A 47675-nucleotide genomic window follows, 5' to 3' on the forward strand; every position below is an offset into this window, starting at 1 on the left:
TAGGAGTTGATGTTCGGGCACAGGAAGGCCATCGACGCCGGCATGGTTTCCAGCACGCCGCCAATGGCGTGGCGCAGCGTGTCGCTTTGCAGCGGGTCGTCACTGGCGAAGATGTTCTTGCCGGTTTTCTTGTCCAGCAGCGAAATGTGCACGTGCAGACCATTGCCTGCCTGACCTGGGTAGGGCTTGGCCATGAAGGTCGTGTCCATTTCATGGTCGTAGGCCACGTTCTTGATCAGGCGCTTGAGCAGAATCGCGTAGTCGCACGCCTTCAGCGGATCAGCCACATGGTGCAGGTTGACCTCGAACTGCGCCGGGGCGCTTTCCTTGACGATGGCGTCGGCGGGCAGGCCTTGTTCCTTGGCTGCTTCGAGCATGTCCTGCAGGCAGTCGGCGTATTCGTCGAGGTCGTCGATCAGGTACACCTGGGTTGACTGCGGGCGCTTGCCGGAAATCGGTGAGCGCGGCGGCTGTGGACGACCGTTGAGGTTGTCCTGGTCGATCAGGTAGAACTCCAGCTCGAACGCCGCGCAGATATCCAGGCCCAGGTCGTCGAACTTGCTCACCACCTGGCGCAGCACTTCACGCGGGTCGGCGAAGAACGGCTGGCCATCCAGTTCGTGCATGGTCATCAGCAACTGCGCGGTGGGGCGCTTCTGCCAGGGCTCGTCCGACAGCGTGCCGGGGATCGGGAAGCAGATGCGGTCGGCATCGCCGATGTCCAGGCCAAGGCCGGTGCTCTCGACCGTGGAGCCGTTGATGTCCAGGGCGAACAGCGAAGCCGGCAGGTTGATGCCCTTCTCGTACACCTTGTGCAGGCTGGCCCGCTCGATGCGCTTGCCACGTACCACGCCATTCATGTCGGAGATCAGCAGGTCTACATACTGCGTGTCCGGATGGGCCTGGAGGAAGTCATTCATCTCGCTGGAAGAACTGGCGCACGGGGTTACCGACGTCATGGTGTACATCCTTTGATGTGCTGCGGCGATGTGGGGATACGGCTGGCGCCTCACGGGCGACGATGGTTGCAGCTGTTGTTCTTTTCACTTTCCCATCGTGGGGATTGGTTACCCGACCGGGCGCATTGATTCCGGGGGGCCGTTTCACTATAAAATGGCTCCGACGCAACAGACATTGGCAATTCGGCAAGCAGAGCGTGCACCAATGCAATATCAGATTACCCACGCCGACCTCTCTCTGGTCCTGGCACTGGAACGTGGCCGCTCGCTGGCCAAAGCCGCCGAGCTACTCAAAGTCGACGTTTCGACGGTGTTCCGCTCGATCCGCCGGCTGGAGTCGGCGCTGGGCACAGCCTTGTTCGTCAAGAGCCGCAAGGGCTACTTGCCGACCGACACCGCCCAGGCCCTGGCCGAGCAGGCCGAGCGCGCCGAGCAGGCGCTGGAGGCGGCGCGCATTGCCATGACCAGTGGCGAGCAAGTGGTCAGCGGCACGGTGCGCGTGACCTGTACCGAGGCGGTGATGCACAGCCTGCTGCTGCCGGCACTGGCCGAGTTCATGCCCAACTACCCGGCCTTGTCGCTGGAGATGGGCACCTCCAACACCTTCGCCAACCTCAGCCGGCGCGACGCCGACATCGCCTTGCGCCTGACCAACACGCCACCAGAGCACCTGGTGGGCCGCAACCTGGGCTCTACTTCTTATGTCGTCTGCGGCCAGCCGCAGTGGCGCGAACGCCTGACCGAGTCGCCCGGCAGCGTGCCGTGGATCGCCCCTGACGACTCGATGCAGGACCACCCCACGGTGGTCTGGCGCAACCAGCAGCACCCAGGGCTGAGCCCACGCTACCAGTGCAGCAGCATGTCGACCATCGCCCAGTTGGTCACCGCAGGCCTGGGCGTGGCGGCATTGCCGGACTACATGGTGCACGCGCTGCCTGGGGTGGATGCACTGAGCGGCCCGCTGCCCGGCTGCGACACCCAGCTGTGGCTGCTGACCCGGCCGGATTGCCGTGCATTGCGCTCGGTTCAGACCCTGTTCGAGGAACTGACCCCGCGGTTGCGTGACGCGATGCTCTGAGGTTATCGTCAGGCTCAAGTATCGCGGCTGTCTGTTCCGGCTCTTTCGCGGGCCAACCCACTTCCACGGGGCAGGCGATGCCTGAGCGAGCGGGTTGGCCACAAAGAAGCAAACACAGGGCTTCTAGGTGACCGCCCGGCAAAACAGCGCTTCCCTATTGGCTGGTGAATTTTTATACTATCGAGTCCGCCTGCCCATTATTGGGCTGCACGCCCACCGCAATTGCTACTGAGGAAGACCATGGCCCGCGTAACTGTTGAAGACTGCCTGGAACACGTGGATAACCGCTTCGAGCTGGTCATGCTCTCGACCAAGCGCGCTCGCCAGCTGGCGACCGGCGGCAAAGAGCCACGCGTTGCGTGGGAAAACGACAAGCCGACCGTTGTTGCCCTGCGCGAAATCGCCGAAGGCATCGTCACCAACGAATTCATCGCCGCTGAAGAGATCGTCACCGAGGATCCGGTGTTCGCCGCGTTCGAGGACGAGAACAACGAGGCTGTCTGATTGATGCCAGGTCGACGTCGCACGGCGCAAGGCCCTCTTCCTCGGCAGGAGGTGAACCCATGCCGGGTATAGAAGCCTTGGCCGAACGGCTGTCGACCTATCTTGGCCCCGAACAGGTCAACCTGGTCCGGCGCGCCTATTTCTATGCCGAACAGGCCCACGATGGGCAGCGCCGCCGCAGTGGCGAGCCCTACGTGACGCATCCGCTGGCCGTGGCCAGCATCCTCGCCGACATGCACATGGACCATCAGAGCCTGATGGCGGCCATGCTGCACGATGTGATCGAAGACACCGGCATCGCCAAGGAAGCCCTCAGCCAGCAGTTTGGCGAGACCGTGGCCGAGCTGGTCGATGGGGTCAGCAAGCTGACCCAGATGAACTTCGAGACCAAGGCCGAGGCGCAGGCCGAGAACTTCCAGAAGATGGCCATGGCCATGGCTCGCGATATCCGCGTGATCCTGGTCAAGCTGGCCGACCGCCTGCATAACATGCGCACCCTGGAAGTGCTGTCCGGCGAAAAGCGTCGGCGCATCGCCAAGGAAACCCTCGAAATCTACGCCCCCATCGCCAATCGCCTGGGGATGCACACCGTGCGCGTGGAGTTCGAAGACCTCGGTTTCAAGGCCATGCACCCGATGCGCTCGTCGCTGATTCACCGAGCGGTGAAAAGCGCACGCGGCAACCGTAAAGAGATCGTCGCCAAGATCGAGCACTCGCTGGCCAACTGCCTGGCCGCCGATGGTATCGAGGGCGAGGTCAGCGGCCGGCAGAAACACCTCTATGGCATCTACAAGAAGATGCGCGGCAAGCGCCGTGCCTTCAACGAGATCATGGACGTGTATGCCTTCCGCATCATCGTCGACAAGGTCGATACCTGCTACCGCGTGCTTGGCGCCGTGCACAACTTGTACAAGCCGCTGCCCGGTCGCTTCAAGGATTACATCGCGATCCCCAAGGCCAACGGCTACCAGTCGTTGCACACCACGCTGTTCGGCATGCACGGCGTGCCCATCGAAATCCAGATCCGCACCCGCGAGATGGAAGAGATGGCCAACAATGGCATCGCCGCGCACTGGCTGTACAAGTCCAACGACGACGAACAGCCCAAGGGCAGCCACGCCCGCGCGCGTCAGTGGGTCAAAGGCATCCTCGAGCTGCAGCAACGTGCCGGCAACTCGCTGGAATTCATCGAGAGCGTGAAGATCGACCTGTTCCCGGACGAGGTCTACGTGTTCACGCCCAAGGGCCGCATCATGGAGCTGCCCAAAGGCTCCACGGCCGTCGACTTCGCCTACGCGGTGCACACCGACGTCGGCAACAGCTGCATCGCCTGCCGCATCAACCGTCGCCTGGCGCCGCTGTCCGAACCGCTGCAAAGCGGCTCGACAGTGGAAATCGTCAGTGCCCCGGGCGCCCGACCGAACCCGGCCTGGCTCAACTTCGTGGTCACCGGCAAGGCGCGCACGCACATCCGCCACGCGCTCAAGCAGCAGCGCCGCTCCGAGTCCATCAGCCTGGGCGAGCGCCTGCTGAACAAGGTCCTCACCGGCTTCGACAGCAGCCTGGAAAAAATCCCCCAGGAGCGCATTCAAGCGATTCTGGCCGAGTACCGCCTGGAGCTGATCGAAGACCTGCTCGAGGACATCGGCCTGGGCAACCGCATGGCCTACGTGGTCGCCCGTCGCCTGCTGTCGGCCGAAGGCGAACAGCTGCCGGCGCCGGAAGGCCCGCTGGCGATCCGCGGTACCGAAGGCCTGGTGCTGAGCTACGCCAAGTGCTGCACACCGATCCCAGGTGACCCGATCGTCGGCCACCTGTCGGCAGGCAAGGGCATGGTCGTGCACCTGGAAAACTGCCGCAACATCAGTGAAATCCGCCATAACCCGGAAAAGTGCGTACAGCTCTCCTGGGCCAAGGACATCACCGGCGAGTTCAATGTCGAACTGCGTGTCGAACTGGAACACCAGCGCGGCCTGATCGCCCTGCTGGCCAGCAGTGTCAACGCCGCCGACGGCAACATCGAGAAAATCAGCATGGACGAACGCGACGGCCGTATCAGCGTGGTCCAACTGGTGGTCAGCGTGCACGACCGCGTGCACCTGGCGCGTGTGATCAAGAAGCTGCGTACCCTGACCGGTGTGGTCCGCATCACCCGCATGCGTACGTAGTCCGCCAACCGCAAGGAGTCATCATGAGCAAGACCGTCATCACCAGCGACAAGGCCCCAGCCGCCATCGGTACCTACTCGCAAGCGATCAAGGCCGGCAACACCGTGTACATGTCGGGCCAGATCCCGCTGGACCCGAAGACCATGGAACTGGTCGAAGGCTTCGAAGCCCAGACCGTGCAAGTGTTCGAGAACCTCAAGGCCGTGGCTGAAGCCGCTGGTGGTTCGTTCAAGGACATCGTCAAGCTGAACATCTTCCTCACCGACCTGAGCCACTTCGCCAAGGTCAACGAGGTGATGGGCCGCTACTTCGAACAGCCCTACCCAGCCCGCGCCGCCATCGGCGTAGCCGCGCTGCCGAAAGGCTCCCAGGTCGAAATGGACGCCATCCTGGTCATCGAATGATGCCCCTGGTGACGGGCGCCCTGCCCGTCACCCTCTCTCCTCTGCAAGGTCAACCCGTCATGCGTCAAGCACTGCCCCTCGCGCTGGCAGCCCTGCTACTGGGCGGCTGCGCCAGCCACAAACCCGAAGATTTCAACGGCACCTGGATCAACCAGGACGCCATCACTGCGGCGGTCAAAGGCGGCAGCCTGCGCCAAGCACTGAACGAGCACGGCCCGGTATTCGAGTGGAAACTCGACGTTGCCAGCCAGCAAGCCAGCTACAGCAATGGTTTCGAGGCCGCTGACGGCCAGTTGAGCGCCAATGACAAGCAATGGCAGGCCAGCTTCGAGGGCGGCCAGACCGAGCAGTTGTCGCTTGATGGTGACGCGTTGCTGGCTGTCGACCAGCGCGGCGCCAAGCAGACCTTCGTGCGTGCCAAGGCGCCAGCTGCAGCCAATGCGCCACTGGGCAGCAGCTTCGAAAAGGCGCTGTACCAGGCTTACCTGGGCGGCGACTGGAAGATCGTCGAAGGCCAGGGCAAAGGTGCCAATGTACGTTTCAGCGACACCGGTAGCGTCACCGGCCTGCCCGGTCCGGACCGCTTCGCCCTGTGCCTGGCGGGCGATTGCGCAACCATGGGCGGCAGCAATGACAGCCTGTGGCTGGAGCGCAACCAGCGTGGTGCACCGTTCATCATCAAGCGTGATGGCGACAAGCTGGAGATTTTCCAGGCGGTTAACCGTGCTCAGCCGGACGACATGCCGGAACTGGCAGCAGGCAAGCGTCAGTGGGTGCTGGAGCGCAGCTGAAATCGAGCGCGGTTCCTGTAGGCGCGGCCTTGTGTCGCGATAGGGCTGCGAAGCAGCCCCCGCATTCTATGCGGCGACGCTGAAATCCTGGGGCCGCTGCGCGCCCCATCGCGACACAAGGCCGCTCCTACAGGGACCGCATCAGGCCTGAGACTGATTTTTTCCTTGAAGGATCGCGGCATAGCCTTCCTTGTAACTTGGGTACACCGGCGCCCAGCCCAACGCGCGCGCCCGGGCATTGCTGCAGCGCTTGCTGCCGGTGCGCCGTACCCGCTGCTCATCGGACCACTCGGTAACGCCCATGTACGCCCGCAGCCAGGCCACCACATCGGCCAGCGGCGCAGGGTCGTCGTCGACACCGATGTAGCATTCGTCCAGCGCCATGCCATCGGCATCAGCCTGCAGCAGAAACGCCAGCAGGCTGGCAGCATCCTCGGCATGAATGCGGTTGCCATACAGCGGCGGCTCCTCGGCCACACGGTAGCCCTGGCGAACCTGGCTCAACAGCCACTCGCGGCCTGGGCCATAGATACCGGTCAGGCGCACCACGCTCGCCGGGATGCCACTGGCCCGCGCCAGCTGTTCCGCCTCCAGCATCACCCGCCCGGAATAGCCCTCCGGTTCGGTGGCCGCGCCTTCCTCGATCCACTCGCCATCCTTCTGCGCATACACGCTGCTGCTGGAGACGAACAGCAGCCGACGCGGGCGCTGGCCACGCTCGACCAGCCAGGCCAACACATGACGCAAGCCATCAACATAGGCCGCCTGGTAACCCGCCTCGTCGTGCTGGCTGGCCGCCACGCAGTAAACCAGGTAGTCCAGTGGGCCTTGTGGCCAGGCTTGCGGGATCGAAGGCTCGGCCAGGTCCGCGGCGACTGGTTGAACGCCCGCTGGCAGCTGCTCGACCGAACGGCGCAGGCCACTCACCTGCCAACCTTTAGCCAGCATCTGCAGGGCAAGACGCCCACCCACATCACCACAACCCACCACCATCACGGAAAGGTCTGACATCTTTAAACTCCCTAGACCAATTGATCATCCCGGCCACGCTACACGATGGGCGGCTAGACCATAGGCGAAAAAAGCAACAAGATTACTTTTGTTAACAAGAATTACTTGCAATAATGGCGGCCAATTTGTTCTCGGCCTACCTCGAGGCCTTGGAGAACGCTCACTTTTTTCTTCATCAGGTCCGGCCAGCATGACACGTACTCAACCTTCCGCTTCGCCAACCCCGTCGCGCGCCTGGCGCGCCATCGCCGCGCTGACGCTCAGCCTGGTGCTGGCCCCGGTGGCCATGGCCGATGAGCCAACTGCCAATGCCGCCACGCCTGCCGCTGCCTCTGCTCCGGCCGCTCCGGCAGCACCTGCCGTGGAAGGCCAGGCACCTGCAGGCCAAGCGCAAGCTGCCGCCCCGGCAGATTCGCAGGTACTGGTCGACCCCGCCACCGATACACTGGTTGAAGACACCTCGCTGGGCATGGCGCACGACCTGTCCCCTTGGGGCATGTACAAGAACGCCGACATCGTGGTGAAGATCGTCATGATCGGCCTGGCCATCGCCTCCATCATCACTTGGACCATCTGGATCGCCAAAGGCTTCGAGCTGATGGGCGCCAAACGTCGCCTGCGGGGTGAAATTGCCCAGCTGAAGAAATCCACCACCCTTAAAGAAGCCAGCGAAGTCTCCAACAAGGAAGGCACCCTGGCCCACACGCTGGTCCACGATGCCCTCGAAGAAATGCGTCTGTCGGCCAACGCCCGTGAAAAAGAGGGTATCAAGGAACGCGTCAGCTTCCGCCTGGAGCGCTTGGTGCATGCCAGCGGCCGCACCATGAGCAGCGGCACCGGCGTCCTGGCCACCATCGGCTCCACCGCGCCGTTCGTCGGTCTGTTCGGTACCGTATGGGGCATCATGAACAGCTTCATCGGCATCGCCAAGACCCAGACCACCAACCTGGCCGTGGTTGCCCCAGGTATCGCCGAAGCCCTGCTGGCCACCGCCCTGGGTCTGGTCGCGGCAATCCCGGCTGTGGTCATCTACAACGTCTTCGCCCGCTCCATTGCCGGCTACAAGGCCCAGGTGTCCGACGCCTCCGCACAGGTACTGCTGCTGGTCAGCCGTGACCTGGACCACCAGGGCAGCGAGCGCGCTGCCCCGCACATGGTGAAAGTGGGGTAAACCATGGGCCTGCATCTCAACGAAGGTGGCGACGACCTCGCCGAAAACCACGAAATCAACGTTACGCCGTTCATCGACGTAATGCTGGTGCTGCTGATCATCTTCATGGTCGCAGCCCCCTTGGCCACGGTCGACATCAAGGTCGACCTGCCAGCCTCGACCGCCAAACCGGCGCCGAGGCCCGAGAAGCCGGTGTTCGTCAGCGTCAAGGCCGACCAGAAGCTGTACGTCGGCGACGATCAGGTTGCTGCGCCCGAACAGCTTGGCCCGATGCTCGACGCCAAGACCAAGGGTGACAAGGAAACCACCATCTTCTTCCAGGCCGACAAAGGCGTGGATTACGGTGACCTGATGGAAGTGATGAACAACATGCGCGCGGCCGGCTACCTCAAGGTCGGTCTGGTAGGTCTCGAGACGGCAGCCAAGAAATGACGAAAACGCGCTCGAACATGGCGCGCTACGGTGGCAGCCTGGCGATCGTGCTGGGCGTGCACGTGGTCGCCGTGCTGCTGACGCTCAACTGGTCGGTGCCCCAGGCCATCGAACTGCCCCCGGCAGCGATGATGGTCGAACTGGCACCGCTACCGGAGCCTGCGCCACCACCACCACCGAAAGCGGCTCCACAGCCACCGGCACCGGTCGAAGAACTGCCATTGCCGAAGCTGGTGGAAGCGCCCAAGCCCAAGATCGCCGTCCACAAGCCGCCCAAGCCGAAGGCCAAGCCACAGCCGCCCAAGCCCGAGAAAAAGCCTGAGCCGCCGAAGGAAGCGCCGCCAACCGAGCAAACGGTAGACGCACCGCCCAGCAACACGCCACCGCAGAAGTCCGCGGCACCGGCACCGAGCATTGCGTCCAACAGCAACGCCCTGCCCACCTGGCAGAGCGACCTGCTGCGCCACCTGGCCAAATACAAGCGTTACCCGGAAGACGCGCGCCGTCGCGGCCTGCAAGGCATCAACCGCCTGCGCTTCGTGGTCGACGCCGAAGGCAAGGTGGTGTCGTACTCCATGGCCGGTGGTTCGGGCAGCGCCGCACTGGACCGGGCGACCCTGGAAATGATCCGTCGGGCCGGCACGGTACCCAAGCCGCCACCCGAGTTGCTGAACAATGGCACGATCGAAGTCGTGGCACCGTTCGTCTACTCACTGGACCGCCGCTGAGACTTTTGTTTCTGTCACAAATCGGCAAGTCTGATAACGTGCGTCTATCGATTGCAGCCGCTATGCTGGGCCCGCAACTTCATGGACGCACGTTATGACCCTCACAGAATTACGCTACATCGTCACACTCGCCCAGGAACAGCACTTCGGCCACGCCGCCGAGCGCTGCCACGTGAGCCAGCCGACCCTGTCGGTCGGTGTGAAGAAGCTCGAGGATGAGCTTGGCGTTCTGATCTTCGAGCGCAGCAAAAGCGCGGTACGCCTGACCCCGGTCGGTGAAAGCATCGTTGCCCAGGCGCAGAAGGTACTGGAGCAGGCCCAAGGCATTCGCGAACTGGCGCAGGCCGGCAAGAATCAGCTGACCGCCCCGCTCAAGGTCGGTGCCATCTACACCGTCGGCCCCTACCTGTTCCCGCATCTGATCCCGCAACTGCACCGCGTGGCGCCGCAGATGCCGCTGTACATCGAAGAAAACTTCACCCACGTACTGCGCGAAAAGCTGCGCAACGGCGAACTGGACGCGGTGATCATCGCCCTGCCGTTCAACGAAGCCGACGTGCTGACCTTGCCGCTGTACGACGAACCGTTCTGCGCCTTGATGCCTGCCGACCACCCGTGGACGGCGAAGAAGACCATCGACACCGCCATGCTCAACGACAAGAGCCTGTTGCTGCTCGGTGAAGGCCACTGCTTCCGTGACCAGGTACTGGAAGCCTGCCCAACCTTGAACAAGGGGGGAGAAGGCTCCAGGCACACCACGGTCGAGTCCAGTTCGCTGGAAACCATCCGCCACATGGTGGCCTCGGGCCTTGGCGTGTCGATCCTGCCGCTGTCGGCCGTGCACAGCCATCACTACGCCCCCGGCGTCATCGAAGTGCGCCCGCTGACGGCACCGGCACCGTTCCGTACCGTGGCCATCGCCTGGCGCGCCAGCTTCCCTCGGCCCAAGGCCATCGAGATCCTCGCTGACTCGATCCGCCTGTGCTCGGTCGCAAAAAACCCTGCGGAACAGCCGGCCTGAGTCATGAGTGAGCTGTCGAAAGTCCCGGTCACGGTACTGAAAGGTGTTGGTGAGGCCATGGCGGAAAAGCTCGCCAAGGTCGGCCTGGAAAACCTGCAAGACGTGCTGTTCCACCTACCCCTGCGCTACCAGGACCGCACCCGAGTGGTACCGATTGGCCAACTGCGCCCCGGCCAGGATGCGGTGATCGAGGGGGTGGTCAGTGGTAGCGACGTGACCATGGGCAAGCGCCGCAGCCTGGTGGTGCGCCTGGGTGATGGCAGCGGCGTGCTGACACTGCGCTTCTACCACTTCAGCAACGCGCAGAAGGAGGGCCTGAAGCGCGGCACTCACCTGCGCTGCTACGGCGAAGCCCGCCCCGGCGCTTCGGGCCTGGAAATCTACCACCCAGAGTACCGCGCACTGAACGGCGACGAGCCGCCGCCACCGGTCGAGCAGACCCTGACGCCGATCTACCCCTCCACCGAAGGCCTTACCCAGCAACGCCTGCGCCTGTTGTGCCAACAGAGCCTTGGCCTGCTCGGCCCACGCAGCCTGCCCGACTGGTTGCCGGACGAACTGGCGCGGGACTACCAGCTGGCGCCGCTGGACGAAGCCATTCGCTACCTGCACAACCCACCGGCCGACGCCGACCTCGACGAGCTTGCCGAAGGCCAGCACTGGGCCCAGCACCGCCTGGCCTTCGAAGAGCTGCTGACCCATCAGCTGTCGCAACAACGCCTGCGCGAAAGCCTGCGCAGCCTGCGTGCACCGGTATTGCCCAAGGCCACGCGCCTGCAGGCGCAATACCTGGCCAACCTAGGCTTCCAGCCGACCGGCGCGCAGCAGCGGGTAGCCAACGAAATTGCCTACGACCTCAGCCAGCACGCGCCAATGATGCGCCTGGTACAAGGCGATGTGGGGGCGGGCAAGACCGTGGTTGCCGCCCTGGCTGCGTTGCAGGGCCTGGAAGCGGGCTACCAGGTGGCGCTGATGGCACCCACCGAGATTCTCGCCGAACAGCACTACATCACCTTCAAACGCTGGCTCGAACCGCTTGGCATCGAAGTGGCGTGGCTGGCTGGCAAGCTCAAGGGCAAGGCCCGGGCAGCCTCGTTGGAGCAGATCGCCAACGGTGCACCCATGGTGGTCGGCACCCACGCGCTGTTCCAGGAAGAGGTCAAGTTCAAGCACCTGGCCCTGGCGATCATCGACGAACAGCACCGGTTCGGCGTACAGCAACGCCTGGCCCTGCGCAAAAAAGGCGTGGCCGGCGAGCTGTGCCCACACCAGCTGATCATGACTGCCACGCCTATTCCGCGCACCCTGGCCATGAGCGCCTATGCCGACCTGGACACCTCGGTGCTCGACGAACTGCCGCCTGGGCGTACCCCGGTGAACACGGTGCTGGTGGCCGACAGCCGCCGCTTCGAGGTGGTGGAGCGGGTTCGCGCCGCTTGCGCCGAGGGGCGCCAGGCCTATTGGGTGTGCACCCTGATCGAAGAGTCTGAAGAGCTGACCTGTCAGGCAGCCGAAAGCACTTATGAAGAACTCGGCAGCGCCTTGGGCGAACTGCGTGTGGGCCTGATTCACGGCCGCATGAAACCTGCGGAAAAAGCCGAGATCATGGCGCAGTTCAAGGCCGGTGAGTTGCAGTTGCTGGTCGCGACCACTGTCATCGAAGTCGGCGTGGACGTACCCAACGCCAGCCTGATGATCATCGAAAACCCCGAACGCCTGGGCCTTGCCCAACTGCATCAGCTGCGCGGCCGGGTTGGCCGGGGCAGCGCCGTCAGCCATTGCGTGCTGCTGTACCACCCACCGCTGTCGCAGATCGGTCGCGAGCGCTTGGGGATCATGCGCGAAACCAACGATGGCTTCATCATCGCCGAAAAGGACCTTGAGCTGCGTGGTCCGGGCGAGATGCTGGGCACCCGCCAAACCGGCCTGCTTCAGTTCAAGGTCGCCGACCTGATGCGCGACGCCGACCTGCTGCCGGCTGTGCGAGACGCCGCTCAAGCCCTGGTCGCGCGCTGGCCGGATCATGTCAGCCCGCTACTCGACCGCTGGCTGCGCCATGGCCAGCAATATGGCCAAGTGTGACGCTAGTCCCAGAATGGATCCAGATTTGCTCGCAGGCTGGTTATACTTCGCGTTTAAAAGAAACAGTGGATACGGACCATGACTGAAGTTGCCCTGGACACCGCAACCCCACACGCCCCCTCTGTCATCAGGCTGCTGCTCGACAAACTCGGCGTGGCCTACCGCGAGGTGGTCGAACACCCGCAGCTGCCTGCGGCTTCGCGGGTGCAGGCGGTGCTTCTCGACGACGAGGTCGGCGCCCTCATGGTGCTGTTCCCGCAGAGCCAACTGCTGGACCTCAACCGCCTGGCCGAGCTGACCGGGCGCAAGCTCACCGCTGTGTCGGTGCCGCGACTGAAGCAGATGCTCGACAAGCACCAGCTCAAGGCCTTGCCGGGTATCCCGGCGCTGACCAGCTCGCCGTGCCAGTACGAAAAGAGCTTGCTCGACGCCGAGACCGTCTATATCCAGTCGGGCGAAGCCGGCCTGCTGCTGGAAATCGAACGCGCGAACTTCAAGCGTATGCTGGCCAAAGCCAGCGCCAGCAACTTCGGTCAGGAAGTCGAGGCCATCAGCCCCAACCTCGACCGCCCCGATGACGACACCCGGGAAATCACCAATGCCGTCCAGGCCTTCACTGCCCGACGCATTCAGAAGCGCCTGGAAGAAACCATCGAAATCCCACCGCTGGCCGACACCGCGCAAAAAATCATCAAGCTACGGGTAGACCCCAACGCCAGTATCGATGACATCACGGGCGTGGTCGAAACAGACCCGGCGCTGGCAGCGCAAGTGGTGAGCTGGGCCGCGTCGCCCTATTACGCCTCGCCGGGCAAGATCCGCTCGGTGGAAGACGCCATTGTCCGCGTGCTGGGCTTCGACTTGGTGATCAATCTGGCCCTTGGCCTGGCACTGGGCAAAACCTTGAGCCTGCCAAAAGACCACCCACAGCAGGCAACGCCCTATTGGCAGCAGTCGATCTACACCGCTGCAATCATCGAAGGCCTGACCCGCGCCATGCCTCGGGCAGAGCGCCCCGAAGCCGGGCTCACCTACCTGGCCGGGCTGCTGCACAACTTTGGCTACTTGCTGCTGGCGCATGTGTTCCCGCCGCACTTCTCGCTGATCTGCCGCCACCTGGAGGTCAACCCGCACCTGAACCACACCTACGTGGAGCAGCACCTGCTGGGCATCAGCCGCGAGCAGATCGGGGCCTGGCTGATGAAGCTGTGGGACATGCCCGAAGAGCTGTCGACCGCCCTGCGCTTCCAGCACGACCCGGCCTATGACGGCGAGTACTCGGCGTTCCCCAACCTGGTGTGCCTGGCCACTCGCCTGCTGCGCTCACGGGGGATCGGCACTGGGCCGCAGGAAGAGATCCCTGACGAGCTACTGGAGCGTTTGGGGATTACCCGGGACAAGGCCGAGGATGTGGTGAACAAGGTGCTCGAGGCCGAGAACCTGTTGCGAGAACTGGCTTCGCAGTTCCACGCACCGCATTGAGACTTCTGGGGCCGCATTGCGGCCCCGGCAATTTCAGCCTTTCTTCTTGGGTTTCAGGTACTTCATCAGCCCCTGGAACCACATCACCAGCGCCGGATTGCCCTTGATCTGGATGTTCTTGTCCTGAATCCCCTGCATGAACGCCAACTGCTTGTTGCCCGCCTGCATCGTGGCAAAGCCATAGGCCGCGTCCTTGAAGGCAATGGCAAAGGCAGGCTGCGGATGGGCCCCGCCCTTGCTGCTGATGCGCTCGTTGTTGACGACGAAGTGCCTGGCAACCTTGCCATCCAGCGTCTGCATCTGGAACACCAGGTCCTTGCCCTTGAGCTGCTGCTGGAATGCCGGATTGTTACGGCTGGCCCTGGCCATCAGCAGCCCCATGGCCCAGAGAAGAAAGCGGAACTTCATCGACGCGCCTCGATTGAAAAGTGACTAAGTTGCGCAGTTTATCCTCTTAACGACCTGATTATGCAAGTTCGCAGCAGTTACTGCGTGTAAAGCACAACGGGCGCCATGAAGGCGCCCGTTCGGGATCAACGCGTCGTCAGCGCAAGCTTACTTTTTCTTGGCGGCCTTGCTAGGCGCGGCTGGGGGATTGACGCTGTCCTTGAGGTTCTTGCCTGGCTTGAAGGCCACGGTGTTGCTGGCCTTGATCTTGACCGGCTCGCCGGTTTGAGGGTTCTTGCCGGTACGTGCACCGCGATGGCGTTTTTCGAAGGTGCCGAAACCGACCAGGGTCACGGTGTCCTTGTCCAGGGCACCGGTGATGCTGTCGAGAATCGCGTTCAAAACCTGATTGGCCTTTTCCTTGGTCAGATCGGCCTTTTCGGCGATGACGGCGGCGAGTTCTGGTTTGCGCATAGTGAAGCCTCTTTGACGGAATTCTTGTTGTTATGCCGTGCTGCCTTTAGGAGCAGCGCTCAAGGCACCGCAGGCTCTAATCTGCGGCAGACGGGAGTGAGAATGGCACGTGCTCAGAGGCCGCGCCAGTATCAGGCCGGCCATTGTGCGGGCAACAACAGGATAAATCCGACAGAACGCCCTCTATTTACGCCATTACCGGTGGCAACTGGCGATTCAGTGACAGCTTGTCCATCACGGCTGCCCCGGTCAGGGCATAGCCCAACAATTTGCCGTCAGCGCCATGGCAGAGCACTTTGAGGTCACTGCCCTGCCCCTCCACCTGCCAAGTCCCTTCGTTGCCCAGAGGCGGTGGCGAAACCACCAGCGGGCAGGCCGGGGTTTTCACGGTGATCGGCATCGGCCCGTAGGCAACCGCGGTCGGCTTGCCTGCCAGGGTTTGGGCCAGTGCCCGCGCACAACTCATCAGCGGCATCACATAGAGCAGGTTGATGCCATCCACTTCGGCACAGTCACCCAGGGCAAAGATGTTGGCGTGGGACGTGCGCAACTCGCGGTCTACGCTGACACCACGATTGGTCCGCAAGCCGGCTGCGGCGGCCAGGTCGGTACGCGGGCGCAGGCCGATGGCCGATACCACCAGGTCGCACGCGATCACGCTGCCATCCGACAGGTGCGCCTCCAGGCCTTGAGCTACCTGTTGCAGGCGGGTCAGCACCGGCCCCAGGTGGAAGCTTACGCCCAGGCCCTGCAGCCCAGCCTGCACCGCCGCTGCGGCAGCCGGGTGCAGCAGCGTCGGCATGACTTGTTCGCATGGCGCCACTACATCGACCTTGAAGCCGCCCAGGCTCATGTCGTTGGCGAATTCGCAGCCGATCAGGCCGGCACCGAGAATCAGCACACGCTGCTTGCCGACGGCGGCGGCACGGAAGCGCGCGTAGTCTTCCAGGTCGTTGATCGGGAACACCAGGTGGCTGCCATCACCCTCGATCGGCACCTGCACGGTCTGTGCGCCCCAGGCCAGCACCAGGTCGCGGTATTCCACGGCCTCTTCGCCGATCCACAGCCGCTTGTGGCCCGGGTCGATGCCGCTGATGCGGGTGTGGGTGCGGATTTCGGCGTTCAGCTGTGCGGCCATGACGCCCGGCTCGGCCATGCACAGGCCGTCGGCGTCCTTCTGCTTGGCAAAGCCCATGGACAGCATGGGCTTGGAGTACGAACGACCGTCGTCGGCGGTGATCAGCAGCAGCGGCGTCTGCGCATCGAGCTTGCGAAATTCACGGGCCAGGTTGTAGCCCGCAAGGCCGGTACCAATGATTACCACAGGGGACGTCATGTCGTGCTTTCCTCGATTAGCCGATGGAGATCATTTCAAAATCGCTTTTGCCGACGCCGCAGTCGGGGCACAGCCAGTCTTCAGGCACATCTTCCCAACGGGTGCCAGGGGCGATACCGTCGTCGGGCCAGCCTTCGGCTTCGTCGTAGATCAGGCCACAGACAATACATTGCCACTTTTTCATGGGGGTGGATTTCCTCGGTTCAGGCTTGGTTTCGTGTTGCTGCTGAGGGCCCTCTCGCAGGTGCCGACGCGCAATTCATGGGGGGCTTTTTATCGGCCCTGCCCGCAGTATGCAAGCACTCGGGGCAATCATGCTAAGCTCGCCGCCTCTCTGGTTGTAACAAGCAGACCGACGTGTCGTACGAATCCCCGCTAGCAGCCGCTGTCGCGTGGCTGCCGTATTCACAGCTGGCGACCGACATCGACCAGCCTACTCTTGACTGGCTGTTCGACGAGGGCTCGCTGACTCGCCGCCTGACCCGCCTGTCCTTCGATCACTTCTCCGTCACCCCGCTGTTCGAGGGCTGGCAGCCGCTGCGCGATGACGAATGCCAGGCGCTGGGTATCGCCGCCGGCGCCGAAGGCTGGGTGCGCGAGGTGTACTTGCGCGGCCATGGCCAACCTTGGGTGTTCGCCCGCAGCGTGGCCAGTCGCAGCGCCCTGGAGCGTGGTGGCCTGGACCTGGAAACCCTGGGCAGCCGCTCGCTGGGCGAGTTGCTGTTCTGCGACCAGGCATTCATCCGCCACCCGCTCGAAGTGTGCAGTTATCCACAGGCCTGGCTGCCGCCCGAAGCCGCCCATGCGGCGCTTTGGGGCCGCCGCTCGCGCTTCGAGCGTGACGGCCTGGACCTGCTGGTGGCAGAAGTGTTCCTGCCGGCATTGTGGCAAGCGGCCAAGGAGGAAAACCGCTGATGTACCTGCAACTGCTCAAGTCGCTCAACCGCCTGCACCCGCGGGCCTGGGACTTTGTCCAGCTCAGCCGCATGGACCGCCCGATCGGCATCTACCTGCTGCTATGGCCGACGCTGTCGGCAGTGTGGATTGCCGGCAACGGTTCACCGACCTTGGCCAATGTGCTGATCTTCGGCCTTGGCGTGGTGCTGATGCGCGCGGCCGGCTGCTGCATCAACGACTTCGCTGACCGCAAGGTGGATGGCCACGTCAAGCGCACCGCCGACCGCCCCCTGGCCAGTGGCCGCGTGCGGCCACGCGAGGCGCTGGCACTGTTTGCGATGCTGGTCGGGGTGAGTTTCCTGCTGGTGCTGTGCACCAACAGCCGCACGGTCTGGCTGTCGTTCGGCGCGGTGGCGTTGGCGTTCTGCTACCCGTTCATGAAGCGCTACACCTACTACCCACAGGTGGTGCTGGGGGCGGCGTACTCCTGGGGTATTCCCATGGCTTTCACCGCCGCAGGTGGCGAATTGCCGGCCAGCGCCTGGCTGCTGTACATCGCCAACCTGTTATGGACGGTGGGTTACGACACCTACTACGCCATGGTCGACCGCGATGACGACCTGAAGATTGGCGTGAAGTCCACAGCGATTCTGTTCGGTGACGCGGACCGCAACATCATCCTGACCTTGCAGTTGCTGTCGCTGGGGTGCTTGTTGTTGGCGGGTAGCCGCTTTGACCTGGGGGGCTGGTTCCACCTGGGGCTGCTGGGCGCTGCGGCGTGCTTTGCCTGGGAATACTGGTCGACACGCAAGCTGGACCGGGAGTCGTGCTTTAAGGCGTTTCTGCACAATCACTGGGCGGGGTTGCTGGTGTTCATTGGGGTAGTGCTGGATTACGCGTTTCGCTGAATAGGTTGGGGCCGCTGTGCGGCCCCGGCAGTTTCAAGGCTTGGCGACGTGCCACACGTCTTTGACGCCATCACCCGTCATGTCCCCAGCCTTCTTGTCCTTGACGAAGGTATACAGCGGCTTGCCGTCATAGGCCCATTGCATCGAGCCGTCATCACGCTTTATCTGCGTCCACTTGCCCTCGGCTTTTTCGCCATCCATCACTTTCAGCGGCGGCCAGTTGGTGGCGCAATCGCCATTGCACATCGACTTTCCACCGGCATCCTTGTCGAAGGTGTAAAGGGTCATGCCGGCATGATCGACCCACATGCCGTCCTTCTCCATGGCATGGTGGGCGGACGCCACCCCCGGAAGCGCCAGCGCAGCGAAAAGGGCCATCCAGCTCAGCGTTTGTCGTGTCATTGGATTCACCATTGTTTCGGGGGAATTGAGTTCGGGTTGCCGCGATTGCGGCCCTTTCAAGCCTAGTTCAGTCATGGAATGTCGCCAGAACGGCCAACACCCTGTCACACAGCTGCAATAATTCCGTTATCTAATGCGGGCCAAGACACCGAATCCAGGAGAGGTTTTGAGCATGGTTGGCAGGAACATTCTGATCGTCGACGACGAAGCGCCCATTCGCGAGATGATCGCCGTTGCCCTGGAAATGGCCGGCTATGACTGCCTGGAAGCGGAAAACTCCCAACAGGCCCACGCGATCATCGTCGACCGCAAGCCGGACCTGATCCTGCTCGACTGGATGCTGCCGGGCACCTCCGGCATCGAGCTGGCCCGCCGCCTGAAGCGCGATGAGCTGACGGGCGACATCCCGATCATCATGCTCACCGCCAAGGGCGAAGAGGACAACAAGATCCAGGGCCTGGAAGTGGGTGCCGACGACTACATCACCAAGCCGTTCTCGCCGCGTGAGCTGGTTGCACGACTGAAAGCCGTGCTGCGCCGTACCGGCCCGAGCGACAGCGAAGCACCGATCGAAGTCGGCGGCCTGCTGCTCGACCCGATCAGCCACCGCGTGACCATCGACGGCAAGCCGGCCGAGATGGGCCCGACCGAATACCGCCTGCTGCAATTCTTCATGACCCACCAGGAGCGCGCCTACACCCGTGGCCAACTGCTGGACCAGGTGTGGGGCGGCAACGTCTACGTCGAGGAGCGCACCGTTGACGTGCACATCCGTCGCCTGCGCAAGGCGCTGGGTGAAGCCTACGAAAATCTGGTACAAACCGTCCGTGGCACTGGCTACCGCTTCTCGACCAAGAGCTGATCGAGTTCAAAAGCGCCAAGCTGCACGTCGTTGTACAAGGACCGTCAATTGAACCAGAACTGGCATGCAACCCTGATTCGCCATCTGCTGTTGCTGATTACCGTCTGCCTGATCGGCGGGCTGGTCAGCGGCTACTATGGCTGGAGCCTGGCCATTGGCCTGGCGCTCTACCTGGGCTGGACCCTCAAGCAACTGCTGCGCCTGCATGACTGGCTGCGCAATCACCAGCCCGACGAAGCACCGCCCGATGGTTACGGCCTGTGGGGCGAGGTGTTCGACAGCATCTACCACCTGCAACGCCGCGACCAACGTGTTCGGGGCCGCCTACAGGCCGTGATCGACCGGGTGCAGGAGTCCACCGCCGCGCTACGTGACGCAGTGATCATGCTCGACAGCGACGGTAACCTGGAATGGTGGAACCGCGCTGCCGAGACCCTGCTGGGCTTCAAGACCCCGCAGGACGGCGGCCAGCAAGTGACCAACCTGGTACGCCACCCGCGCTTCAAGGAATACTTCGAGGCAGAAAACTACCTCGAGCCGCTGGAAATCCCTTCGCCAATCAATGACCGCATGCGTGTGCAGTTGCACATCACCCGTTACGGCAACAACGAACACCTGATGCTGGTGCGCGATGTCACCCGCATTCACCAGCTGGAACAGATGCGCAAGGACTTCGTCGCCAACGTGTCGCACGAGCTGCGCACGCCGCTGACGGTGATCACCGGCTACCTGGAAACCCTGCTGGACAACGTCGAAGACGTGAACCCACGCTGGAGCCGCGCACTGCAGCAGATGAGCCAGCAAGGTTCGCGCATGCAGACCCTGCTCAACGACCTGTTGCTGCTGGCCAAGCTGGAAGCCACCGATTACCCCTCGGACAACCAGCCGGTGGCGGTCGATGCCCTGCTCACTGCCATCAAGGGCGACGCCCAGGCCCTGTCCGGGCCGCGCAACCAGCGCATCAGCCTGGAAGCTGCGCCTGGTTTGAAGCTCAAGGGCAGCGAGTCGGAGCTGCGCAGCGCCTTTTCCAACCTGGTATTCAACGCGGTCAAATACACTCAGGACGAAGGCAACATCCGCATCCGCTGGTGGGCCGATGCCCAGGGTGCGCATCTGTCGGTGCAGGATTCGGGGGTGGGCATCGATGCCAAGCACCTGCCACGCCTGACCGAGCGTTTCTACCGTGTAGATTCCAGCCGTGCGTCGAACACCGGCGGTACCGGGCTGGGGCTGGCAATCGTCAAGCATGTGCTGATGCGCCACCGCGGCAAGTTGGAAATCAGCAGCGTGCCGGGGCATGGCAGCACCTTTACCTGTCACTTTGCGCCGGCACAATTGGCCAACGGCAAGGCTTGAGGGCCTCGGGGGCTGCTTTGCAGCCCATCGCGACACAAGGCCGCTCCTACACGGGATCGCGGTCTCCTGTAGGAGCGGCCTTGTGTCGCGATGGGGCGCAAAGCGCCCCCAAAGAATCCATCGCCCTTTGCTTTTGCGGCCCCAGCCGCTACATTGGATCCCCTGTGCCAGCAAAAGCTGGCACTTTTTTTCTCTATCTCAAAGACGGACCCCGTAAAAACTCCATCATGGACCCTTCCCCTGGTATCAGCCTCACCTCGTTATTCGCCGACTTCGGCATGATCATCTTTGCCTTCCTGCTGGTGCTGCTCAACGGCTTCTTCGTTGCCGCCGAGTTCGCCATGGTCAAGCTGCGCGCCACCCGCGTAGAGGCCATCGCCGAGCAGCACGGCTGGCGCGGCAACATCCTGCGCAAGGTACACAACCAGCTCGACGCCTACCTGTCGGCCTGCCAGTTGGGCATCACCCTCGCCTCGCTGGGCCTTGGCTGGGTGGGTGAGCCCGCCTTCGCCCACCTGCTGGAGCCGCTGCTGGCCTACTTTGGCGTGGACAGCGCCGAGCTGGTCAAGGCGATCTCGTTCTTCGTCGCCTTCTTCGTCATCTCGTACCTGCACATCGTGGTTGGCGAGTTGGCCCCCAAGTCCTGGGCCATTCGCAAGCCAGAACTGCTGTCGTTGTGGACGGCCGTGCCGCTGTACCTGTTCTACTGGGCAATGTACCCGGCCATCTACCTGCTCAATGCCAGCGCCAACACCATCCTGCGCATTGCCGGCCAGGGCGAGCCCGGCCCGCACCACGAGCACCACTACAGCCGCGAAGAACTGAAGCTGATCCTGCACTCCAGCCGCGGTCAGGACCCAAGCGACCAAGGCATGCGCGTGCTGGCCTCGGCCGTGGAAATGGGCGAGCTGGAAGTGGTCGACTGGGCCAACTCGCGTGAGGACATGATCAGCATCGACGCGCATGCGCCGCTGAAGCAGATCCTGGCCCTGGTGCGCCGCCACAAATTCAGCCGCTACCCGGTGTATGACGCCGAGCGCGAAGAATTCACCGGCCTGCTGCACATCAAGGACCTGCTGCTAGAGCTAGCTGAGCTTGAGCATTTGCCCGAGACCATCGACCTGGAAGACCTAGCCCGGCCACTGGAGCGCGTATCGCGGCACATGCCGCTGTCGCAACTGCTGGAGCAGTTCCGCAAGGGCGGCGCGCATTTCGTCCTGGTGGAGGAAGCCGACGGCAAGGTAATCGGCTACCTGACCATGGAAGACGTGCTGGAAGTGCTGGTAGGCGATATCCAGGACGAACACCGCAAGACCGAACGCGGCATCCTCGCCTACCAGCCGGGCAAGCTGCTGGTACGCGGCGACACACCGCTGTTCAAGGTCGAGCGTCTGCTGGGCATCGACCTCGACCACATCGAGGCAGAAACCCTGGCCGGGTTGATCTACGAAACCCTCAAGCGAGTGCCTGAAGAAGAGGAAGTGCTGGAGGTCGAAGGGCTGCGCATCATCATCAAAAAGATGAAAGGGCCCAAGATCGTGCTGGCCAAGGTACTGAAGCTGGATTGAGGGCCATGGGGCTGCTTTGCAGCCCCAAACATCTCAGGGGTTACCCGCAGTAAAGTCGGGCAACCCGCTGATTGGCCTGTCGAACCGGTAAGGTATCGACTCCAGCGCCAACCCCACATTGCGCTGCACCACGAAATGCAGGTGCGGCCCTGTGCTGTTGCCGGTATTACCCGACTTGGCCAGCATCTGCCCCTGCCGTACCCGCTGCCCCTCCGCCACCACCACCGAGCCACGCATCAGGTGCAGGTAAACGCCCATGGTGCCATCCGGGTGCAGGATCCTGACAAAATTGCCCGACGGGTTGGGCTCGCGCCCGCTCTGGCTGTTCTGCATCTTCACCACCACCCCTTCCCGCGCCGCGATGATGGGCGTGCCTTCGGGCATGGCGATATCCATGGCATAGCGCCCCTTGGGTCCAAAATGACTGACACGGCCATTGGGCCCCTGGGTGACGCGGAACGGCCCGCCGATCCACGGGAACGCATAGCGAAAGCCCTGGGGCCGTTTGCCTGGGTCACCCATGGCCTGTAGCAGGGTCGAACGGTAGTTCAGCAGCAGCCCTGGCCGCCCCCTGAGCACGCTGAGCATCTGCGTGGTGCGCGGCGGTAGCAGCCGGCGCACGATACGCGGGGCATCGCCGCCTTGTGCGTTCACCAGGTTGTCCAGCCGTAACTCGACCTCTACCGGCACATGCAGCTCGTTGCGTGCCGAGAAGCTCACACCACCGTCGAAGGTTTTTGCGTTAAGCAGCACCTGGCCTTCGAGCGTTTCGACCATGGGTTCGAGCAACACCAGGGGCTTGGCGCCGGGGCCGGGCCGGTCGGAGTAGGAGATCACACCGGATTCGTCAGTGATCTTGTAGAGCGTCACACCCAGGCTCGACGCCGAGGCCATGAGCAATGCACAGAACAGCAGCAGGCGCGCGGGCATGATAGTGGCTTTTTGACAGTTATGATCTGTCGAAGCCTAGCAGCGGGTTTTGTGGCGGGTATTGCAGTTGGTCGGATGGCGCAGGAGCAGCCCTGTGCTGCCCCTGCCCCTGCCTCAGGCGCCGGGGGTGAAGTGCTTCTGCGCAGTCCCTCGGGCAATCAGCCGCGACAGGTAGTCGAGCTTCTGGGCATCCTGGTCGACGAACTTGAACGTCAACTGCAGCCAGTCACTGTCAGGCTTGGGCTCCAGCGCCGCGACAGCATGCAGGTAACCGTTCAGACGAGCGACTTCGGCGCTTTCGCCCTGCTCCAGGTCCAGCACCGCGCCTTCGAGCACCTGTGGCAGCGCTTCGCTGCGGCGTACCACCAGCAGCGCTTCTTTCAGGCTAAGCGCCTTGATCACGCACGGCTGCATGCCACTGGCCAGGCGCAGCTGGCCCTGACCACGGCCGCTCGGCGCGGAGGCAGCAGGTGCGGGCGCCGTGACCAGAGGCTTAGCCGGTGCTGGCGCAGGCGCCGAAACCTTGACCGCTTCCGGCTTGCCGGCGGTCAGCGCGTTCAACGAATCGTTCGCGAACGCCGAATTGGTACGCGCCGGGCCAATAGCCATCAGGCTGTCGAGCTTGCCGATCTTGGTCAGGGCTTTTTTCACCTTGGTCAGCAGTTGTTCGTTGGTGAACGGCTTGCCGACAAAGTCGGAAACGCCCGCCTGGATCGCCTGAATGACATTTTCCTTGTCGCCACGGCTGGTCACCATGATGAACTGAAGGTGCTTCAGCGCAGGCTGCTGGCGGCACCAGGTGAGCAGCTCCAGGCCGGACATTTCCGGCATTTCCCAGTCGCACAGGACCAGGTCGAACGCTTCCTTGCCGAGCATGGCCATGGCCTTGCGACCATTGACCGCGTCGTCGATGGCCATGCCCGGGAAGGCATTGCGCAGGCACTTGCGGACCAGGTCACGGATAAACGGGGCGTCATCCACGACCAGCACATTCACTTTACTCATCGATACTCCTTCTGAATCCCGACTAGCCTACTGCCAAGTACTGGCCATTTGCTACAACCTGGTCACGCCGGGATCGTTCGCGGGTGCCTGCCGGCTCTCGACCGCAAACGAAAACGCCCGGCCAAGGCCGGGCGTCGATGCTCGGGAGCAACCTTATTTATCGTCAGATTCACCTGGAACATTAGCCTTTTCGCCGTCGACGACAGCAGTGCCCTGCACTTCTGCAGTCATGCGCTTGAGGCCCATGTGCCGCACGTCGGTGCCGCGCACCAGGTAGATAACCAATTCGGAGATGTTGCGCGCATGGTCGCCAATACGCTCCAGCGAGCGCAGCACCCAGATCACGCTCAACACCCGCGAGATAGAACGCGGGTCTTCCATCATGTAGGTGACCAGCTCACGCAGCGCTGTCTTGTATTCGCGGTCGATGGTCTTGTCGTACTGGGCCACCGACAACGCCAGGTCGGCATCGAAGCGAGCAAAGGCGTCCAGCGCATCGCGGACCATGTTGCGCACCTGGTCGCCGATGTGGCGCACCTCGACGTAGCCGCGTGGCGACTCGCCTTCTTCGCACAGCTGGATAGCGCGGCGGGCGATTTTGGTCGACTCGTCACCAATGCGCTCCAGGTCGATCACCGACTTTGAAATGCTGATGATCAGGCGCAGGTCGGAGGCCGCCGGCTGGCGGCGGGCGAGGATGCGCAGGCACTCCTCGTCGATGTTGCGCTCCATCTGGTTGATCTGCTCGTCGACCTCACGCACTTGCTGGGCCAGGCCAGAGTCGGCTTCGATCAGCGCGGTCACCGCGTCGTTGACCTGCTTTTCCACCAGCCCGCCCATGGCCAGCAGGTGGCTGCGCACCTCTTCGAGCTCGGCGTTGAACTGCTGGGAAATGTGATGGGTAAGGCTTTCTTTGTTGATCATCATTCGCTCCGCGAAGAAGCTGCAAGCTTCAAGTAGTTCGTCTCGTTCCCTGGCGGGTCGGGCTTAGCCGTAGCGCCCGGTGATGTAGTCTTCGGTCTGCTTCTTCGCCGGGTTGGTGAACAGGGTATCGGTATCGCCGAATTCGACCAGTTTGCCCATGTACATGAACGCGGTGTAATCCGAAACACGGGCCGCCTGTTGCATGTTGTGGGTCACGATGACGATGGTGTACTTGGATTTCAATTCGTAGATCAGCTCTTCGACCTTCAACGTCGAGATCGGGTCCAGCGCGGAGCAGGGTTCATCGAGCAACAGCACCTCCGGCTCCACCGCGATGGTGCGGGCGATGACCAGGCGCTGCTGCTGGCCACCGGACAGGCCCAGCGCCGACTCGTGCAGGCGATCTTTCACCTCGTCCCACAAGGCCGCGCCCTTCAACGCCCATTCGACGGCTTCATCCAGCACGCGCTTCTTGTTGATGCCCTGGATGCGCAGGCCGTAGACGACGTTCTCGTAGATGGTCTTGGGGAACGGGTTGGGCTTCTGGAACACCATGCCCACACGGCGGCGCAGCTCGGCCACGTCTTCGCCCTTGCGGTAGATGTTGTTGCCGTACAGGTTGATGGCGCCTTCCACGCGGCAACCGTCAACCAGGTCGTTCATGCGGTTGAAGGTGCGCAGCAGGGTCGACTTGCCGCAGCCGGACGGCCCGATGAAGGCGGTCACGCGCTGCTTGGGGATGTTCATGCTGACGTCGAACAACGCCTGCTTGTCGCCGTAGAACAGGCTCAGGCCCGGCACTTCGATGGCCACGGTTTCTTCGGCCAGGCGCAGGCTCTGCTTGTTGCGGCCCAGGGCAGACATGTCGATGCCGTGGGTATGGGAATCTTGCTGCATGGTCAACTCCATACGCTATCAATTCGTTTCAAAGGGCCGCCCGGCGTTCGGGCGGCACGCTTGCAATCAGGGTCAGCTGTCCAGCGCCTTGTACTTCTCGCGCAGGTGGTTGCGGATCCACACGGCCGACAGGTTGAGGGTGGCGATCACCAGCACCAGCAGCAGCGCCGTGGCATATACCAGCGGCCGCGCGGCTTCGACGTTCGGGCTTTGGAAGCCGACGTCATAGATATGGAAGCCCAGGTGCATGATCTTCTGGTCCAGGTGCAGGTACGGGTAGTTCCCGTCCACCGGCAGCGACGGCGCCAGCTTCACCACACCCACCAGCATCAGCGGCGCCACTTCACCGGCAGCGCGGGCCACGGCGAGGATCATGCCGGTCATCATGGCCGGGCTGGCCATTGGCAGGACGATCTTCCACAGCGTTTCCGCCTTGGTCGCACCCAGCGCCAGCGAACCTTCACGCACGGTGCGTGGGATACGCGCCAGGCCTTCTTCGGTCGCCACGATCACCACCGGCACCGCCAGCAGTGCCAGGGTCAGCGATGCCCACAGCAGGCCAGGGGTGCCCAGGGTCGGCGCCGGCAGTGCTTCGGGGAAGAACAGGCGGTCGATCGAGCCACCCAGCACGTAGACGAAGAAGCCCAGGCCGAACACGCCGTAGACGATCGCCGGCACACCGGCCAGGTTGTTCACCGCAATGCGGATCAAACGGGTCACCGGGCCTTGCCTTGCGTATTCACGCAGGTAGACAGCGGCCAGCACGCCGAACGGGGTGACGATCACGGCCATGATCAGGGTCATCATCACCGTACCGAAGATGGCCGGGAAGATACCGCCCTCGGTGTTGGCTTCACGCGGGTCGTCGCTGAGGAACTCCCAGACCTTGGCAAAGTAGGTGCCCAGCTTGGTGAAACCGGACATGCCGTTCGGCTGGATGGCGTGCACCACCTTGCTCAGGTTGATTTCCACTTCACGGCCATTGCCATCGCGCGCCACCAGGCTGTCGCGGGCGAAGGCTTGGTGCAGGCCAGTCAGGCGGTCTTCGATGGCCTTGTAGCGGCTGTTCAGCTCGGCGCGGTCGGCGTCCATGTCGGCCTGGGCGGCAGCGTCCAGCTTGCCGTCCAGTTCCAGCTTGCGGGCCTGCAGGCGTAGGCGCTCGAGGCCATGGTTGATGGCACCGATGTCCTTCTTTTCCAGTTGCTGCAGCTCGCCATTAAGGTGGTTGGCACGCTTGAGACGGGCTTGCAGCTCGGTCCAGGCTGCAGGGCCTTCGGCAACCACGCGGCCTTGTTCCTTGACGCTGACCAGGTAGCCGTAGAAGTTACCCCACTCGCGGCGCTCCAGGGCGATCAGGTCGGCCGGGCGCTGTTCGTCGACCAACCAATCGCCAACCACCCAGGTGAAGTCGCTGCCGTTGAGGTCGCGGTTACCCACCTTGATCAGCTCGCGGGTCATGAACTCCGGGCCTTGGTCCGGTACCGGCAGGCCGGCGCCCTTGAGGCGGGCACGCGGCACCTCTTCCTTTTGCACCACTTCGCCGATAACGATGTGATCAGCCTGGCCCGGCACCTTGTAGGTGGCCTGGACAAGATCGGCCGGCCAGAAGTGGCCCAGGCCGCGCACGGCGATCACCGCCAGCAGGCCGACGGTCATGATCACCGCCATGGCCACCGCGCCGCCGCTCATCCAGACGCCTGGGGCGCCGCTCTTGAACCAGCCTTTGAGGGAATCCTTTTTCACGGATCGCTACCTTTCTATCAAAGCGACGAGTATTTCTTGCGCAGACGCTGGCGAATCAGCTCGGCCAAGGTGTTCATGATGAAGGTGAACATCAGCAGCACCAGGGCGGCCAGGAACAGCACGCGATAGTGGCTGCCACCGACTTCCGATTCCGGCATTTCCACGGCCACGTTGGCGGCCAGGGTGCGCATGCCTTCGAACAGGTTCATTTCCATCACCGGGGTGTTGCCGGTGGCCATCAGCACGATCATGGTCTCGCCCACTGCCCGGCCCATGCCGATCATCAACGCCGAGAAGATGCCTGGGCTGGCGGTGAGGATGACCACGCGGGTCAGGGTCTGCCAGGGCGTCGCGCCCAGTGCCAGCGAGCCGAGGGTCAGGCTGCGTGGCACGCTGAACACCGCATCTTCGGCAATGGAATAGATGTTCGGGATGACCGCGAAGCCCATGGCGATGCCCACTACCAGGGCGTTGCGCTGGTCGTAGGTGATACCTAGGTCGTTGGTGATCCACAGGCGCATGTCGCCGCCGAAGAACCAGCTTTCCAGGTGCGGGCTCATGGTCAGGGCGAACCAGCCGGTGAACAGGATGACCGGGATCAGGATCGCCGCTTCCCAGCCATCCGGCACACGCAGGCGGATCGACTCCGGCAGGCGGCTCCAGACGAAGCCGGCCAGCAGGATGCCAAACGGCATCAGCAGGAACAGGCTGAACACACCCGGCAAGTGGCCTTCCAGGTATGGGGCCAGGAACAGGCCGGCGAAGAAGCCGAGGATCACCGTCGGCATCGCTTCCATCAGCTCGATCACCGGCTTGACCTTGCGGCGCATGCCAGGGGCCATGAAGTAGGCGGTGTAGATGGCAGCGGCAATGGCCAGCGGGGCGGCCAGGATCATCGCGTAGAACGCGGCCTTGAGGGTACCGAAGGTCAGCGGCGACAGGCTGAGCTTGGGCTCGAAGTCGGTGTTCGAAGCGGTCGATTGCCAGACGTACTTGGGTTCGTCGTAGTTCTCGTACCACACCTTGCCCCACAGCGCACTGAAGGAAACCTCCGGGTGCGGGTTGCGCAGGCTCAGCGGCAGCAGCTTGCCACCTTCTTCGATGATGATGCGGTTGGCGCGTGGCGACAGGGCCAGGATGCCAGGGCCTTCGGCAGCCGGCTCGACCAGCAAGGTACGGTGCGCGGTGCTGTGGAACACGCCCAGCTTGCCGTCGGCGTCGAGGGCGATGAAGCCCTTGCGGCGCTCTTCGGCGTCGATCTGCACGATAGGCGCCTTGCCCATCTGGAAGGTACGAATCTGCTTGAAGCGCGATTCGCCATCCGGGTCGCGGGCCATGAACCACTGGGCCAGGCCGCCCTTGGAGTCACCGATGATCAGCGAAATGCCACCGACCAGCTGGGCCGTGGCGGTAATTTCAGTGTCGGCGCTTTCAGACAACTTGTAACGGCCGTTGAGGCTCTTGTCGCGCAGGCTGAACACGTCAGCCGTGGCGCGACCGTTGATCACGTACAACCACTGCTGGCGCGGGTCGATGAAGATGTTCTTCACCGTTTCGGTCATCTGCGGCAGGGCGATACGGTTCTGCTCGGTGGTGACCTCTTCGGTCATCATGTTTTCCGTGCGAGTCAGCTCGACCACCTGCAGGTGCGCGCCAGTGGAACCGGCCAGCAGCAAGGTGTCGCCATTGACGTTGACGCTCACGTGCTCCAGCGCGCGGCCCTGTTCGTCGAGCACGAACGGCTGCTCGCCGTACGGGTAGTCGATGCCGGGGGCGATGGTTTTCTTGTTGTCGGGGTAGGTGATCTTGTAGGTGTGGTGGAACACCAGCGCCTGGCCATTGGACAAGCCAAGCACCACCAGCGGGCTGCCCGGCTGGTCGGTACTGATCGACGTGACCTGGGTGTCTGCCGGCACCGGCAGGTCGACCCGCTTGAGCGCGTTGCCGGTTTTGGTATCGAAGAACAATGCCTGGCCCTTGTCCGAAACCCGCATCCCCACCAGGTTCTGCTCTTCAAGCGCGATCATCAGCGGGTTGCCGGCATCCTGCTGCAGCCAGGTCGGCTCCAGGGCTTTCTTGCTGGTCAGCTGGGCGCCCTGGAACAGTGGCAGTACCACGTACGCCAGGTAGAAGAAGATCAGGGTGATTGCCGCCAGTACGGCAAGACCGCCGACCAGCACATACCAGCGGGTCAGGCGGTCCTTGAGCGCGCGCATGCGGCGCTTGCGTTGCAACTCGGGCGTATTGAAATCAATGCGCACGGGCTGGGAGTTTTGGGTCATGTTGGAATTGGCCAGATCATTCATGCGCACACCCTAGCGGTCCCGTGTGACAAAAACATTACAAAGTGGTGACGCGCGAAAGCCCGCCGCACAGGGAACCTGGCTTCGGACTGGAAATTCGTGGAAGAGGCCGGGCAGTGGCTCCGGCCTCTTCTTAATTACTTACTTCTTTGCAACGTTACCCGCGTGGGACAGGCCCAGGTCAGCCAGGGTCTTGTCGACGACTTTGGCCGGCAGCGGAATGTAGCCATCCTTCACCACGACCTGCTGGCCAGCTTGCGACAGCACCAGCTTGACGAACTCGGCTTCCAGCGGAGCCAGAGGCTTGTTCGGCGCCTTGTTGACGTAAACGTACAGGAAGCGCGACAGCGGGTAGCTGCCATTCAGGGCGTTGGTTTCGTTGTCTTCGACGAACTCGCCGCCTTCCTTCTTGGCCAGGGCCACGGTCTTGACGCTGGCAGTCTTGTAACCAATGCCCGAGTAACCGATGCCGTTCAGCGAAGAGCTGATCGACTGCACGACCGAAGCCGAGCCAGGCTGCTCGTTGACGTTAGGCTTGAAGTCGCCTTTGCACAGGGCTTCTTCCTTGAAGTAGCCGTAGGTGCCCGAGACCGAGTTGCGGCCGAACAGCTGGATTGGCTTGTTGGCCAGGTCGCCGGTCACACCGACGTCACCCCAGGTCTTGATCTCGGCCTTGCCACCGCACAGGCGGGTGGAGGAGAAGATGGCGTCGACCTGAGCCATGGTCAGGCCCTTGATCGGGTTGTCTTTGTGCACGAACACGGCCAGGGCATCGACGGCGACCGGGATTGCGGTCGGCTTGTAGCCGTACTTCTGCTCGAAGGCCTGCAGTTCGACGTCTTTCATCTTGCGGCTCATCGGGCCGAGGTTGGCGGTGCCTTCGGTCAGCGCGGGTGGCGCGGTGGAGGAGCCGGCTGCCTGGATCTGGATGTTTACGTTCGGATATTCCTTCTTGTAGGCCTCGGCCCACAGCGTCATCAGGTTCGCCAGGGTGTCGGAACCAACGCTGGAGAGGTTGCCCGATACACCGGTGGTCTTGGTGTAGGTCGGGATCGCAGGATCGACAGCGGCTACCGCGTTGGCGGTTGCAACGCCAGCGGCGGCAAAGGTGAGGGCCGCCATCAAACGCTTCAGTTTCATGCCTTGCTCCTAGCAGGAATATTGGGGTGTTGGATGGAACGGGCCCAAGTATCGGCAGGCCGCATGAACACGATATGACTTCATTGTGACAATTGGATGAAAGGCCATCATCGGTTATCCGGGATGGCCTGACTTGATATCGCTGGGAAACTGGCGGCGCTAAAGCTCGCGGCGATCCCTGAACATGACGTATACCGGTGCCAGCCCAGCCTGCGGCGGAAACACCACGATGTAGTCATCGAATTGAACCTGCGTCAGGTCCATGAAGCGCTCTATGATAGGCACATTGGGCATGTGCAGATAGCTAATGCTCGGCGGCCGGGAGATGTCTATCGGCGGATAGGGCGCGCTGCCCTTCTGCCACAGAACGGTAACAGGCGCCCCGGTCTCGCTAGTGAATGCGAAAGCCCGCCGACCCGCATCCCAACCAGCTTCCCGCACCCGCACGCGCGAAGGCACGATGGGGCCCTGCGTCGAGGTCATCAGCACATGACAGTAACGGGTAAAGGGTTTTACACCTTTGGTGCTGCCGGAGCGGGCACCACGCACCATCGAGCACAGACGCATGGGCAGATCCACCTCTGCCCGTTCAGCGGCCAGATCGGCCCAATCCTGCCGATCTTCGTCGAGTATTTCAGCAAGTGGCACCGTCAGCCCGAAACGCGGGTCATCGCTTGGGGTTCCCTGCACAAACTCGATTAAATCCGCATACGTACCGGGGTGGTCACCTTGCAAGGAGGTCGCCTGCCACTCCAGCTCTGCCACCGCCGAGCGCACGGTCTTGATCAGATGGCGTTGCTGTTGGGCAACGTCACCGTTCAAGCCCTGCGCCATCAGCAATGCCGGGTGCAGGTTTGAGGCATCAGCTGCCGCTACCAACGTCAAAGGCCCATGCCCTGGGCCAGCCCCGGTCGCTTTGGCCAACTGGGCAATACGTGCTTCCAGGTGTTCTATCAGTGTCACACCGCGAGCGTACAACACGGAATGACGCCCTTGCGCCATGGCCAAGGCCGCAGCATGACGCTGGCTACCGGCATTCATTTCTTGCAACGCCACGGCCTGAATCGCTGCGTCCAGGAAGGGGCTGGTAGCATCACGCACGGCAGCGTCGAGTGCGAACTTGACCGACATGTGCAACCGCTCAAGTTGAAACACTGCCTGCGCAGCTTGGTGCTGAATGGATTCCAGAGCACGCAGCGTAGCAAGGCTGAAAGCCAGTTGCTGTTCCGGCGTGCTGGCCACTGGGTCAATGGTTAGCTGTTGCTCAAGTGCAGCAAGCTGCAGCGTTGCCTGCTGCTCAGCGGCATGAACCTGCGCCACCAACTTGCGCACTTTCTCCAGGTTGCGAGTGGAAGACTGGCTGGCACGCTGTTCGCTCGCCATGCTTCGAAGCTCTCTTCGCGGCTGTAAATGCTGCCCCTTGAAGGCCGGAAGGCCATTTCTCTGGTGCCACGATTTGATTGTTGCAACGATATGCTCTGGCGAGTTTATAGCGCCGACGGCATCGGCGTTTGAGTAGAACAAAAGGTCACTACCGGCGGGGTGGCCGACTATCTGGTCGAAATGATCGATGAGAGCGTTGTGCTCAGACCTCTGAGTCTCAACGTTCCATAGCGTAGTGACTAGCGATAAGAAACTTTGCTCGTCGTGATCTTGCAGTCGACTTTCAAGCTTCATCTTCCGTGCCCCTTAAAACCAGACCGGATACAACAAAATCCTTAGTGTACGAATAAATCAAATCAATATACCCAAAGCCCGCACCGGAGAGTCGATACATATCCCACCCACCCGTCTTACCTATCGGTTCCGGCATTACCAACGGCTCGCTCGTTCTTAGAGGACTACCCCAAGCAGCTCTAACAGCGCTCTTATCTAAGCAACCGTAGGGCTCAGATAAAAAATCTTTAAATTCAGGCGCCAAATCCACTCGCCTTATGATAGTTATAGCCACCGCTTTTAACATTTTGCTGTCTGAATCAAACTCAAAACTAACACCCGGCTCCGGCTCTAGGTAAAAATCCTCCGCCCCCGGGTAAAGCTTGATACGTCGCAGATTCGGATCAAGCCCATTCTCAACTAAATCAGCATAAGTCCTGTTAACGCTTTCCAGCCAAGGCTCAACTGCTACAATCCTTTTCATGCGTCACCTTTTATTAATCAGTTTTTTGAGCAATTCTGTAAGCTCCACCTTGATACCCTCAACACGTTCAGGCGAAATTCCATTTTCTATTAAACCTTTCTTTAGTGCTTCAACATTACTGCCAATAGCTGACAAGGGATCTTTGGCATCTAGAGCTTGTTTAGCTTTGGTGTTACGCCCGCCGTACGTTTCGCTGTACTTTCGATGCACTTCTGTAGGAATAACGACAGCAGGTGCACGCCTTAGTATTTGGTATATTTCATACAGTTGCAGGTCTGGAAAATTTTTCTGTAACCATCGTTTCAATGCCGATTGAGATGGAATGTGGTCCACGCCCATGTCATCCCTTATGCTGCGACGCTCCAAGTCATTATAATTCCCAGTTTCTCCGACTTCTGCAGGTTCATTATTAACCAGCCCAGGCTCCGGCAGATCTACATCACCACCGAATCCAGGAATTATGGCCCCAGTCTCACCCGGATTCTCGCCAGGAAGTATTTCAAGACTTGGCCCCACAGGATCCAAGGTATCGCCTGGCAGAATGCCCGGCAGTAACGGCCCCTCCGGCAAGGGTGTCGGGCCGAGCAGCTCCGCGCCTGGGGCCACCAACGGCGTCCAGGTGCGTGATGGTTGGCCCTGAACAATGCCAGCATCGAACTCAAGGGCCAGACTGGCGGCGAACCACGGCTCGAACGGCAGGACCACTGCCGGCACGCCTAGAGTGTCCGCTGGTGTGTGGATTCTTAGCTGGTCAAGGTTGTAGCCAACATCAACAGCTCCAACATGACGAAGCTCAAACTCGTGTCGCGCGCCGCTCCAACTTGCTCGCGGGGCCACGGGTGGAAAACCCCTGATGATTCGACGCTGATTCACCTCATCGAATTGACCGAGCAACCCCTGCTCCGCCGCAATGGCCCGCCATACCGCGCTTTCGAATGCCGGCATGCCGGTGAACAAGCGGCCGCGTAGCTGGTTACCAACCTGCACCGGCATTGCTACGCCAGCGGCAGCGCCATTCGCGGGCCACCAGTCAGCGCCAGCGACTTGGCCATTACCGCTGACAACACCAGTACCCGCCGGCGAAACTACGAATGAAAAGTACTGGGGCAGTTGACCAGGGATACAGACGATGCAGTCATCGAAGCGAAGGTCCACGCCAGCGCCAACCTCTGCAGCTTGTGGCTCAAGCGCGAGCATCCGGCCGTTGGACGGGCTTTCCGCCACCGGGGTAGCGTTACCCAGAACGATGGTTTTCCCGTCGGGCGTCTGTGCCTCGACTCGGTAGGTATCGGTGACGGGGTCGTAAACGGCATTCCTGACCCGGACCTCCGGGGCGATTCCGGCGCCTGTGGCGGCCACCGCTATCGCACTGCCACCTGGAAGATGCTCGATCTTGATGCGCTGACCCAGACGGGCCGACCCACCCGCATCGGCGATAGCCTGAAGATCCTGCCCTGGCGCAATGCCCAGCAGGTCTGCATGTATGCCCAAACCTTCGAAGTGACGCCTGCGCTGGGCTTCGGTCAGTTCGCCATTCCCCAGCGCCGGCGAATACAGCATGGCCGTGGCCGAGAGACCGACCGCCTGACCAAGGCGGATAGCTGCAACCCTCAGCACTTCCTTGGCCGCGCTAGCAATCGCCTGCTCGATAGCCGTTGCCAGCTCAGCCGCAACCTGCGCGCCTGCCTGACCAAGCAACACGCCCCCAGCCGACGCAGCCGCTACTGGCACGGTCAGCGTGGCGGCCTCCTTCAGCCGAACAAGGCGCCGGTCTTCGTCAACCTGCTGCTTGTAGCGAATTCTGGATTCGCGCAGCTCAGCGTATTGCCGCTGACGCTCCCATTCCGCCTCCCTGGCGCGCCAGAGCTGTTCCTGTTGGGCATGTTCTACAGCCAGCTCGGCTGAGCGCTGCGACAGCTGGGCAATTGCCTCCTGCAGCAAACGAGCCTCTGAGGCCGCTACGTACGCTGTTTCCCAGCCCTGATGCAGTTGCTGCATGTGTTGCGCGGTCGCCAGCCCGGCCAGTCGGGCGGCGTATGTACCTGCATCAGCATCATGGCCAGCAAAAGCCCCGGCCAACGCCTGCCGATTCGCCAACTCAAGCTGCTTGGCGGCTATAAGCCCTTTGGTTTCGTTTTGCGCTTTGGTGATCTGGTAAAGCTGCCAACGCTCACTGCCGTCGTATTCCGGGCGTTTGCGCGCTGCGTTGATCTCCTGCTGTAGCGCCTGTGCCAAGCCTTGCGCCTGGCCAGCGAAATGCGCATCAAGCTGCACGCGCCGAACTTCACGTGCCTGGCTATGAGCCTCCACTTGCTGCCTATGTAATGCAGCCAGCATTTCGGCATGAGCCCTTGCGGCTGCCGCTTGGCGAGCCTGCTCCTGGGCTCTTGCTTGCGCCAAGGCAGCAGCACGCGCTCTGGCACGCTTCTTCTTGCGACGTCGGCTGGAACCGCCAAAGCCACCACCGAAGCCACCGCCGCCGCCAATGCTGAAGAAGCCGCCCCCGCCGCTACTGGAACCTGAGGAGCCAGGGGTGATGACAACATCACCCGTGGAACTGTCATGAAGTGTGTTTTGAGCCATACAGATTCTCCTTCTCTGTATGGCTCAGGCTGACGATCTAGCCGTCGGTCACTGCGTTACTTATTCCTCTGTCCTTGTTCACGTCTTTCAACATGTTGCAGCAAACGAGAGTCAGCCCCAGCGCAGATCAGCGCTTGTTGGCGAGCAGGTACAGCCCCACAGCCAGACCAACGGCGCACAAGCCTGCCACATAGTAGGCAGGCGCCATCGGGCTCACCTTCAGCAGCGCGGTCACCACCATCGGCGTCAAACCGCCGAAGATCGCGTAGGCCACGTTGTACGAGAACGACAGCCCGCTGAAGCGCACCGCCGCCGGGAATGCCTTGACCATTACATAAGGCACCGCGCCAATCACGCCCACGCACAGGCCGGTCACGGCATACAGCGGGAACAGCAGCTCGGGCCGGGTTGGCAGGCTGTGGTAGAAGGTCCAGGAGCTGGCCAGCAGCAGCAGGCTGCCGATCACGAACACCCGGCCCGCACCAAAGCGGTCGGCCAGGCTGCCGGCGCCGATGCAGCCAAAGCTAAGCAATACAATGGCCAGGCTGTTGGCCTTGAGCGAGTCGGTCGGGCTGATGTGGTAGAAGCTCTGCAGCAGCGCCGGGGTCATCAGGATGACCACCACGATCCCGGCCGACAGCATCCAGGTCAGCAACATCGACAGGATGATCGGGCCACGGTGGTCACGCAGCACGGCGCGCAGTGGCAGCTCCTCGGCCAGTGCCTTACGTTGCTGCATTTCGGCGAACACCGGGGTTTCGTGCAGCCAGCGGCGCAGGTAGACCGAGAACAGGCCGAACACGCCACCCAGCAGGAACGGGATACGCCAGGCGTAATCGGCCACTTCTTCCACGCTGTACACACTGTTGATCAGTGTCGCTACCAGCGAGCCAAGCAGAATGCCGGCGGTCAGGCCTGCCGTCAGGGTACCGCAGGCGTAGCCAGTGTTGCGCGCTGGCACATGCTCGGAGACGAACACCCAGGCACCCGGCACCTCGCCGCCGATCGCCGCGCCTTGGATCACGCGCATCAGCAACAGCAGGATAGGTGCCCACATGCCGATTTGTGCATACGTCGGCAGCAGGCCCATGATCAGGGTCGGCACGGCCATCATGAAAATGCTCAGGGTGAACATCTTCTTGCGCCCGAGCAGGTCGCCGAAATGGGCCATGATGATGCCGCCCAACGGCCGCGCCAGGTAGCCAGCGGCGAAGATGCCGAACGTTTGCATCAGGCGCAGCCACTCCGGCATGTCGGCCGGGAAGAACAACTTGCCCACCACCGTGGCGAAGAACACGAAAATAATGAAGTCGTAGAACTCCAGCGCGCCGCCCAAGGCGGACAGTGAGAGGGTCTTGTAGTCACTGCGGGTCAGCGGCCGCGAGGGCTGCTCGATACTGCTCGGCACGGAAGTCATCGCTCGTTGTTCTCTTTGTAGGGCATGCAGGCCGCTTGGCACGCGGCTTCTGGATTGGGAGACAAGCGAAGATAGCAAATTGCCGAGCTGCGCCGAAAGCGATACAAAATCCCTACAGATATTCATGAATGCACGGTCGTCGCTGGCCGTTATGCTCTATATACTGGCAGTTCGTAGGAAAAGGTTGCTGCTAGCGTGGGATGTTGTGCGAAAACTCCGGTCTTTATGTCAGGCGGTTTCGCAGAGTTTCCCTACGGCCGCCCAGTGAAACGAAATCGGCGTAGTATGTTTCAAGCTGAATCGTTTACCCGGCCTTTGCGCCACACCAACGAAAGCGTCACGGGTCAGAGGCCCCATCGCATGATTGAGCTCGAACAAGAAGATCCGATCCCGCAAGGCGACCTGGCCTTGCAGATCACCGCACTGCCGCGCGAGACCAACGGGTTTGGCGACATCTTCGGCGGCTGGCTGGTTGCCCAAATGGATTTGGCCGGCACCGCCATGGCCAGCCGTGTTGCTGGCGGCCGCGTGGCCACCGTGGCCATCGACCGCATGGCCTTCCTGGTACCGGTGGCAGTAGGCGCGCAGCTGTCGTTCTACACCCAGACCCTGGAAATCGGCCGCAGCTCGATCCAGATGATGGTCGAAGTGTGGAGCGACGACCCGCTGTCCAGCGAATGGCGCAAGGTCACCGAAGCGGCATTCGTCTTCGTCGCCATCGACGGCAGTGGCCGCACCCGCTCCGTGCCTCGTCGCTGAGCCACGCCGGCGGTAAACTCATTGCATGTGCCCGGGTCCAAGGCCCACTGGCAATCAATGAGATGAACGCAATGGCTACCTTCCAGGTCGTAACCGAGCAACATGGCGAACTCAACTGCTGGCGTATCAGCAGCGACCGCGCCGAACTCCTGATCGCCCAGCAGGGCGCACAGATCCTCAGCTACCAGCGGGTGGGCGAACCACCGCTGCTGTGGCTGAGCGACCAGGCCATCTTCCGCCAGGGCAAGTCGGTACGCGCCGGGGTACCGGTGTGCTGGCCGTGGTTTGGCAACCTGCAACGCAACCCCGAGGCCGTGCAGGCCATGTACCACGCTGAGCAGGCACCTGCTCACGGGCTGGCGCGCTCGCGTGACTGGCAGTTGCTGGGCATCGAGGAGGTGGGCGGCGACCTGCGCATTGAATTCGGACTGCCTGAAGCGCAGGGCGACCTGCCCGGCTGGCCTCATGACGTCGAGTTGAAGCTGGTGGTGGAGCTGGGCGAGGCGCTGAAGCTGAACCTGACCAGCCGCAACATGGGCAATACCTCCGTTACTATCAGCCAAGCCCTGCACAGCTACTTTGCCGTCAGCGATGTACGCCAGGCACGGGTCGAAGGGGTCGAGGGGCTGGGTTATATCGAAACCCTGGCGGACTGGGAACAGCGCCAGCAGCTGGGAGCACTGGCGTTTACCGGGGAGACTGACCGGATTTACCTCGACACTCCATCGCGACTGAGCATTGTCGACCCGCATTGGAACCGGCGAGTTACCTTGACCAGCAATGGATCACGTTCGGCGGTGATCTGGAACCCCTGGACCGAGCGGGCGCGGGAGCTGGCAGATATGGCCGACGATGGCTGGCAGCGAATGCTGTGCATCGAAACGGCGAATGTGTGGGATGACCTGGTGGAACTGAAGCCGGGGGCAAGTCATTCGCTGGGACTGCAGATCGGTTGTGAAATGATCTGAGTTTTGCCGTGGTTTTTCGGGCCCCTTCGCGGGTTTACCCGCGAAGGGGCCCGTGCAGATAATCAGAGGTCTGCGTCTTCCACCACCCTCACCTTCCCCGCATCCAGCGCATAGGCCGCATCGGCCAGGTCGTTGCTGACCTTTTCCACCTTCAGCTTGCCGCTGACCCACAGCGGTGTGTAGATGTCATCGATCTTCAACCCTTTCGGGTAGCGCACCAGTACCAGCTGGTTCGGCGGCGGTGGCGGCACATGGATGCACGCACCTGGGTACGGCACCAGGAAAAACAGCGTGCTGTTGCCCTTGGCATCGCTTTCCAGCGGCACCGGGTAACCGCCCAAGCGGATTTCCTTGCCGTTCATGGCCGCCACGGTCTTGGTCGAGTACATCACCGCCGGCAAGCCCTTGCTCTGCTTGAGGCCACCCTTGTCGGTAAAGGTGCCCATGGCTTCTGGCGAGTTGTGGTCGATTTCGGGCATTTGCTCGAGCGCCTTCTGGTCCGACTTGGGCATCAGCTCCAGCCAGTCGGTTTCAGGCAGTTCAGCATGGGCCAGGGCGCTGGCCAACAGCAGGGGGACAAGGAAAAAGGCACGCATGGAAATGCTCGGCAACTCGGATGAATTGCCGGGCATTCTAACCAGTATTCAGCGTTTCTTGATGAATCCGTAGATCACCAGAAGGATGACCGCACCAATCAAGGCGCCAAGGAAGCCTGCTGCCTGCCCAGCCTGGTAAATGCCCAGCGCCTGGCCGCCATAGGTGGCCAACAGGGAGCCGGCAATACCCAGCAGGATGGTCATGATCCAGCCCATGCTGTCGTCGCCCGGCTTGATGAAGCGGGCCAGCAGGCCGACGATGAGGCCGATGAAGATGGTTCCAATGATGCCCATGGCAATCCCTCTGCAGTGAATATGGAACAAGCCAAAGCCTAGACGGCCTTTGGCTTGTTGCCATGTTCAGAGGGCAAGCCGCTTGCAGAAGTTCGATTTGCAGCCCGATCAGTTGCTGATCAGTGCCTCTACTTCGGCAATCTTGCGTTCAAGGGTGGCCATGTCCTGGCAGCGCAGGGTGGCATGGCCAACCTTGCGGCCAACCTTGAAGGCCTTGCCATAGTGGTGCAGGTGGCAGTCGGCGATGGCGACGACCTTGTCCACGGCCGGCACTTCACCGATGAAGTTGAGCATCGCGCTCTCGCCCACCTTGGCGGTCGAGCCCAGCGGCAGGCCGGCAACGGCCCGCAGGTGGTTCTCGAACTGGCTGCACTCGGCGCCTTCGATGGTCCAGTGCCCGGAGTTGTGCACGCGCGGGGCGATTTCGTTGGCCTTCAGGCCGCCGTCCACCTCGAAGAACTCGAAGGCCATCACGCCAACGTAATCCAGCTTCTGCAACACACGGCCGACGTAGTCTTCGGCCAGGGCCTGCAGCGGATGTGCCTGGCTGGCCACCGACAGGCGCAGGATGCCGCTTTCGTGCGTATTGTGCACCAGCGGGTAGAAGCGGGTTTCGCCATCGCGGGCACGTACAGCCACCAGCGACACCTCGCCAGTGAACGGCACGAAGCCTTCCAGCAGGCATGGCACGCTGCCCAGCTCGGCGAAGGTACCGACCACGTCTTCTGGCGTGCGCAGCACCTTCTGGCCCTTGCCGTCGTAACCCAGGGTGCGGGTTTTCAGTACGGCTGGCAGGCCGATGCTGGCCACCGCCGCCTCCAGGTCTGCCTGCGAGAGGATGTCGGCGAAGGCCGGGGTGGGAATGCCCAGGTCGCGGAACATGCTCTTTTCGAACAGGCGGTCACGGGCGATGCGCAGCGCTTCGGCGCTGGGGTACACCGGCACGAACTGCGAGAGGAAGGCCACGGTCTCGGCCGGGACGCTTTCGAACTCGAAGGTGACCAGGTCGACTTCGTCGGCCAACTGGCGCAGGTGGTCCTGGTCGCCGTAGTCGGCACGCAGGTGCTCGCCCAGGGGCGCGGCGCAAGCGTCCGGCGCCGGGTCGAGGAAGGCGAAGTTCATGCCCAGCGGGGTGCCCGCCAGGGCCAGCATGCGGCCCAGCTGGCCGCCACCGATTACACCGATCTTCATGGGTTGAGCCTCAAGCCTGGCGCGGGTCTGGGTTGTCCAGCACGGTGTCGGTCTGTTCCGTGCGGAACTGCTTCAACGCCGCGTGGTACTGCGGGTACTTGGCGCCAAGGATGCTGGCCGACAGCAATGCAGCGTTGACCGCACCGGCACGGCCGATGGCCAGGGTGGCAACCGGCACGCCAGCAGGCATCTGCACGATCGACAGCAGCGAATCGACGCCCGACAGCATCGACGACTGCACCGGCACGCCCAGCACCGGCAGATGGGTCTTGGCGGCGCACATGCCTGGCAGGTGGGCTGCGCCACCGGCACCGGCGATGATCACCTCGATGCCACGGCCCTCGGCCTCCTCGGCATACTGGAACAGCAGATCCGGGGTGCGGTGAGCGGAAACCACCTTCACTTCGTAGGGAATGCCGAGTTTTTCCAGCATATCGGCGGTGTGGCTAAGGGTGGACCAATCGGACTTGGAGCCCATGATCACGCCAACCAGTGCACTCATCGTCGAGCCTCTTCGCTTGTGCGCCCGCAGGCGCGTCAAAAAACAACAAGCCACGCGGGACGACCGGCGTGGCTTGTTTGCTGATCAGGACCGGATGCATCCGGTCGAAAGGCCGCGCAGTATACCGTAAGGTAGTGCGATTAAGGCACCCCGGCGACCAACTGTCGGGCCTTATTTTTCGGGGCTTTGGCTGACTTTTGGGTCAACCGCCGCCGCCCCCTCGAGCTTGCGCCACAACAGCCTGACGTTGGCCTTGCGCACCAGGGCGCAGCGGTACAGGCGAATTTCCAGTGGCACATGCCACTGGCTGCCGCCGCAGACAGCCAGTTCGCCCCGCTCCAGCTCGCCTCGCATCGACAGGCGTGGCACCCAGGCGATGCCCAGGCCTTCCAACGCCATGCTTTTAAGGCTGTCGGCCATGGCGGTTTCATAGACGGTGGTATAACGCAGGTTGCGCTGGCGCAGCAGCAAATTCACCGACCGCCCGAGGAATGCACCCGCGGTATAGGCCAGCAGCGGCACGCTGCCCTCGCCTTCCAGGTCGAACAATGGCTTGCCTTCAGCATCCACTGCACACACCGGCAGCATTTCCGTAGTGCCCATGTGCAGCGACGGGAAGATCTCGGCATCCATCTGCAGGGCCGCATCCGGGTCGTAGAAAGCCAGCATCAGGTCACAGCCGCCCTCGCGCAATGCGTGCACGGCATCTCCGACGTTAGTCGCAACCAGGCGGGTGGCGATGTTCAAACCGTCGTTGCGCAACTGGGCAACCCAACGGGGGAAAAAGCCTGATGCCAAGGAGTGTGCCGCCGCTACCTGAACCACCTCGCCCTGCCCACCCTCAAGGTGATGTAAATGGCGGAGAATTTCGCCCAACTGGTCGACAACGGTGCGCGCTGTGACGAGAAAAAGCTGCCCGGCTTCGGTCAGTTCGATCGGTGTGCGGGAACGGTTCACCAGTTGCAGGCCCAGCGCCGCTTCAAGGCTGCGAATGCGCCGGCTGAAGGCCGGTTGGGTCACGAAACGCCGCTCTGCCGCCTGGGAAAAACTGCGGGTAGCGGCCAGCGCACTGAAGTCTTCCAGCCATTTGCTTTCAAGGTTCACGAAGCACATCTCCCGGCATGCACCAAAATGGAACACGCTCGAATGTCAATTGGCGTCACACGAAACACTATGCCGTTTGTGCATAGGTTAGCGTGCAACAGCATTGGCCGCAAAATCACCTTCAGGCCTAGGATTGGCGCCATTCCGGCATGTGCCGGGTCAAAATCGAGATGATATACATCATGTCCTCCGCTGCATCGTTCCGCGTCGAAAAAGACTTGTTGGGTACCCTTGAAGTTCCTGCAGATGCCTACTACGGCATCCAGACCCTGCGCGCTGCCAACAACTTCCACCTCTCCGGTGTTCCACTGTCGCACTACCCGAAGCTGGTCGTGGCCCTGGCCATGGTCAAGCAGGCCGCTGCCGACGCCAACCGTGAGCTGGGTCACCTGAGCGATGCCAAGCACGCTGCCATCACCGCAGCCTGCGCCCGCCTGATCAAAGGCGATTACCACGACCAGTTCGTGGTGGACATGGCCTTGGTTGACGGTTTTCTTGAGCTGGAACGCTCAAGTGGAAAATTGGAGTGGAGCGCCATCCTGCAGAAGATGGCGAGCGACCTTGGATTCTCGAAGATCCTGTTCGGCCTGTTGCCTAAGGACAGCCAGGACTACGAGAACGCCTTCATCGTCGGCAACTACCCGGCCGCCTGGCGCGAGCATTACGACCGGGCTGGCTACGCGCGGGTCGACCCGACGGTCAGTCACTGTACCCAGAGCGTACTGCCGATTTTCTGGGAACCGTCCATCTACCAGACGCGAAAGCAGCACGAGTTCTTCGAGGAAGCCTCGGCCGCCGGCCTGGTGTATGGGCTGACCATGCCGCTGCATGGTGCTCGCGGCGAACTCGGCGCGCTGAGCCTCAGCGTGGAAGCGGAAAACCGGGCCGAGGCCAACCGTTTCATAGAGTCGGTCCTGCCGACCCTGTGGATGCTCAAGGACTACGCACTGCAGAGCGGTGCCGGACTGGCCTTCGAACATCCGGTCAGCAAACCGGTGGTTCTGACCAGCCGGGAGAAGGAAGTGTTGCAGTGGTGCGCCATCGGCAAGACCAGTTGGGAGATATCGGTTATCTGCAACTGCTCGGAAGCCAATGTGAACTTCCATATGGGAAATATTCGGCGGAAGTTCGGTGTGACCTCCCGCCGCGTAGCGGCCATTATGGCCGTTAATTTGGGTCTTATTACTCTCTGAATGATCCAAGGCGGTGCTGGTACTTCTACCAACATGAACGCCAACGAAGTCATTGCCAACGTTGCACTGGAGGCCATGGGCCACCAGAAGGGTGAGTACCAGTACCTGCACCCGAACAACGACGTGAACATGGCGCAGTCGACCAACGACGCCTACCCGACCGCTATCCGTCTGGGCCTGCTGCTGGGTCACGACGCACTGCTGGCCAGCCTCGACAGCCTGATTCAGGCCTTCGCTGCCAAGGGTAAAGAATTCGACCACGTACTGAAGATGGGCCGTACCCAGCTGCAGGACGCCGTACCGATGACCCTGGGCCAGGAATTCCGCGCCTTCGCCACCACCATGACCGAAGACCTGCAGCGCCTGCGCTCGCTGGCCCCGGAACTGCTGACCGAAATCAACCTGGGCGGTACCGCCATCGGCACCGGCATCAACGCCGACCCTGGCTACCAGGCTCTGGCCGTACAGCGCCTGGCCGCCATCAGTGGCCAGCCGCTGGTACCGGCTGCCGACCTGATCGAAGCCACTTCCGACATGGGCGCCTTCGTGCTGTTCTCCGGCATGCTCAAGCGTACCGCGGTCAAGCTCTCGAAAATCTGTAACGACTTGCGTCTGCTGTCCAGCGGCCCGCGCACCGGCATCAACGAGATCAACCTGCCAGCGCGTCAGCCAGGCAGCTCGATCATGCCAGGCAAGGTCAACCCGGTTATCCCGGAAGCCGTCAACCAGGTGGCCTTCGCCATCATGGGCAACGACCTGGCCCTGACCGTCGCCGCCGAAGGTGGCCAGCTGCAGCTGAACGTGATGGAGCCGCTGATCGCCTACAAGATCTTCGACTCGATCCGCCTGCTGCAACGCGCCATGGACATGCTGCGCGAGCACTGCATCGTCGGCATCACCGCCAACGAACAGCGCTGCCGTGAACTGGTCGAGCACTCGATCGGCCTGGTCACTGCACTGAACCCGTACATCGGCTACGAAAACGCCACCCGTATCGCCCGCGTTGCCCTGGAAAGCGGCCGCGGCGTGCTGGAACTGGTGCGTGAAGAGAAGCTGCTGGACGACGCGATGCTCGACGACATCCTGCGTCCAGAAAACATGATCGCCCCGCGCCTGGTTCCGCTGAAGTCGTAACCAGCCCGCTGCAAACAGTCTCACCAGGTTAAGGGACTAGACACCTCTCAACCTTTCAAGGCCCGAGCCTATGCTTCGGGCCTTTTTTTTGCCTGATGGTTTTGCCGCCACCAGGCGGCCTCGGATATCGGCACACAACTTGCTCCATAATGCGTCCCAGGCCAACGGGATTACCCAGCATGCTGCACAGTCACCTGACCACCCTCAATGCGGTTTCGCTGATCCTCAATGTCTTTCAGGCAGACGGTTGCGAGGCCTCGGCACTGCTGGCCGGCAGCGGCATCGGCCCGGCAGACCTGGGCCACGCCGATGCGCGCATCACCACCCAGCAGGAACTGCAGGTGTGCGCCAACGCAGTGGCCCGGCGTGAGGACATCGGCCTGGAGCTGGGCCGGCGCATGCATGTGTCGTGCTACGGCATGCTCGGTTACGCCCTGCTCTCCAGTGCCACTTTGGGTGACGCCTTGCGCCTGGCGCTGCAGTATCCGGCACTGCTGGGAACAGTCTTCAAGCTGCGTTTGCTCGACGACGGCCAGCGCGTCTGGTTCAGCGCCAGCGACTATCACGACAGCCCTGCGCTGAGCGCGTTCAACGCAGAGTTCTGCCTGGTTTCGCTGAAAGTCATCTGCGACGACCTGCTTGGCCGCCCGTTGCCGCTGCTGGGCACCCGTTTCGAGCACCCTCGTCCTGGTTACCACACACGCTATGCCGATGCGTTCCAATGCCCGATCGGCTTCTCCGCCGAGGACAATGCCTTTGCCTTCGAAAGGCGCTGGCTGGATATGCCGCTGCCGCTGGCCGACCCGATTACCCACAAGGCCATGAGTGAACGCTGCCGACGCCTGAACCTGGAGTTCACGGGCCGCCAGGCCTGGCTAGGGCGGATTCGCCAGCTGCTGGTGCAGCAGTTGGACGCAGCACCGGGGCTGGAAGGGCTGGCGAGGCAGATGAACTGCTCGTCGCGCACCCTGCGTCGGCATTTACAGGCGTTGGGCTGCAGTTATCAACAGCTGCTGGACGAGCTAAGGTTCGAACGGGCCAAGCAGTTGTTGGCAGACGAGCAAATGCCGATTTACCGGATTGCCGAGACCTTGGGCTTCAGTGAGACGGCCAGCTTTCGGCATGCGTTCCAACGCTGGAGTGGTGTGGCGCCCAGCCACTTTCGCGGTTGAGCTGCTGCGGCCAAAGCGCTTGGCCATATCGATCCCCTTTTGGCCATTTGCGTCGTTCTCCCGTACTGATCCGCCCATGACAATGGACCCACGCCAGTACCCACCGGAGAACAACAATGCTGACGATCTATTCCGATGACCACCGCCTGCACCACGGCCGCTGCGAGCTGATCGACGGCAAGCTGATGCCCTGCTTCGAAATGCCTTCGCGTGCAGACCATGTGCTCGACCAGGTAAAAAAGCGCAACCTCGGCGATATCCAAGGCCCTACCGATTTCGGCCGCGCGCCGTTGCTTCGCATCCACAGCGCCGACTACCTGAACTTCTTCGAGGGCGCCTGGGCCCGCTGGGCCGCATTGGGCCATGAGGGCGACCTGCTACCCTTCACCTGGCCTGCACGCACCCTGCGCCAGGTAAAACCCACTGGCCTGCACGGTGAGCTGGGCTACTACAGTTTCGATGCCGGTGCACCGATCACCGCCGGCACTTGGCAAGCGGCCTACAGCGCCGCCCAGGTCGCCCTTACCGCCCAGGCAGCGATCCAACAAGGTGCCCATTCGGCCTTCGCGCTGTGCCGTCCGCCAGGGCACCACGCCGCTGGCGAAGTGATGGGTGGCTACTGCTACCTCAACAACGCCGCCATCGCCGCTCAGGCCTTCCTCGACCAAGGCCGGCGCAAGGTTGCCATCCTCGACGTCGACTACCACCACGGCAACGGAACCCAGGACATCTTCTACAGCCGCGACGATGTGTTCTTTGCCTCGATCCACGGCGACCCGCAGGATGAATTCCCGTTCTTCCTCGGCTATGCCGATGAAACCGGCGAAGGCGCCGGCGAGGGCTGCAACATCAACTACCCCTTGCCGGCCGGTAGCGACTGGGCTGCCTGGAGTGCCGCCCTGGAAGACGCCTGCCAGCGCATCGCCCGCTATGACGCCGACGTACTGGTGATCTCCCTGGGTGTGGACACCTTCAAGGATGACCCCATCTCGCAGTTCAAGTTGGACAGCCCGGACTACCTGGAGATGGGCCAGCGCATCGGCCAGCTGGGCAAGCCGACCTTGTTCGTGATGGAAGGCGGCTACGCTGTGGAAGAAATCGGTATCAACGCGGTCAATGTGCTGGAAGGCTTCCAGCGCGCCCAGCCAGGAGCCCGGTAATGGTCCGACTCAAGCGTCTGCTCACCCCGTTCATCGCTGCCACCCTGTTCACCGGTGCCCTGCACGCCCAAGCGGAGCAGCGCACCCTGCGTGTGTATAACTGGTTCGATTACATCACCCCGCAGACCTTGACCGACTTCCAGAAGGACAGCGGCGTCAAACTGGTGTACGACATCTTCGACACCAACGAAGCACTGGAGGCCAAGCTGCTCACCGGCAACTCCGGCTATGACGTGGTGGTGCCGTCCAACGTGTTCCTCGCCAAACAGATCGAAGCCGGGGTTTTCCAGCCGCTGGACCGCAGCAAGCTGCCGAACTGGCAACACCTGGACCCGGCGCTGATGAAGCTGATCGAAGCCAACGACCCAGGCAACAAGTTTGCCGTGCCGTATATGTATGGCACCGTGTTGATCGGCTTCAACCCGGCCAAGGTCAAGGCGGCGCTGGGCGACAATGCGCCGGTGGACAGCTGGGACCTGATCTTCAAGGAAGAGAACAT

Annotated in this window: 45 protein-coding genes and 2 pseudogenes (1 of these 47 running past the window's edge); 24 read left to right on the plus strand and 23 right to left on the minus strand. The window is 62.3% G+C overall.

Features of this window, described 5'->3' with window-relative positions:
- On the minus strand, positions 1–959 hold the 5' portion of the coding sequence (locus ACNQP3_RS28560) for a glutamine synthetase family protein (RefSeq protein ID WP_012274830.1). Its footprint begins 424 nt before the window's first position; the window shows 959 of its 1383 coding nt (coding positions 1–959); it begins with the start codon at positions 957–959; the stop codon falls past the left edge of the window.
- A 205-nt stretch (positions 960–1164) separates the two neighbouring features.
- Between ACNQP3_RS28560 and ACNQP3_RS28565 the strand changes: the two genes are divergently transcribed.
- From ACNQP3_RS28565 to ACNQP3_RS28585, 5 genes are all read left to right on the plus strand, one after another.
- Positions 1165–2037, plus strand: a complete 873-nt coding sequence (locus ACNQP3_RS28565) for a LysR family transcriptional regulator (protein WP_012274831.1) — start codon at positions 1165–1167, stop codon at positions 2035–2037.
- A gap of 240 nt (positions 2038–2277) precedes the next feature.
- Positions 2278–2541: a DNA-directed RNA polymerase subunit omega gene (gene rpoZ, locus ACNQP3_RS28570; protein WP_003253383.1), complete on the plus strand. Its 264-nt coding sequence runs from the start codon at positions 2278–2280 to the stop codon at positions 2539–2541.
- Between the two features lie 59 nt (positions 2542–2600).
- Positions 2601–4709: a bifunctional GTP diphosphokinase/guanosine-3',5'-bis pyrophosphate 3'-pyrophosphohydrolase gene (gene spoT, locus ACNQP3_RS28575; protein ID WP_019471052.1), complete on the plus strand. Its 2109-nt coding sequence runs from the start codon at positions 2601–2603 to the stop codon at positions 4707–4709.
- Between the two features lie 23 nt (positions 4710–4732).
- Entirely contained in the window at positions 4733–5113 is a 381-nt protein-coding gene (locus tag ACNQP3_RS28580; protein ID WP_012274833.1) for a RidA family protein, read from the plus strand.
- Positions 5114–5172: 59 nt separating this feature from the next.
- Positions 5173–5904 (plus strand): hypothetical protein, encoded by a 732-nt coding sequence (locus tag ACNQP3_RS28585; protein ID WP_041166619.1) that lies wholly within the window; start codon positions 5173–5175, stop codon positions 5902–5904.
- Positions 5905–6045: 141 nt separating this feature from the next.
- On the opposite strand, the gene ACNQP3_RS28590 is transcribed toward ACNQP3_RS28585, so the two are convergent.
- Positions 6046–6915: an SDR family oxidoreductase gene (locus tag ACNQP3_RS28590; RefSeq protein ID WP_012274835.1), complete on the minus strand. Its 870-nt coding sequence runs from the start codon at positions 6913–6915 to the stop codon at positions 6046–6048.
- A 190-nt stretch (positions 6916–7105) separates the two neighbouring features.
- Between ACNQP3_RS28590 and exbB the strand changes: the two genes are divergently transcribed.
- The 6 genes from exbB (at position 7106) to ACNQP3_RS28620 (ending at position 13831) form a co-directional block, all read left to right on the plus strand.
- A complete protein-coding gene (exbB, locus tag ACNQP3_RS28595; protein WP_012274836.1) occupies positions 7106–8086 on the plus strand; it encodes a tonB-system energizer ExbB in 981 nt (326 codons plus the stop codon).
- Positions 8087–8089: 3 nt separating this feature from the next.
- Complete coding sequence (exbD, locus tag ACNQP3_RS28600; protein WP_012274837.1) at positions 8090–8518, plus strand: TonB system transport protein ExbD; 429 nt, start codon at positions 8090–8092, stop codon at positions 8516–8518.
- Positions 8515–9246: an energy transducer TonB gene (locus ACNQP3_RS28605; protein WP_012274838.1), complete on the plus strand. Its 732-nt coding sequence runs from the start codon at positions 8515–8517 to the stop codon at positions 9244–9246. Before exbD ends, ACNQP3_RS28605 begins: the two co-directional genes overlap by 4 nt.
- A gap of 94 nt (positions 9247–9340) precedes the next feature.
- Complete coding sequence (locus ACNQP3_RS28610; RefSeq protein WP_012274839.1) at positions 9341–10267, plus strand: hydrogen peroxide-inducible genes activator; 927 nt, start codon at positions 9341–9343, stop codon at positions 10265–10267.
- Between the two features lie 3 nt (positions 10268–10270).
- The gene (gene recG, locus ACNQP3_RS28615) at positions 10271–12349 is read left to right on the plus strand and encodes an ATP-dependent DNA helicase RecG (RefSeq protein ID WP_012274840.1); all 2079 of its coding nucleotides are present in this window, start codon (positions 10271–10273) and stop codon (positions 12347–12349) included.
- A gap of 78 nt (positions 12350–12427) precedes the next feature.
- Positions 12428–13831: an aminoacyl-tRNA deacylase and HDOD domain-containing protein gene (locus ACNQP3_RS28620; RefSeq protein WP_012274841.1), complete on the plus strand. Its 1404-nt coding sequence runs from the start codon at positions 12428–12430 to the stop codon at positions 13829–13831.
- Positions 13832–13864: 33 nt separating this feature from the next.
- Here ACNQP3_RS28620 and ACNQP3_RS28625 read toward each other — a convergent pair whose 3' ends face one another.
- The 4 genes from ACNQP3_RS28625 to ACNQP3_RS28640 form a co-directional block, all read right to left on the minus strand.
- Positions 13865–14239 carry an SCP2 sterol-binding domain-containing protein gene (locus ACNQP3_RS28625; RefSeq protein WP_012274842.1) on the minus strand — a complete coding sequence of 125 codons (375 nt, stop codon included), beginning with the start codon at positions 14237–14239 and terminating at the stop codon, positions 13865–13867.
- A 147-nt stretch (positions 14240–14386) separates the two neighbouring features.
- Entirely contained in the window at positions 14387–14692 is a 306-nt protein-coding gene (locus tag ACNQP3_RS28630) for an HU family DNA-binding protein (RefSeq protein WP_012274843.1), read from the minus strand.
- 187 nt (positions 14693–14879) lie between these two features.
- A complete protein-coding gene (locus ACNQP3_RS28635; RefSeq protein ID WP_012274844.1) occupies positions 14880–16028 on the minus strand; it encodes an NAD(P)/FAD-dependent oxidoreductase in 1149 nt (382 codons plus the stop codon).
- A gap of 16 nt (positions 16029–16044) precedes the next feature.
- A complete protein-coding gene (locus ACNQP3_RS28640) occupies positions 16045–16212 on the minus strand; it encodes a rubredoxin (RefSeq protein WP_003253349.1) in 168 nt (55 codons plus the stop codon).
- A gap of 173 nt (positions 16213–16385) precedes the next feature.
- Here ACNQP3_RS28640 and ACNQP3_RS28645 point away from each other — a divergent pair, with 173 nt between their 5' ends.
- Positions 16386–16943 (plus strand): chorismate--pyruvate lyase family protein, encoded by a 558-nt coding sequence (locus tag ACNQP3_RS28645; protein WP_012274845.1) that lies wholly within the window; start codon positions 16386–16388, stop codon positions 16941–16943.
- Positions 16943–17833 carry a 4-hydroxybenzoate octaprenyltransferase gene (gene ubiA / locus ACNQP3_RS28650; protein WP_012274846.1) on the plus strand — a complete coding sequence of 297 codons (891 nt, stop codon included), beginning with the start codon at positions 16943–16945 and terminating at the stop codon, positions 17831–17833. Before ACNQP3_RS28645 ends, ubiA begins: the two co-directional genes overlap by 1 nt.
- A 33-nt stretch (positions 17834–17866) precedes the next feature.
- Here ubiA and ACNQP3_RS28655 read toward each other — a convergent pair whose 3' ends face one another.
- The gene (locus ACNQP3_RS28655; protein WP_060493970.1) at positions 17867–18235 is read right to left on the minus strand and encodes a hypothetical protein; all 369 of its coding nucleotides are present in this window, start codon (positions 18233–18235) and stop codon (positions 17867–17869) included.
- Between the two features lie 172 nt (positions 18236–18407).
- Here ACNQP3_RS28655 and phoB point away from each other — a divergent pair, with 172 nt between their 5' ends.
- The 3 genes from phoB to ACNQP3_RS28670 all read left to right on the plus strand — a co-directional run bounded on the left by phoB (position 18408) and on the right by ACNQP3_RS28670 (position 22021).
- A complete protein-coding gene (gene phoB / locus ACNQP3_RS28660; RefSeq protein WP_003253341.1) occupies positions 18408–19097 on the plus strand; it encodes a phosphate regulon transcriptional regulator PhoB in 690 nt (229 codons plus the stop codon).
- 48 nt (positions 19098–19145) lie between these two features.
- On the plus strand, positions 19146–20453 hold the full coding sequence (phoR, locus tag ACNQP3_RS28665; protein WP_012274848.1) for a phosphate regulon sensor histidine kinase PhoR: 1308 nt from the start codon (positions 19146–19148) through the stop codon (positions 20451–20453).
- A 227-nt stretch (positions 20454–20680) separates the two neighbouring features.
- Complete coding sequence (locus ACNQP3_RS28670; RefSeq protein WP_012274849.1) at positions 20681–22021, plus strand: hemolysin family protein; 1341 nt, start codon at positions 20681–20683, stop codon at positions 22019–22021.
- A 33-nt stretch (positions 22022–22054) separates the two neighbouring features.
- On the opposite strand, the gene ACNQP3_RS28675 is transcribed toward ACNQP3_RS28670, so the two are convergent.
- From ACNQP3_RS28675 to ACNQP3_RS28725, 11 genes are all read right to left on the minus strand, one after another.
- A complete protein-coding gene (locus tag ACNQP3_RS28675; protein ID WP_012274850.1) occupies positions 22055–22951 on the minus strand; it encodes a peptidoglycan DD-metalloendopeptidase family protein in 897 nt (298 codons plus the stop codon).
- Positions 22952–23065: 114 nt separating this feature from the next.
- A complete protein-coding gene (locus ACNQP3_RS28680) occupies positions 23066–23956 on the minus strand; it encodes a response regulator (protein WP_012274851.1) in 891 nt (296 codons plus the stop codon).
- A gap of 153 nt (positions 23957–24109) precedes the next feature.
- Positions 24110–24880 carry a phosphate signaling complex protein PhoU gene (phoU, locus tag ACNQP3_RS28685; RefSeq protein ID WP_012274852.1) on the minus strand — a complete coding sequence of 257 codons (771 nt, stop codon included), beginning with the start codon at positions 24878–24880 and terminating at the stop codon, positions 24110–24112.
- 63 nt (positions 24881–24943) lie between these two features.
- The gene (gene pstB / locus ACNQP3_RS28690) at positions 24944–25777 is read right to left on the minus strand and encodes a phosphate ABC transporter ATP-binding protein PstB (protein ID WP_012274853.1); all 834 of its coding nucleotides are present in this window, start codon (positions 25775–25777) and stop codon (positions 24944–24946) included.
- A 72-nt stretch (positions 25778–25849) separates the two neighbouring features.
- Positions 25850–27466, minus strand: a complete 1617-nt coding sequence (gene pstA / locus ACNQP3_RS28695; RefSeq protein ID WP_264317315.1) for a phosphate ABC transporter permease PstA — start codon at positions 27464–27466, stop codon at positions 25850–25852.
- Positions 27467–27537: 71 nt separating this feature from the next.
- On the minus strand, positions 27538–29826 hold the full coding sequence (locus tag ACNQP3_RS28700) for an ABC transporter permease subunit (RefSeq protein ID WP_012274855.1): 2289 nt from the start codon (positions 29824–29826) through the stop codon (positions 27538–27540).
- Between the two features lie 138 nt (positions 29827–29964).
- Positions 29965–30963: a phosphate ABC transporter substrate-binding protein PstS gene (locus ACNQP3_RS28705; protein WP_012274856.1), complete on the minus strand. Its 999-nt coding sequence runs from the start codon at positions 30961–30963 to the stop codon at positions 29965–29967.
- 159 nt (positions 30964–31122) lie between these two features.
- Positions 31123–32640 (minus strand): S-type pyocin domain-containing protein, encoded by a 1518-nt coding sequence (locus tag ACNQP3_RS28710; protein WP_264316672.1) that lies wholly within the window; start codon positions 32638–32640, stop codon positions 31123–31125.
- Positions 32630–33103, minus strand: coding sequence for a DUF6392 family protein (locus ACNQP3_RS28715; RefSeq protein ID WP_060493966.1), 474 nt, complete (start codon positions 33101–33103; stop codon positions 32630–32632). Before ACNQP3_RS28715 ends, ACNQP3_RS28710 begins: the two co-directional genes overlap by 11 nt.
- A 3-nt stretch (positions 33104–33106) precedes the next feature.
- Positions 33107–35686 carry an S-type pyocin domain-containing protein gene (locus tag ACNQP3_RS28720; RefSeq protein WP_264316673.1) on the minus strand — a complete coding sequence of 860 codons (2580 nt, stop codon included), beginning with the start codon at positions 35684–35686 and terminating at the stop codon, positions 33107–33109.
- A 127-nt stretch (positions 35687–35813) separates the two neighbouring features.
- Positions 35814–37103: an MFS transporter gene (locus ACNQP3_RS28725; protein WP_012274859.1), complete on the minus strand. Its 1290-nt coding sequence runs from the start codon at positions 37101–37103 to the stop codon at positions 35814–35816.
- Between the two features lie 360 nt (positions 37104–37463).
- Here ACNQP3_RS28725 and ACNQP3_RS28730 point away from each other — a divergent pair, with 360 nt between their 5' ends.
- Complete coding sequence (locus ACNQP3_RS28730) at positions 37464–37862, plus strand: acyl-CoA thioesterase (RefSeq protein WP_012274860.1); 399 nt, start codon at positions 37464–37466, stop codon at positions 37860–37862.
- Between the two features lie 71 nt (positions 37863–37933).
- Positions 37934–38830, plus strand: a complete 897-nt coding sequence (locus ACNQP3_RS28735; RefSeq protein WP_069943006.1) for a D-hexose-6-phosphate mutarotase — start codon at positions 37934–37936, stop codon at positions 38828–38830.
- Between the two features lie 62 nt (positions 38831–38892).
- On the opposite strand, the gene ACNQP3_RS28740 is transcribed toward ACNQP3_RS28735, so the two are convergent.
- From ACNQP3_RS28740 to ACNQP3_RS28760, 5 genes are all read right to left on the minus strand, one after another.
- Positions 38893–39426 carry a DUF3299 domain-containing protein gene (locus ACNQP3_RS28740; RefSeq protein ID WP_264316674.1) on the minus strand — a complete coding sequence of 178 codons (534 nt, stop codon included), beginning with the start codon at positions 39424–39426 and terminating at the stop codon, positions 38893–38895.
- A 48-nt stretch (positions 39427–39474) separates the two neighbouring features.
- Positions 39475–39720, minus strand: coding sequence for a GlsB/YeaQ/YmgE family stress response membrane protein (locus tag ACNQP3_RS28745; protein ID WP_012274863.1), 246 nt, complete (start codon positions 39718–39720; stop codon positions 39475–39477).
- A gap of 108 nt (positions 39721–39828) precedes the next feature.
- Positions 39829–40911, minus strand: coding sequence for a 5-(carboxyamino)imidazole ribonucleotide synthase (locus ACNQP3_RS28750; RefSeq protein ID WP_069943007.1), 1083 nt, complete (start codon positions 40909–40911; stop codon positions 39829–39831).
- Positions 40912–40921: 10 nt separating this feature from the next.
- Entirely contained in the window at positions 40922–41413 is a 492-nt protein-coding gene (purE, locus tag ACNQP3_RS28755; protein ID WP_003253304.1) for a 5-(carboxyamino)imidazole ribonucleotide mutase, read from the minus strand.
- A gap of 171 nt (positions 41414–41584) precedes the next feature.
- Positions 41585–42517 (minus strand): LysR substrate-binding domain-containing protein, encoded by a 933-nt coding sequence (locus tag ACNQP3_RS28760; protein ID WP_012274865.1) that lies wholly within the window; start codon positions 42515–42517, stop codon positions 41585–41587.
- Between the two features lie 182 nt (positions 42518–42699).
- On the opposite strand from ACNQP3_RS28760, the pseudogene ACNQP3_RS28765 reads away from it, so the two are divergent.
- From ACNQP3_RS28765 to ACNQP3_RS28790, 6 genes and pseudogenes are all read left to right on the plus strand, one after another.
- Positions 42700–42993: pseudogene (locus tag ACNQP3_RS28765) on the plus strand (lyase family protein); the annotation flags it as partial.
- Positions 42991–43710: a transcriptional regulator LasR gene (lasR, locus tag ACNQP3_RS28770; protein ID WP_347032980.1), complete on the plus strand. Its 720-nt coding sequence runs from the start codon at positions 42991–42993 to the stop codon at positions 43708–43710. The pseudogene ACNQP3_RS28765 and the gene lasR, both read left to right, overlap by 3 nt.
- Positions 43711–44844 (plus strand): annotated as a pseudogene (locus ACNQP3_RS28775) (aspartate ammonia-lyase); the annotation flags it as partial.
- Positions 44845–45023: 179 nt separating this feature from the next.
- On the plus strand, positions 45024–46016 hold the full coding sequence (locus tag ACNQP3_RS28780; RefSeq protein WP_012274867.1) for an AraC family transcriptional regulator: 993 nt from the start codon (positions 45024–45026) through the stop codon (positions 46014–46016).
- 116 nt (positions 46017–46132) lie between these two features.
- Positions 46133–47176, plus strand: coding sequence for a histone deacetylase family protein (locus ACNQP3_RS28785; RefSeq protein WP_012274868.1), 1044 nt, complete (start codon positions 46133–46135; stop codon positions 47174–47176).
- A partial coding sequence (locus ACNQP3_RS28790) for an extracellular solute-binding protein (protein WP_416470690.1) occupies positions 47176–47675 on the plus strand: 500 nt, incomplete at its 3' end. The genes ACNQP3_RS28785 and ACNQP3_RS28790, both read left to right, overlap by 1 nt.

The organism is Pseudomonas sp. LFS074 (assembly GCF_047978165.1).
Taxonomy (GTDB): Bacteria; Pseudomonadota; Gammaproteobacteria; order Pseudomonadales; family Pseudomonadaceae; genus Aquipseudomonas; species Aquipseudomonas putida_P.

What these genes read in the sequence shown, in the direction of transcription:
- ACNQP3_RS28720 (WP_264316673.1), bottom strand. Translation starts at nt 35,686, where the DNA reads ATGGCTCAAAACACACTTCATGACAGTTCCACGGGTGATGTTGTCATC.
- ACNQP3_RS28745 (WP_012274863.1), bottom strand. Translation starts at nt 39,720, where the DNA reads ATGGGCATCATTGGAACCATCTTCATCGGCCTCATCGTCGGCCTGCTG.
- ACNQP3_RS28735 (WP_069943006.1), top strand. Translation starts at nt 37,934, where the DNA reads ATGGCTACCTTCCAGGTCGTAACCGAGCAACATGGCGAACTCAACTGC.
- ACNQP3_RS28675 (WP_012274850.1), bottom strand. Translation starts at nt 22,951, where the DNA reads ATGCCCGCGCGCCTGCTGCTGTTCTGTGCATTGCTCATGGCCTCGGCG.
- ACNQP3_RS28640 (WP_003253349.1), bottom strand. Translation starts at nt 16,212, where the DNA reads ATGAAAAAGTGGCAATGTATTGTCTGTGGCCTGATCTACGACGAAGCC.
- ACNQP3_RS28780 (WP_012274867.1), top strand. Translation starts at nt 45,024, where the DNA reads ATGCTGCACAGTCACCTGACCACCCTCAATGCGGTTTCGCTGATCCTC.
- ACNQP3_RS28670 (WP_012274849.1), top strand. Translation starts at nt 20,681, where the DNA reads ATGGACCCTTCCCCTGGTATCAGCCTCACCTCGTTATTCGCCGACTTC.
- exbB (WP_012274836.1), top strand. Translation starts at nt 7,106, where the DNA reads ATGACACGTACTCAACCTTCCGCTTCGCCAACCCCGTCGCGCGCCTGG.
- ubiA (WP_012274846.1), top strand. Translation starts at nt 16,943, where the DNA reads ATGTACCTGCAACTGCTCAAGTCGCTCAACCGCCTGCACCCGCGGGCC.
- ACNQP3_RS28630 (WP_012274843.1), bottom strand. Translation starts at nt 14,692, where the DNA reads ATGCGCAAACCAGAACTCGCCGCCGTCATCGCCGAAAAGGCCGATCTG.
- ACNQP3_RS28605 (WP_012274838.1), top strand. Translation starts at nt 8,515, where the DNA reads ATGACGAAAACGCGCTCGAACATGGCGCGCTACGGTGGCAGCCTGGCG.
- purE (WP_003253304.1), bottom strand. Translation starts at nt 41,413, where the DNA reads ATGAGTGCACTGGTTGGCGTGATCATGGGCTCCAAGTCCGATTGGTCC.
- ACNQP3_RS28705 (WP_012274856.1), bottom strand. Translation starts at nt 30,963, where the DNA reads ATGAAACTGAAGCGTTTGATGGCGGCCCTCACCTTTGCCGCCGCTGGC.
- lasR (WP_347032980.1), top strand. Translation starts at nt 42,991, where the DNA reads ATGGCCTTGGTTGACGGTTTTCTTGAGCTGGAACGCTCAAGTGGAAAA.
- pstB (WP_012274853.1), bottom strand. Translation starts at nt 25,777, where the DNA reads ATGCAGCAAGATTCCCATACCCACGGCATCGACATGTCTGCCCTGGGC.
- exbD (WP_012274837.1), top strand. Translation starts at nt 8,090, where the DNA reads ATGGGCCTGCATCTCAACGAAGGTGGCGACGACCTCGCCGAAAACCAC.
- recG (WP_012274840.1), top strand. Translation starts at nt 10,271, where the DNA reads ATGAGTGAGCTGTCGAAAGTCCCGGTCACGGTACTGAAAGGTGTTGGT.
- ACNQP3_RS28580 (WP_012274833.1), top strand. Translation starts at nt 4,733, where the DNA reads ATGAGCAAGACCGTCATCACCAGCGACAAGGCCCCAGCCGCCATCGGT.
- ACNQP3_RS28715 (WP_060493966.1), bottom strand. Translation starts at nt 33,103, where the DNA reads ATGAAAAGGATTGTAGCAGTTGAGCCTTGGCTGGAAAGCGTTAACAGG.
- phoU (WP_012274852.1), bottom strand. Translation starts at nt 24,880, where the DNA reads ATGATCAACAAAGAAAGCCTTACCCATCACATTTCCCAGCAGTTCAAC.
- ACNQP3_RS28730 (WP_012274860.1), top strand. Translation starts at nt 37,464, where the DNA reads ATGATTGAGCTCGAACAAGAAGATCCGATCCCGCAAGGCGACCTGGCC.
- ACNQP3_RS28655 (WP_060493970.1), bottom strand. Translation starts at nt 18,235, where the DNA reads ATGACACGACAAACGCTGAGCTGGATGGCCCTTTTCGCTGCGCTGGCG.
- ACNQP3_RS28625 (WP_012274842.1), bottom strand. Translation starts at nt 14,239, where the DNA reads ATGAAGTTCCGCTTTCTTCTCTGGGCCATGGGGCTGCTGATGGCCAGG.
- ACNQP3_RS28680 (WP_012274851.1), bottom strand. Translation starts at nt 23,956, where the DNA reads ATGAGTAAAGTGAATGTGCTGGTCGTGGATGACGCCCCGTTTATCCGT.
- ACNQP3_RS28610 (WP_012274839.1), top strand. Translation starts at nt 9,341, where the DNA reads ATGACCCTCACAGAATTACGCTACATCGTCACACTCGCCCAGGAACAG.
- spoT (WP_019471052.1), top strand. Translation starts at nt 2,601, where the DNA reads ATGCCGGGTATAGAAGCCTTGGCCGAACGGCTGTCGACCTATCTTGGC.
- ACNQP3_RS28590 (WP_012274835.1), bottom strand. Translation starts at nt 6,915, where the DNA reads ATGTCAGACCTTTCCGTGATGGTGGTGGGTTGTGGTGATGTGGGTGGG.
- ACNQP3_RS28785 (WP_012274868.1), top strand. Translation starts at nt 46,133, where the DNA reads ATGCTGACGATCTATTCCGATGACCACCGCCTGCACCACGGCCGCTGC.
- ACNQP3_RS28750 (WP_069943007.1), bottom strand. Translation starts at nt 40,911, where the DNA reads ATGAAGATCGGTGTAATCGGTGGCGGCCAGCTGGGCCGCATGCTGGCC.
- ACNQP3_RS28620 (WP_012274841.1), top strand. Translation starts at nt 12,428, where the DNA reads ATGACTGAAGTTGCCCTGGACACCGCAACCCCACACGCCCCCTCTGTC.
- pstA (WP_264317315.1), bottom strand. Translation starts at nt 27,466, where the DNA reads ATGAGCGGCGGCGCGGTGGCCATGGCGGTGATCATGACCGTCGGCCTG.
- phoB (WP_003253341.1), top strand. Translation starts at nt 18,408, where the DNA reads ATGGTTGGCAGGAACATTCTGATCGTCGACGACGAAGCGCCCATTCGC.
- ACNQP3_RS28740 (WP_264316674.1), bottom strand. Translation starts at nt 39,426, where the DNA reads ATGCGTGCCTTTTTCCTTGTCCCCCTGCTGTTGGCCAGCGCCCTGGCC.
- ACNQP3_RS28585 (WP_041166619.1), top strand. Translation starts at nt 5,173, where the DNA reads ATGCGTCAAGCACTGCCCCTCGCGCTGGCAGCCCTGCTACTGGGCGGC.
- ACNQP3_RS28710 (WP_264316672.1), bottom strand. Translation starts at nt 32,640, where the DNA reads ATGAAGCTTGAAAGTCGACTGCAAGATCACGACGAGCAAAGTTTCTTA.
- ACNQP3_RS28725 (WP_012274859.1), bottom strand. Translation starts at nt 37,103, where the DNA reads ATGACTTCCGTGCCGAGCAGTATCGAGCAGCCCTCGCGGCCGCTGACC.
- rpoZ (WP_003253383.1), top strand. Translation starts at nt 2,278, where the DNA reads ATGGCCCGCGTAACTGTTGAAGACTGCCTGGAACACGTGGATAACCGC.
- ACNQP3_RS28700 (WP_012274855.1), bottom strand. Translation starts at nt 29,826, where the DNA reads ATGAATGATCTGGCCAATTCCAACATGACCCAAAACTCCCAGCCCGTG.
- ACNQP3_RS28565 (WP_012274831.1), top strand. Translation starts at nt 1,165, where the DNA reads ATGCAATATCAGATTACCCACGCCGACCTCTCTCTGGTCCTGGCACTG.
- ACNQP3_RS28635 (WP_012274844.1), bottom strand. Translation starts at nt 16,028, where the DNA reads ATGACGTCCCCTGTGGTAATCATTGGTACCGGCCTTGCGGGCTACAAC.